The organism is Bradyrhizobium sp. IC3195, assembly GCF_020193585.1.
GTDB lineage: Bacteria > Pseudomonadota > Alphaproteobacteria > Rhizobiales > Xanthobacteraceae > Bradyrhizobium > Bradyrhizobium yuanmingense.
Genome location: NZ_JADYVG010000022.1, coordinates 1 through 56,035 on the forward strand (window position 1 = coordinate 1; position 56,035 = coordinate 56,035).

Genomic DNA, 56,035 nt, shown 5'->3' on the forward strand with positions numbered 1-56,035 from the left:
GGGTTGGGGAGGGGGTCTCTCCTCGATCGAGGACCCCAGAGAAGAGAGCCCCCACCCGCCGCGCTCTGGCGCGCAATTGCGCTGCCGAGCGCGTCGCCCTCCCCGCAAGTGGGAGAGGTGCAGCGAGTCCTGGGCGACACTCGATCCGATAAGACTAAACATTCGATCCGTGGATCGCATCGATCACGGCGTCCGTGACCTCCTTCGTGGTCGCCTTGCCTCCGACATCCGGCGTCAGCACGCCCGCGGCGCAGACACGCTCGACGGCGGCCATCAGCCGTAAGGCGGCATCCTTCTCGCCGAGATGCTCGAGCATCTGCGCGCCGGTCCAGAACGTCGCGACCGGGTTGGCGATGCCCTTGCCGGTGATGTCGAACGCCGAGCCGTGGATCGGCTCGAACATCGAGGGGAAGCGGCGCTGCGGATCGATGTTTCCGGTCGGGGCGACGCCGAGGCTTCCAGCCAGCGCGCCGGCGAGATCGGAGAGGATGTCGGCGTGGAGATTGGTTGCGACGATGGTGTCGAGGCTCTTCGGATGCAGCGTCATGCGCACCGTCATGGCGTCGACCAGCATCTTGTCCCAGGTCACGTCAGGGAATTCGCCGGCGACCTCGGCCGCGATCTCGTCCCACATCACCATGCCGTGGCGCTGCGCGTTCGACTTGGTCACGACGGTCAGCAGCTTGCGCGGGCGCGACCGCGCGAGCTGGAACGCATAGCGCATGATCCGCGTGACGCCGACGCGGGTGAAGACGGCGACTTCGGTGCCGACCTCTTCCGGCAGGCCCTTGTGGGCGCGGCCGCCCATGCCGGCATATTCGCCTTCCGAGTTCTCGCGCACGATCACCCAGTCGAGATCGCCGACGCCGACATTGCGCAGCGGCGAGGCGACGCCCGGCAGGATCTTGGTCGGCCGCACATTGGCGTATTGGTCAAAACCCTGGCAGATCGGCAGGCGCAGGCCCCACAGCGTGATGTGGTCGGGCACGTCTGGGGCGCCGACCGCGCCGAAATAGATCGCGTCGAACTTCTTCAGCTCGCTGAGGCCGTCCGCCGGCATCATCACGCCGTGCTTCTTGTAATAATCCGAGCCCCAGTCGAACGTCTTGACGTTGAAGGCGAGATCGCCGCTGCGTTTTGCGAGAGCCTCCAGCACGCGGACGCCGGCCGAGATCACCTCGGGGCCGATGCCGTCGGCGGGGATGGCTGCGATCGAATGGGTGCGCATGGGAAGGCTCCGTTTGAGAGACCGCGCCGGCATATCCGGCCGTCGGCGTCGCTGGCGAATCTAGACGGGAGTGCCGGGCAAACTCAATCGGCGCTGGTTTATACAAAAAAATGATATAATCATCGGGAGGTCGCCACGGCGTCATGGCCGGGCTTGACCCGGCCATCCACGCCTTTCCCCGCGGCCCAAGAACGTGGATGCCCAGGACAAGCCCGGGCATGACGACCTCGCGCAAGTCTCAAGCGCGGTCGGGCGAGGCGAGAGGACGGCAAATGGAATTGCATCAGCTCCGATGCTTCGTGGCGACGGCCGAGCAGCTGCATTTCGGCCGCGCGGCGCAGCAGCTTCAGATGCTGCCCTCCGCGCTCGGCCGGCAGATCCGGCTGCTGGAGGAAGACCTGGGCACTCGGCTGTTCGCGCGGACCACGCGCGCGGTGTCGCTCACCGAGGACGGCACGACGCTGCTGCGCGATGCCCGCACCATCCTCGCCAAGGTCGAGGCGGTCGAGAGCAACCTGCGCAATCGCTCGCGCGCGGGGACCGCGCGGCGGCTGCGGGTCGGTGCTATCGACAGCGCGGCGGCCGGACTGTTGCCGCCGCTCCTGCGCGATTTCCGCGTCAGGCATCCTGACATCGCGGTGCAGCTCCTCGAAGACAAGACTGTCCGGCTGCTGCCGAGGATTTTGACCGGCGCGCTCGATCTCGCCTTCGTCCGTCCGCCTGACCGGCCGGACAAGCGGCTCGAATTCCGCGACCTGCTCCAGGAGAGCGCGATCGTTGCGTTCCCGCGGCGGCACGCGCTGGCCGGGCGCAAAGCGATCACGCTGGCGGATATCGCCGACGAGGCGATGCTGGTGCCGGACCGGCGCTCGCGGCCGCACAGCCACGACCTCACCATAAAGCTGTTCGAACAGGCCGGCCTGACGCCGCGCATCGTTCAGGTCGCCGACGAGAAGCAGACCATCATCAACCTCGTGGCAACGAAGCTCGGGGTCGCGATCGTGCCGCGCTGGACCGCACGGATGGCGGTGACCGGTGTGCGCTTCGTGCCGCTTCGAATGAGGCAGAGCGGGCCGGTGGGCCGGTTGCCGCTTGCCGCCGCCTGGCTGCGCGGCTCGCGCGATCCGGCCCGCGATGCCATGCTGGCGGTTCTGGAAGCCGGCCTGCGCAGCTATGCGCGGGAGGCGTGAGCGGCTATGACATCGGCCAAGACAGAGGCCAGGACAGAGGGATGGTGATGACGGATCAGACCGCTTCAGGCGAATTGCGGGTGGCTATTGCAGGGCTGGGCTCGATCGGCACCAAGATCGCGACCGCACTCGTTCAGGGCATCGAGGGCCTGTCGCTCGCGGCCGTGGCCGTGCGGGATCCCGCCAAGCATCAAGCCTTCATCGACGGCTTGCGTCGCCCACCGACAATCCTGCCGCTCGACCAGCTCGGCGAGGCCGCCGACATCGTCGTCGAATGCGCGCCGAGCAGCCAGCTGCGTGCGATCGTCGAGCCTGCGGTGAAGCGCGGCAAGGCCGCGGTCGTGGTCAGCGTCGGCGGCTTGCTCGACAATTTCGATCTGGTCGATCTCGCCCGCGCCAATGGCGGCCGTATCCTGGTGCCGACCGGCGCGCTGATCGGCCTCGATGCCGTCAACGCCGCCGCAATCGGCACCATCCATTCCGTGAAGATGGTGACCCGCAAGCCGATCGACGGCTTGAAGGGCGCGCCGTTCATCGTTCAGAACAACATCGACATCGACAATCTGCGCGAACCGCTGAAGCTGTTCGAGGGCAGCGCGCGCGAAGCGGCAAAGGGCTTTCCGGCCAACGTCAATGTCGCCGTTGCGTTGTCGCTCGCGGGCATCGGGCCCGATCGCACCGAGATCCAGGTTTGGGCCGACCCGACCGTGACGCGCAACGTTCACCGCATCGAGGTCGAGGCGGACTCAGCGCGCTTCTCGATGGGCATCGAGAACATCCCGTCCGAGAATCCCAAGACCGGCCTGATCACCGCGTTGTCGGTGATCGCGCTGCTCCGCAAGCAGCGCGCCACGCTGTGCGTGGGGACGTGAGCTCCTACGCCCCCGTCACGCGCCAGATCACGTTGCCGACGTCGTCGGCCATCAGTAGCGATTTCCTGTCGGGACCGATCGCGACGCCGACCGGGCGGCCGTAGGATTCCTTCTCGTCCGGCGACAGGAAGCCCGACAGGATGTCGCGACCGGGGCCGGACGGCTTGCCGTTCGCGAACGGGATGAACACCAGCTTGTAGCCGGACAGCTTGCTGCGATTCCACGAGCCGTGCTGGCCGATCACCATGCCGTCGCCGAAGCCGGGCAGGGTGTCTGCGGGCATCCAGCACAGGCCGAGCGAAGCGGTGTGGCCACCGAGCGCATAGTCCGGTTGAATTGCCTTGGCAACCATCGCCGGATCCTGCGGCACGCGGTCGTCCACCGTCTTGCCCCAGTAGCAATAGGGCCAGCCGTAGAAGCCGCCGTCGCGCACGGAGGTGAGATAGTCGGGCGGCGTCTCGTCGCCGAGGCCGTCGCGCTCGTTGACGACGGTCCAAAGCACGCCGGTCGTCGGCTCCCAGGCAAGGCCCACGGGATTGCGCAGGCCGGCCGCAAAGATGCGATGCGTGCCGGCGACGAGATCGAGCTCGTAGACCGCGGCGCGACCTTGCTCGACCTCCATGCCCATCTCGGCGATGTTGCTGAGCGAGCCGACGCCGGCATAGAGCTTCTTGCCGTCGGGACTGGCGAGCAGGCTGCGCGTCCAGTGGCCGGCGGGCTTGAATGTCGTCAGCCGCTTGCCCGGTGCTGTGATGCGGTCGGCGTCGGCAACGTAAGGAAAAGCCATCACGCCGTCGGTGTTGCCGACGTAGAAAGTGTCGGCGACCAGTGCCATGCCGAACGGCTGGCTGAGGTCCTCCATGAACGCGCCGCGAATCTCCGCAACGCCGTCGCAGTCCTTGTCGCGCAACAGCGTGATGCGGTTGGCGGAGACGCCGAGCGCGGCGGCGCGCCGCATCGTCGCCTGCATCGCATAGTGGAACACGCTGCGCGGGGCGCCCGCGATCTGCGTTGCCTCCGCGATCAGCACGTCGCCATTGGGCAGCACCTCGATCCAGCGCGGATGGTCGAGACCGGTCGCGAACGCATCGACCTTGAGCCCGGGTGCAGCGATCGGCTTCTGTCCGTCGCGCCAGCCGCGTGCGGTCGGCATCTTCAAGGTGGGGATCGCGCCTTGCGGTTTCGCTTCGGGAATGGCGGGCTTCTCGCCCCAGGCCGGCGCGGGGTCGGTGCCCGTCATCTTGCGCCATTGCAGCGCGATGCCGCCGATGAAGGCGACGAACTGCGCGAAGATGCTGGAAAACGTCATGACAAGCCCCCGGTTGCGCGCGCATCCAACTGGCTGACGGGGCCGACGTCAACCTGTGCGGAGCTCAGCACGGGCCTATTCCCGTGGAATGGCAGCCGATCGAATTTGCATGGGACAGGTCGCGGCGTCGGCCCGGAGATCAACGGCCGATCTGCCGCTCCAGCCGTCGTGCCGCGCGAAAATCATCCAAGTGACGGATGTTCGGCGCCAGCGCCGCTTCCCTGGAGAGCAGATGATAGACCCGCGCCACCGTGCGCTGCTTCTGCTTCGTAAGCCCGGGGGGCAGCGCCCGCGCCTTGCGGACGGCGGCGATCGCGTGGGCGCGAAAATAATCGTAGGCGTCCGACATGGCTCGATGCTCTGCGGCCGTTGACAGATGTCGAGGGCTAACGGACCAGCAGAGGTGTGGTTCCTTGGCGAGTCGGATCGTGCACTCGTGCCCCGGACGCAGCGCAGCGCGTCCGGACAGGAGAGTGACGCCCTCACCGCGGCGACGTGAACGGAATGATCATCGGAACGCGACGGCAATAGGCTCCATAGGCGTCCTCGCCGAGCTCCTTCGAGAGGAACACCTCTTCCATCCGGCCCTTCTGCCACATACCGAGCGAGATCAGGATCGCGCCGAGGATCGTCGTCACCAAGCCGATCGCAACGCCGGTCACCAGCATGCCGAAGATTAGGCCGGTGTAGATCGGGTGGCGGACGATACCGTAAGGGCCGGTGTCAATGACGCGGTGGTCTTCCTTCTGGGTGATGGTGTTGGACCAGAATTTTCCGAGATGCAGCCGCCCCCACCATGCGAAAGCGATGCCGGCGACGGAGAGGACCGCAGCGATGATGATGCCGGTGTTGCCGAGCACCCAAAGCGGCTTCCAGCCCATGGCTTCCGCAATGAACGGCGTGTACAGGATGCCGCCGACCAGGATCGGCAGGCGATAGCGCTGCGACTCCAGCGTCATGACCTGCTTCTTGGTCTGCCCCTGCCAGAACGAGGCGCCGACCCAGCTGACCAGAAAAGCGAGCCAGATCAGGGCGAGCAGTTGCGTCGGCCAGGTCGTGGTCCAGCCACCCCAGGCGACAGAGAGAAGCTTGCTGAAATCGAAAGACATGAAGGTTCTTTGCGTTTGAAGCGGCGTCAGCTCGCGCGCGAGGACAGCGCGTGATGCTTGAGGGCGCCGGAGGGCTGCTGGCCGTTGCGGGCGAGCAGGTGGGTGATGGTTTCGCGCAAGACGGGCTCGATCGGACGCGGCGAATAGCCGAGTTCGGTACGGGCTTTGCCGATCGAAAGATCGCTCGCGGCGAGCGCGATCCGCACGCCCTCGGCGGTGCCGTTGGGCGGCCGGCGCGTGATGTGGTCGGCGATGTATTCGAGCATGATCGCGGAGAGCTCGGCGATCTTGCCGGGTACGACGACGGGAAATTGCCGGCGTCCGCTCATCGTCGACATCATGCGCAGGATGTCGCCGAGCGGGACGCAGTCGCCGCCGAGGATGTAGCGCTGCCCGAGGCGGCCGCGTTCCATGGTCAGGACCAGGCCCATGGCGACGTCGCGGACGTCGACCAGATTGACCAGGAAGTTGAGGTGCGGCTGCACCTTCTTCTGCAGGAAGTACCAGAGCATCGCGGTCGGCGGTGTCAGATGTTGGTCGGCGGCGCCGATCGGCATGGTCGGCGTGCCGATCACCAGCGGGAAGCCCGCTTCTGCCGCTTTGGCGGCATGATGCTCGGCGAGCGATTTCGACCGGGTGTAGGCGCCGGGCATCGCCTCGGCCGGCTGCAGCGCCTCTTCGGCGGGAACGCCCTTGAGGTCGGAATAGGGGAACAGGATCGATTCGGTCGAGCAATGCAGGAAGCGCGAGACGCCGCGCTTCACCGCCGCCGCCAGCACGATCTCGGTGCCGCGGCAATTGACCTCGTGAAAGTCCTGCTTGTTGGCGACCCACATGCCGGGCAGGCCGGCGAGGTGATAGACCTGATCGCAGCCGGCGATCGCCGCATCGACCGCGGCACAGTCCAGCACCGAGCCGTGGACGTGCTCGACATCCGCGTTCGCCGCGCTCGGCACACGGACATCGAGAACGCGGACCCGCTGCCCACGGGCGCGGAGCGCTTCTACGAGGTGATGTCCGATGAAGCCACTGCCACCGGTAACCAGGACGAGAGCCATGCAGTAGGTTGCTGTTTCGCTTCGAGCGTTATCGGGTTGAAAGGGAATTGGCCGGAAGAGGCGCCAGAATCGCGGCAAGGTCGCGACGGAAACCCAGTGCAATGAATAATTTTGCCATGACGAACATCGGTCCAAGCAAAAGATGCGAGGGGAACGTGAACAACGAGGCCTCGCGCCCCTCAAAAACCTTGTGGCCGATGGCCTGTGCGGCGAGGCCGAGCACCACCAGCGTGGCGAAAATCGCCCACATCGTCGCTGTGCCGACTTGCGCCGCGATGGTCGTCGCAACCGAAAACAGCACGACGGAGACGGCCAGAATGCCGAGCCCGAGCGCCGCGTCGAGCAGCAGCCAATAAATCAAGACCGGAACAGCCAGGACCACCGCCAGGCTGACGTTGAATCCGAACAGCGGAAGCTTGACCAGCGTCAGCGGCAGCACGGCGCCGGTGAACAGCAGCAGGATGCCGACCACATGCATCGCCGTGTTGCGGGGATCGCGATGGTACTCGACATAAACGGCAAGTTGGCGCTGGAAAAAGCCACCCATTTCGGTCTCATGCAGCACGGGGTCGGGAAGGGCGAACAGAGGCTATAGCACTGGACCGAGCGGTGCACAAACCGGCACTTTTGTCGCGTGAAACCGTCTGCGCGCGCCCGGGACAGGCTGCAAAATAGTCCGCACTTCAAGGGGTTCCGTCAGCTGCGGAGCCGCCTTCGCTCAGCGCTTCTTGGCGGGCTTTTTGGCCGCAGGCGCTGGCGTCGCAGCCGGACGCGGCTCCTCCGGCAGCTTGGCATAAGTCAGGATCTGCAACTGGCCGTTGACGGCGGAGGTCGGCTTGGTCCGGTCGAGAAACTGCTCCTCGCCGAGGCCGATCGGATGCAGTCGCTTGGTCGAGATCTTGAAGGTGTTCACCAGCACATCACGGATTGCATCGGCCCGGCGCTGGCTCAGGATCGCATTGGCCTCGCGCGTCTTCGAATTGGATTCGACGTGGCCGACGATCAGGAAAGTGTAGGGCAGCAGCGAGGAATGAACCAGCGCGTCCGCAATGCGGCCAACGGTCTGGTAGGACGCCGGCTGGATGATCGGCGTGTCGGCGTCGAACTGGATCTGCGCATTGAAGGCCGGCAGCTTGGCGAGCTCCGGCGCGATCAGCGGCCGGTTCACCGGCCCCGGATCGTTCTTGATCCTGGTCTTGGCGCGCTCCATCACCTGCTGCTTCAGCGCGGGCAGGTCAACCTCGGCGGCCTCTTCGAAATGGTTCAGCTTCGCGACAATGTCGTCGCGGGTCGGCGCCGCCGTCTGCGCGCCGGCGGGGCCCGCGAGCAAAGCGAGCCCCAGCGCCAAGCCCAGTCCTGCGGTAGCGAGCCCGGTCGCGCGCATCAGCGATACCCCGCGTCGTCAACGGCCTTCAGGCAGTTGTTGCTGATGCCCTTGGGCGTCGAGACCAGGCACGGGATCGACTTGCTGGTCTCCTTGGTCGAGCCGCCGCAGACCTTGACGATCTCGCGCTGGCAGGCGTTCGCTACCGTCACGCGCGCGGCGACGCGCTTCTGGATGGCGTCGAACACGCCGAGATAGTCGCTCGTGCATTGCGGCGAGAGCACGTCGCGATTGCGCGACAGGCATTCCTTCAGCCGGTTCGAATCCGGGTTGACGCCGCGGCAATTGGCGACGATTTCCGCCCCGCAGCTCGCCGCCAGCTTGCCGATCGAATCGCCAAAGCTCATGGTCTCCGCCGCCGCAAGCGACGGCATCCCCAATGCAAGCACGATCAATGTGACGGAGCCCCGGACCATGGGTTGCATCTGATACGGGGAAGTTCGCGACGGTCAAGGGGCGTTCGGGCGAGAACTGTCGAGAGTTGCGCAGTGCGGCGAACAGTCCTCACTCGGCCTCAGCGAGGGGCGGCCAGTCGACCAGGGCGACGGTATGGTTCCTGAGGTCCTCGGCAACCTCGGGATCGGCCTTGAGCTCGTCCAGCGTCCGCGGCGGGGGCAGCTGGCGCCCGTCCGCGGTCAGCTCCTGCGCATAGAATGCGAGCGCCTCGGGCGCATTCTCCAGGGCCTCCTCGACGTCGTCGCCGCCGGAGATGCAACCGGGCAGGTCCGGAAACCACAAGCTCACGGTTTCGTCCGGGTCGGCGTCCTCGATGATGGCAACGTACTGAGCCATATCGGGTCTCACGCCCGCTGCACGAAACTGTCCACGACCTTCTTCTCGCCGGCCTTGTCGAAGGCGATGGTGAGCTTGTTGCCGTCGATCTTGGTGACGCGGCCATAGCCGAATTTCTGGTGGAAGACGCGGTCTTCCAGCGAGAATTCGGACGTCGTGCCGGTCGATTTGGCGACCAGCTCGCCTTCGATCGTCAAGGGCCCGCGCCGGCGCGAGGCGAAGCTGCCGAAATCGGGACCGGATGACGAGGAGGTCGAGAACGTCGCGGCCTCTTCCTCGAAGCCGCCGCTTCGGCCGCGATTCCGGTTGGCCTGGGCGCGCTGCCAGCCTGGGGTCGAATAGCTGGAGCCGAACGCCTCCATGTCGTCGAAGCGCGAGGCGCCGTAGCCGCCGCTGCCGCCCCATCCGGAGCCGCCTTTGGATTCCGTGATCTCGACATTGGCCGCCGGCAATTCGTCGAGGAAGCGCGACGGGATCGTGGTCGACCAGGTGCCATGGATCCGGCGATTGGTCGCGAAATAGATCTTTGCGCGGCGGCGCGCGCGGGTCAGGCCGACATGGCCGAGCCGGCGCTCTTCTTCCAGGCCGGCGCGGCCCTGTTCGTCCAGCGTGCGCTGGCTCGGGAACAGGCCTTCCTCCCAGCCCGGCAGGAACACGTTGTCGAATTCGAGGCCCTTGGCCGAATGCAGCGTCATCAGCGACACCGCGTCGTCCTCGGCGCCGCCCTCGCGGTCCATCACCAGCGAGATGTGCTCCAAAAACCCTTGCAGGTTCTCGAACTCCTCCATCGAGCGCACCAGCTCTTTCAGGTTCTCCAGCCGGCCCGCGGCGTCCGCCGAGCGGTCCTTCTGCCACATTTCGGTATAGCCGCTCTCGTCGAGCACGATCTGGGCGAGATCGGTGTGCGCGGTGACCTCGCGCTGGGCGCGCCAGCGGTCGAACTGTGCGACGAGATCGCGCAGCGAGCCGCGCGCCTTCGGCTTCAGCTCGTCGGTCTCGACGACGGCGCGCGCCGCCTCGAACAGGGGAATGCGGCGCTTGCGGGCGTGGTCGTGCAGCATCTGCACGGTGGCGTCGCCAAGCCCGCGCTTCGGCGTATTGACGATACGCTCGAAGGCGAGATCGTCGGCCGGCGAATTGATGACGCGCAAATAGGCCAGCGCGTCGCGGATTTCGGCGCGCTCGTAGAAGCGCGGGCCGCCGATGACGCGATAGGGCAGGCCCAGCGTGACGAAACGGTCCTCGAATTCGCGCATCTGGTAGGAGGCGCGCACGAGAATGGCGATCTCGTTGAGCTTCTCGCCCTGGCGCTGCAGCTGCTCGATCTCCTCGCCGATGCCGCGGGCTTCCTCTTCCGAATCCCATGAGCCCGTGACGGTGACCTTCTCGCCGTCCTGGTCCTCGGTGCGCAGCGTCTTGCCGAGCCGGCCTTCATTGTGCGCGATCAGGTGCGAGGCGGCGGCGAGGATGTGACCCGTCGAGCGATAGTTGCGCTCCAGGCGAATGACCTTGGCGCCGGGGAAATCGTGCTCGAAACGCAGGATGTTGTCGACCTCGGCGCCGCGCCAGCCATAGATCGACTGGTCGTCGTCACCGACGCAGCAGATGTTTTTGGTCTTCTCCTTCTCCCCGCTTGCGGGGAGAAGGCCGGGATGAGGGGGAGTCTCCACGAGCTCGGTGCTTGGAGAGGCCCCCTCACCCGCATCGCTTCGCGATGCCACCTCTCCCCGCAAGCGGGGAGAGGTGGAAGAAGGCGCCTGCGACAAGAGCCGCAGCCACAGATATTGTGCGACGTTCGTATCCTGGTACTCGTCGACCAGGATGAACTTGAAGCGCTGCTGGTACTGCCTGAGGATATCCGGGTGCTCGCGGAAGATGCGGATGTTCTCCAGCAGGAGATCGCCGAAGTCGGCCGCATTCAAAATCTTCAGCCGCTCCTGGTAGCTCGCATAGAGCTTGCCGCCCTTGCCGTTGGCGAACATCGCGGCCTCGCCCGACGGTACCTGTGAAGGCATCAAGCCGCGGTTCTTCCAGCCGTCGATCAGGCCGGCCAGCATCCGCGCCGGCCAGCGCTTCTCGTCAATGTTCTCGGCCTGCAGCAGCTGCTTGAGCAGCCGTACCTGGTCGTCGACGTCGAGCACGGTGAAGTTCGACTTGAGCTGCGCCAGCTCGGCATGGATGCGCAGGATACGGCCGCCGATGGAGTGGAAGGTGCCGAGCCATGGCATGCCTTCGACGGCGTGGCCGAGCATTTGGCCGAGCCGGTGCTTCATCTCGCGCGCGGCCTTATTGGTGAAGGTCACCGACAGGATCTCGGCCGGGCGGGCGCGGCCCTGGCTCAAGATGTGCGCGATGCGCGTGGTCAGGACGCGGGTCTTGCCGGTGCCGGCGCCGGCCAGCACCAGGACCGGGCCATCCAGCGTCTCCACTGCCTCGCGCTGCTCCGGATTGAGCCCGGCGAGGTATTTCGGGCCCACCGAGGCGCGCGCACGCGCGGCGATGCCGCCGGCTGCGGGCTGGTGGTCGGGTACGGCTGTGATCTTGCTCGGCTCGGTCATGCGAATCATCGGCCCCACGATGGCACCGCGGGGTGGTGGAAGGGAGCCTTCTTAACAGGGATTGGTGCCTATATGGGGCGCCGGGCCGGGTTTTCCACGTGCGCGGCAGGCCGATTTGTTCCAGCTGAGCCAGCGAATTTCGCTCCCGCCGGGACCGGAACTATCGTTCCCGCGTCGAGATTGTCAGGACAGGTGGCGCGGCCAGCCGCGTCGATCGCAGACAACATCAAGACGAGGGTTTGACCATGCTAGGCTGGGTTGTGACGTTTCTGGTTATCGCACTGATCGCCGGCATCCTGGGCTTCGGCGGCGTCGCCGGCGCTTCGATCGAGATCGCCAAGATCATCTTCTTCATCGCAGTCGTTCTGTTCCTGGTCTCGGCCGTCGTCGGCCTCGCCCGCGGCCGCAACAGAATATAGCTGCGATGTCACCTCTCTCCGACGGGGAGAGGTGAACCACAGGCGGCAGACGGCGCCTGAGCCACTAACGCTTCGAGGGCATCGCCACGCTCCGGCCGATGCCCTCGGGTCGCGTCAAGGCGCTGTGGGACTTGGCAACTCCAGCAATGCGCTGCTGGATGTCGGTCGGAAAAGGCGCGACGCGCCGCGCATTCATGTCCATGTGCAGTGACATGTTCTCGGACGTCGCCGACAGCCAGCCCTCGGTGCCGTGCCGCATCTCCTCGAATGTGTGCAGCCGCTTGTCATCGGCGTCGAGCAGCCAGACTAAGATCTGCACGGGATCGCCGAGATGGATCTCCCGCAAATAGCGCACGTGGCATTCGGCGGTGAAGGTCGAGCCGTGGCGCTCTGTCTTGTAGACCGGGCCAATCCCGAGCTCGAGCCAGAACTCGTCGATCGCCCGATCGAACATCACGTTGTAATAGGCCATGTTGAGATGGCCGTTATAGTCGATCCATTGCGGCTCGACCTGCATGATCGAGGAGCGAAACGGCTCTGCATTCGGCGCTGTGGCGGCGGTCTCCGGCATGTGTCCTTCCCAAGCTATGCGTCCAGTCCCTTGACTTGACCGGTTATATGTCCTTTGCCACGGTCTCTTCTCGTCGGGAGGAATTCCGTGGGTACGACCATCACCAATAATCCGCCGCGGCCGGAGCCGAAAGCCCTCGCAAGCGCGCTGGAGCAGCTTGCCGCGCGCTTCGGCAACCGCCTCATCACCTCGCAGGCCGTGCGCGAGCAGCACGGCCATACCACCACCTGGATACCCAACCAGCCGCCCGACGGCGTGGTGATGGCGCAGGAGACCGCCGACATCCAGGACGTGGTGCGGATCTGCGCCAGACATCGCGTGCCCGTCATTCCCTTCGGCACCGGCACCTCGCTGGAGGGGCAGGTCAACGCGCCCGCGGGCGGCATCACGATCGACCTGCGCGACATGAACAAGGTGCTCGCGGTGCATGCCGAAGACCTCGACTGCGTGATCCAGCCCGGCGTCACCCGCAAGGCGCTCAACGAGCATCTGCGTGACCAGGGCCTGTTCTTCCCGATCGATCCCGGCGCGGATGCCTCGCTCGGCGGCATGGCCTCGACCCGCGCCTCCGGCACCAATGCGGTGCGCTACGGCACCATGCGCGACAGCGTGCTGGCGCTGAAAGTGGTGCGCGGCGACGGCGAGATCATCACCACGGGCACGCGCGCCAAGAAATCGGCCGCCGGCTATGACCTCACGCATCTGTTCGTCGGCGCCGAAGGCACGCTCGGCATCATCTCGGAATTGACCATCCGCCTGCGCGGCATCCCCGAGACGATCGCGGCTGGCGCGGTGTCGTTCGAGACCGTCCACGGCGCCTGTCAGGCCGTGATCCTGGCGATCCAGACCGGCATTCCCGTCGCGCGCATCGAGCTGCTCAATGCTGCGCAGGTGAAGGCCTGCAACGCCTATTCCAAGCTGACGCTGCCGGAGACGCCGCTGCTGCTGATGGAATTCCACGGCAGCGAGATCGAGGTCGCCGAGCAGTCCAAGGCGTTCGGCGAGATCGCCAAGGACTGCGGCGGCGGCGATTTCTCCTGGACCACCAAGCCGGAGGACCGCACCAAGCTGTGGCAGGCGCGGCACGATGCCTATTGGTCGGTGAAGGCGCTGCGGCCCGGCGACAGCATCGGCGTGGTCGCGACCGACGTCTGCGTGCCGATCTCGCGGCTCGCCGACTGCGTCAGCGAGACCGAGGAGGATCTCAAGCGGCTCAATTTGCTGTCGCCGATCGTCGGCCATGTCGGCGACGGCAATTTCCACTGCTCGCTGGTCTGCGACACCAACGATGCCGACGAGATGGCGCGCGGCGAGGAGTTCATGCATCGTCTGGTCGAGCGTGCGCAGGCGATGGACGGCACCTGCACCGGCGAGCACGGCATCGGCCAGGGCAAGCAGAAATATCTCGAGGCCGAGCTCGGCCCCGAGGCGCTCGATGCGATGCGGGCCCTGAAGAAGGCACTCGATCCGCTCAACATCTTCAACCCCGGCAAGATCGTGCCGGAGGCGTAAGGCCGCGCGCTCCCGGATCGGGAACTTTCGGCAATGTTGCCGGTTCCAATTCCCGCCAAGTTCCGATGCCTCAATGGCAGGGCTGTGCGCGGGGAGAGTGCGATGGTGCGACCGGTCGTTGGAATTGCCGCAATGGCCCTTGCCTGCATGCTCGCGGGTGCGGCGCTGGCGAAGGGCGGACATGGCGGTGGCCATGGAGGCGGGCATGGCCGTGGTCATCACGGCGGCGGCCATTTCCGCGGCCACGGCGGGCACGCGCATGTCGGCGGACATCATCGCGGAATGCGGTTCACAACCGGTGCCCGACGTGGCGGCCCGAACTTCGGTCAGATCCGCAATGCGGCGATCCGGCCGGCGAATTTCCGCAACGCCTGGAACGCCGGCGCAATCCGCAACGGCCGGCTGATCAGCAATCCGGCGGCCCGTGCGCAGATCGCCGCGGCGGCCGCACTCGCCGGCTGGAGCGGTGCAAGCAGCGGATGGTGGCAACATCCCGGTGGCGGCTATGGCTGGGTCGGGCCGCTGTTCTGGCCGTTCGCCTATAACGATCTCTACGATTACGCGATCTGGGGCGACGGGCTCGGCTTCTGGGGCTACGGCTATCCGGACATCTATGCCGGCATTTTCGGCCCCTATGGCTATGATCGCCTGTCGGCCTATCTGCCGCAGCAGCCGCAGGGACGGCGGCGGGCGCGCAGCGCGCCGCTCGATCAGCTCTGCGGCAGCGATCGCCGCGCCATCGTCGGCCTGCCGATCGATCAGATCGCAGCCGCGGTGCAGCCGACGGGTGCGCAAGGCGCCGCTCTCGATGCGCTCGGCAACGCCTCGATCGACGCGGCGGCGCTGATCCGCACCTCCTGTCCGACGCAGGCCGCAGCGACGGCGCCCGGCCGGCTCGCCGCCATGCAGCAGCGGGTCGAGGCGATGCAGAAAGCCATCGATCTGGTCCAGCCTGCGCTGGACCAGTTCTATGGTTCGCTCAACGACGAGCAGAAGGCGCGCTTCAACGCGCTTGCCGACGATCAGCGTCGTGCCGCGGCGTCGAACAATGCGGGCGGATCGTCGGTGCAGACTTGCAGCCCGTCCGCCGCGTTCGATTGGCCCGGCGCCACGATCGAAGAAAGGCTTCGTCCCAACGACACCCAGCGCGCGGCGCTCCAGGTGCTCCAGGACACCAGCGCCAAAGTCGGCACATCGCTCAAGGCGTCCTGCGAGCCCAATGAGGTGATGACACCGCCGGCCCGCATGGCCGCGATCCGCAAGCGCCTCGGTGTCATGCTGGACGGGATCAAGTCGGTCCGGGCGGCGCTCGATGATTTCTACGCCACGCTCAACGACGAGCAGAAGGCGCAGTTCGAGGCGATCGGCCCGCGCCGCATGTCCTGAACGCCGCGAGCAATTGAAGATCATTGGTGGGGCAATGAAGTGGTTCGCGAGGCGAGAGCCGGCAGACGTCTGGGACGAGCCAATCGGCACGCCGCTCGGCGACATCGAAGCAGCCGACCGGATTCGCAACATCTGCCAGGCTGCACGGGCGATCGCCGAAGCCGCCGGCGCTTCGGCGCCGACCAGCGCGCGTGAGCGCTATGAAAGCGCGGCCCGCACTGCGATGGAGATCGCGATGAAGATCTCCGACGATCTGATGCGCGACGACGCCGTGCGCCGCATCGTGGATCTCTGCATGAAGGCTGAGGACATCAAGACGGCGCAGATCTTGTCGCGTGCGATCCAGGCAGGCTGGATTCGAGAAGCCGTGCTCCGGGACCATCCGGCCCTGTCGCAATGAGTTCGGCTCGCGCGATGGGCGCGAGCCGAATGCTGCTGATGCCGGACCGGCTCAGTATCTGCGATAGCCACCGCTGTTATGGTCGCCGCCGCGGCCGCCCATTCCCATGCCGAGACCGATCCCTACGCCGATGCCGATGCCCTGCATGACGGCCTCCGGCGGCGGGCCGCGATCCGGCGGCGGTGCGCGCTCATAGACCACTTGCTCGGACGGCGGTCGCCGCTTGGGCGGCGTCTCGACCACCTTGCGCTTCGGCGGGGCCTCCTCGACGCGCTTCTTGATCACGGGCGGGACCGACGGATTGACCGGCGTTGCCGGGGTCGCGGGCGTCGAGCACGGGCAGGTCGGCGCCATCGCGACCGCGACGGGCGTCGCCACGGCGGCGACGGGCACGGCGTAGTTGCGGTTCTGCACGCGCAGCAGCAGCCGGCGCGCGGTTGCCGCGAGATCGCTGTTGTCCCAGTTCGCGAGGTATGCCTCGAACGAGGCGCGGGTGTTGATGGCGGTGGCACGCTCCCACGCCAGCATCTGGCGACGCCGCTCCAGCACGGTGCGAAGGCGCGGCGTGCGGGTGTCCTGCGCGTACAGCTCGATATAGGCCTGATACGCCTCCACGGTGTCCTCGGTGATCACGAGCTCATAGGCGACCATGGCCGGCTTGCCCTGCAATGTCTTGCGCCAGTCCGCGACGCTGCGCGTGCCGCCGGCGAGCGCCATGGCGGATGCGCCGGGAAGCGCGGGCGTGCTGCCGCCGCTCTCGCCGAAGAACCTGAAATCGGTGGTCAGCGAGGAGCTTTCCCAGGGGATCTGCCGGCCGTCGGTCGACTGCGCCACCGCGACGCGGATGCGCTTGAACATCTCCTCGATCGGCAGGTTCGGCTGCTTGGCGACCGTCAGCACGGCCGCCGTGTAGGGGCTGTCGAGGCCGTTGCCGTCCTCGGCTTCGGCGCCGGGCGAGGTCGAATAGGAGATGAACGAGCCCGGCGCGCCGGCCTTGGTATCGACGATCGCAAGGCCGTGGCCGGCGCCGCTGAGCGCAGGGAACGGGTTGTTGCGGCAGGCATCGAGCATGAAGATGCGCGCCCGCGTCGGCAGCGCGCCGAGCGTGTTGAGCATGTCGTTCAGCCGCACGCCCTGCAGCGGGATGTCGGCCTCGCGCTTGGGATCGAGATCGACAGGCACCAGATAGTTCTCGCCGTCGATCTGAAGGCCGTGGCCGGCATAGAACACCAGCGCGACGGTGTCGGGGCCGCTGGCACTGACCTTGCCGGCGAAGTCCGAGATCGCCGCGCGCATCTCGGTCTGCGCCAGATTGGCCGCCGTGGTGACGGTGAAGCCCGCGCTGCCGAGCAGCTCCGTCATGCCCTTGGCGTCGTTGGCGGCGTTCGGCAGCTCCGGCACGGTGCGATAGGCCGATTGGCCGATCACCAGCGCAAGGCGCGCTTCGGCGGCCGCGTCCGTGGGCGTCACCAACTGGGTGAGTGCGAGAAGACCGGACGCAAGAAGCAAATTCGAAAAGACTGGACGGCGCATGATGTCACCTCCAACGGCAATGCGCACGATGATGTCACTATTTCTAAGTCCGCGCCATGAGGGCGTCTGTGCGCTGGATCACTCAAGGGCCGCGGCAAAATGGGGCAGGGTATCTGCCGCAGCCGTCCCTGTGCTAGACCTTTCGACCGCGCTGCCGCGGGCATTCTGCCAGTGAGGGAGGCTTGTCGTGAAGGTTCTGCTCGCGCACACCCCGGAGATGCGGCGCAATTATTACGGCGATCGCAGCCTGAACGGCCTGCGGACGGCCGCCGAGGTGATCCTGCACGAGAAGGATGAGCCGCTGGACGCAGCCAGCCTGGTACGCGCTGCGAAGGATGCCGACATCATCGTCGCCGACCGCATGACTGAAGGGCGCGGCGAGATCTTTGCGCAATTGCCGCGTCTGCGGGCCTTCGTCCGCTGCGCCGTCGACATCCGCAACGTCGACGTGGATGCGGCCTCGCAAGCCGGCGTGCTCGTGACCCGCGCCGGGCCCGGTTTCGTGCAGGCCGTGGCCGAGCTCGCGCTCGGCTTCATGGTCGACCTCTCCCGCGGCGTGTCGCGGACCACCGCAGATTACCAGGCAGGCCGCAAGCCGGAAGCACGGATGGGCCGCCAGCTCGCCGGCAGCCGGATCGGCATCATCGGCTACGGCAGCATCGGGCGCTACCTCGCCGAGATCGCAAAAGTGCTGCGCATGGAGGTATTGATCTCCGATCCCTTCGTAACCGTCAGCGATGCCGAGATCCGGCAAGTCGGTCTCGACGAGCTCCTCGCCGCATCGGACTATGTCGTCTGCCTCGCCGTCGCCAATGCGCAGACCGAGACTCTGATCGGGGCCGCAGCCCTGGCGCGCATGCAGAAGCATGCCGTCTTCATCAATCTCTCGCGCGGCAATCTCGTCGACGAGTCGGCGCTGGCACGCGCGCTGCGTGAAGGCCGCATCGCCGGCGCCGCCATGGATGTCGGCCGCGCACCGGACCAGATGCCGACGCCCGATATTGCCAAGCTGCCGAATGTCATCGCGACGCCCCATGTCGGCGGGCTGACGCCGCAGGCCATCGAATACCAGTCGCTGGAGACCGTGCGACAGGTCGAGGCCATCGCGAGGGGAGAAATCCCGCAAGGCGCCGTTAACGCCGATCGCTGGACGCGGCGGCCGTGAAAGGTCTCAAAGCCGGTCCACCGCCTTGAACGTCCCGTCCTTCTGAATCACGGTCAGGAACACCTTCGGCGGCATGTCGAGCATGCGTGTGCCGACGGTGACGATGCTGCCGCTGATGTCGAAACGGCCGGTATCGTTGATGGCGCGCAGCAGGCTGGCGCGGGTCGGATTGGGGCCGGCCTTTTTCAGCGCCGCGGCCGCGAGGCGGCCGGACAGATAGCCTTCCAGCGACACGAAGTCCGGCGTCAGCGCCGGGTCGTACGCCTTTTGCGCCGCCTGATAGTCGGCGACGAGCTTGAGCGAGCGGTCCCAGGGAAACGGCACCACCTGCGAGACGATGACGCCTTCGCCCTCCGGGCCGAGCTCCGCGGCGAGCGCGACGGCGCCGACGAAGGAGATGTTGACGAAGGTTGGACGAGCGCCGCTGCGGCGGGCGAGCTTGATGAACTCCGCGCACGGACCATAGGTCCCGACCATGACGATGGCTTCTGGGTCGGCGCGCTTGATCATGCGCCAGGCCTGGCCGACCGCGCGGGTGTTGCGCTCGTAAGTGCCCTCGGCGGCGAGCTCGAGCCCGCGCTTGGCGAGCGCCCGCTTCACGCCGACAAGCCCGTCGCGGCCGAAGGAATCGTCCTGGTAGAAGATGCCGATGCGGGTGAACTTGCGATCTTCGGTGAGATGCTTGATCCAGGCTTCCGCCTCCGCGCCGTAGCTGGCGCGGATGTTGACGACGTTCGGAAGCTCGAGATCGCGCAGGAACTCGGCGCCGGTGAACGGGCCGATGAAGGGCACGTTCCTGGAGCTGGTGATCGGTATCGTCGCCATCGCGGTCGGCGTGCCGACCGCACCGATCAGCGCGAACACCTTGTCGTCGTTGATCAAATGCAGCGTCTGCGCCACCGAACGGTCGGGGTCGTAGCCGTCGTCGCGGCTGATGAGCTGGAGCTTGCGGCCGTGAATGCCGCCCTTGGCATTGACCTCGGTGAATGCGGCGACGATGCCTTGCCGCATGCGCTGTCCCAGCGCGGAGGACGGGCCTTCCAGCGCCGCGGCCTGGCCGAACAGGATTGCATCCTCGCTGATGCCGGCCTCGTTGCCCCTCGCAACCAGCGTGGTCGCGGCCAGAAGCGCGATGGTCAGAACGACGGATCTCGCTGATCGAATTCGATGCATCGGGAGGCTTGCCGGATCCTTGAAAGAAACCTTGCGCAACATAGCCTTGCGAGGCTGAATAGCTCGCTAAGCGCCACGGCGCAGAGAGGCCGTATTACACCGGGGAAAACCGGCAACTTATGTCGAGAAAGCCGGGATCGCTCGTGCACTTCGTTAACTAATTTCCGCATTGCGGTACGACTGGTTTCCGAAATTGTGCACTTCTTAACCGCCGTCTTGTTCCGATAGCGGCACCGGCACCTCAACCAGAGGTTCGGTTCGTCGCGGACAGGGGACGGCGGCTTCAAGATGGGCGGTCGCGATCAGAACGATCAGGATCGGAGACGTAGAGGCGGATGGTGGCGTGCCGCGCCGCTGCTCGGGCTCTATCGTCCTGCGCTCGTCGCGGTTGGCGTTGGCCTGCTGTTCTCGATCGTGGGCGCTGCCGCCGTCGCGCGGTGGGAAGATCGCGTCAACAGGATCGAGTTCGAGAACGCAGCCGAGACCCAGGCGATCGTCCTGCAGAACGGCATGAACGAGTACATATCGAGACTTCTCGCGCTGCGCACGTTGTTCGAATCGACCAACGAAGAAGTCACCCGCAGCGAATTCGAGACCTTCAGCGCCCGCCTGTTCGAGCGTCACCCCGGCATGCTGCGCATCTCCTGGTTGCCGCGGATCAACCGCAAGGAGCGCGCGGATTACGAGGCCGCGGCGATCCGGGACGGTGTGTCGAGCTATCACATCAAGGCGCTGCAGGGCGAGAGCTTCGTCATCGCGCCGCAGAGTGACGAATATTTTCCGGTGTTCTACTCGACGCAGCCGAAGACCTCGTCGGTTTACGGCATGGACTACACGACCGTTCCGGAGCGACGGGCGGTGCTGGAGCGCGCGCGCGACAACGATCGCGTCGCAGCCATGCGCACGCGCCTGTTCGGGCCGAAGGACAGCGACCGGCCGTCCTATGTCCTCGTCGTCGTTCCCGTCTACGCCAAGGGAACCTCGCGCGAGGAGATCGCGGACCGGCGCCGCAATAGCGCCGGCGTCGTGGTCGGCGTCTTCGACCTGCCGCTGCTGATCCAGTCTATCCGCGTGACCACCGGAGCCAGCCCCGCGGTCAGCATGACGGTCTTCCCGCCGTACACGGCGCAGATCGTCAGCCTCGAGCAGATGCTGCCGGATTATGCGTCGGCCGCCTCGGCGCTGCGGTCGATGCGGGACATCGCGCGGACCCTGCACTGGTCGGGCAGTCTCAAGATCGGCGACACCGATTGGCAGGTGCGGGCGGTTCCGACCGCCGGCGGTCCGCTGGCGACGACTTACGACCGCGCGGTTGCGGTCCTCGTCGTCGGCATGCTGCTGACGCTGTCGCTGTCGACCTATCTGATGCTCGCCAGCCGCAATTCGCGGCGGCTGTCGCTGGCGAACCGGCGCGTGCTCGAGCTTGCCCAGACCGACATCCTCACGGGATTGCCGAACCGCGCCTTTTTCCTCACCCGGCTCGACGAGATGAACGGCAAGTTGAGCGTGAGGGGCGAGCCCTTCGCGATCCTGATGCTCGACCTCGATCGCTTCAAGAACGTCAACGATTCCCTCGGCCACGCGGCCGGCGATGCGCTGCTGCGCCAGGTGGCGCAGCGGCTGAAATCCGCGCTGCGCGCCAACGACGTGCTGGCGCGGCTCGGCGGCGACGAATTTGCCATCATCCAGCAAGCCGGCGAGGACCAGCGCGCCTGCTCGACCGATCTGGCGGCGCGGATCGCCAAGCTCGTGAGCGAGCCGTTCCTGCTGCCCGGACACCGCGTCGAGATCGGCACCAGCATCGGCATCGCAATTGCGCCGGATCATGGCAGCGATCAGGAGCAGCTCCTGAAGAAAGCGGATCTCGCGCTCTATCGCTCGAAATCGGCCGGCCGCAACTGCTTCACCGTTTATGATGAGGCGATGTCGGCCGAGCTGGAGGCCCGCAATACGCTGGAAGGAGATCTGCGCGACGCCATCGCGCGCTGCCAGCTGGAGGTGCACTATCAGCCGTTCGTCGACGCGCTCAGCGGCGAACGACGCGGCTTCGAGGCGCTGGTGCGCTGGCGGCATCCGACGCGCGGCCTGATCCCTCCGGACCAGTTCATTGCGCTTGCGGAGGAGACCGGGCTGATCGTGCCGCTCGGCGAATTCGTGCTGCGGCGCGCCTGCGCGGACGCAGCCGGCTGGCCTGCCGATCTCATGATCGCCGTCAATCTTTCGCCGATCCAGTTCAAGGAAGCCGAGCTGTTCGACATGATCTGCGCGGCGCTCGCCGATTCCGGCCTGCCGCCGCAGCGGCTCGAGATCGAGATCACGGAATCCGTGCTGCTGGAGCGCGGCAGCGAGAATCATGCCTTCATGGAGCGGCTGAAGCAGCTCGGGGTCGAGCTCGCGCTCGATGATTTCGGCACCGGCTATTCCTCGCTCAGCTACCTGACCGCGTTCCCGTTCGACAAGATCAAGATCGACAAGTCGTTCATTCGCAATCTGACGCAGCAGCCGCGCTCTTCCGCCATCATCTCCTCGATCGTGACGCTGGCGCGCGGACTGGACATGTCGGTCACGGCCGAAGGCGTCGAGACGCGCGAGGAGTTCGACCGGCTGAAGGCGCTCGGCGTCAATTTTGCGCAAGGCTATCTGTTCGGCCGGCCGCATCCGATCGAGCGGATCCTGTTCGACGCGCCGGTCAAATCCTCACGGCTCGACGCCGCCTGAGCGGGCCGCTCAAGCAGTATTTAGGTCGTCATGCCCGGGCATAGCCGTCCGAAGGACGGCGTCGCTTCCGCTCGCCTATGTCCCGGGCATCCACGTTCTCCGTCCTGCGTCGCAAGACGTGGATGGCCGGGACAAGCCCGGCCATGACGTTGCGGGAGCGTCTGCGCCCCGCTCAAGAGGCATGCGCGAAAAGCGCTTGACCCGGACATCCCCGGATGGTCCGAAGAACCGTCTAGGGATGAAACAAGCACACAACATGCGGCTTCCGTTCTTCTACGGCTGGATCGTGGTCGCCGTGACCTTCGTCACCATGGCGATCGGCGTCAACGCGCGCACCGCCTTTTCGCTGTTCTTTCCACCCATCATCTCCGAGTTCGGCTGGGAGCGCGGCGTCACGGCGGGCGCCTTCTCCTTCGGCTTCGTTGTGTCGGGCGTGGTCAGCCCGCTGATCGGCCGCCTGATGGACCGCGCGGGTCCGCGGGCGGTGATGGAGCTCGGGGTCGTGCTGATGGGCGGCGGCCTTTTGCTGGCGCCGCTGACCAGCGCGCCGTGGCACCTCTATGTCACCATCGGTGTCATGGTCGGTGCCGGCAGCGTCTGTCTCGGCTATTCCGGCCAGTCGCTGTTCCTGCCGAACTGGTTCATCCGCAAGCGCGGCTTCGCCATCGGCATCGCTTTCGCCGGCGTCGGTATCGGCTCGGTGACGCTGCTGCCATGGGTGCAGCACATGATCGAGCAGACCGGCTGGCGCACCGCCTGCACCGCGATGGGCCTGCTCGTCCTGATCGCGCTGGCGCCGATCAACCTGCTGCTGCACAAGCGCCCGGAGGACATCGGGCTCCAGCCGGACGGCGATGCCGCCCCCGCCGCAGGCGCGGCAAGCCCGGTCTCCAACGTGGTCGATCACGTCTGGGTCAACACCGACTGGACGCTGCGGCGCGCCGTCGCGACCGCGCGGTTCTGGTGGATCGGGCTCGGCTATTTCTGCGGCCTGTACATCTGGTATGCGGTGCAGGTGCACCAGACCAAATTCCTGCTCGATGTCGGCTTCAGCCCCGGCGTTGCGGTGTGGGCGCTCGGCATGGTCAGCCTGCTCGGCATTCCCGGCCAGATCGTGCTGGGGCACGTCTCCGACCGCATCGGCCGGGAGTGGGTGTGGGCGATCAGTTGTGCGGGTTTCGTCGTCTGCTTCGCCGCGCTGATCGCGCTGAAATATCAAGCTTCGCTCTGGCTGGTTTATCTGATGGTGTTCACGCAAGGCGCGCTCGGCTACGGTCTCACCTCGATCATGGGCGCGGTGGTGTTCGAGATATTCCAGGGCAGGCACCAGGGCAGCATCTTCGGCACGATCATGCTCGCGGCGCTGGCGGGCGGTGCGGCCGGACCGTGGCTGACCGGTGTCCTCTATGATCGCGCCGGCGACTACACGCTCGCTTTCGCCCTCGCCATGGTCGTGAGCGGGGTGTCGGCGCTTGCGATCTGGCGGGCGGCGCCGGGCAAGGTGAGGGCCGTGGCCGGCCGGCTGCACAAGCTCAAAACGGCATCCGAATAGGTCCAGTACGCTTCAAAATACCTTCGGCGTTTTCGCGAAGCGTTAATCATGCCGCCTCTTGGCGCAGCGCGCCGGAATTGCAAAAACGTCTTGGACACCATCGGAGCGTTAACCTCTCGCCGATTGCCGCATTTCCCGATGCCGCTGGTCCAGACGATGCCCGCCTCCGATCACCTTGCGACTGAAATTCCTGACGTGCTGCGCGCCGCGCTCGAACGCGCCGACGATGGCATCGTCATCGTCGATGAGGCGCATCGCATCACCCACTTCAACCCCGCCGCGGAACGGATCTGGAAGCTCGCCGCCGCCGAGGTGCTCGGCCGCGATGCCGCCGTCCTCACCCTCAAATGCCTAAGCGCCGGTGCGACCGCGGATTTCCGCGAGGAGATCAGCCTCGTGCGGCACGACGGCAGCCGTATCAAGGCGCAGATCGCGATGTCGTCGGCGACGGTCGACGGCGCGACCCATCACATCGTGTTGGCGCGCGACGTCACCCTCGATGCCGAACGCCGCGCCAGGATCGCACTTCTCCACGCGGTCTCCGACCAGACCAACCGCGTGGTGATCATCACCGACGTCGAGCAGAACATCGTCTACGTCAATTCCGCGTTCACGGCGCTGTTCGGCTATACCAGCGAGGAGGCCGAAGGCCGCCGCGCCGGTGAGCTCATTGCCGGCCGCCACACCGATCGCAAGGCGATTGCGAAGCTCGTCAAGCGGCTGATGCATGGCGGTCAGCGCGACGAGGCCGAGGTGCTCGTCTACGACAAGGATGGTGAGGAGATCTGGGTCTCTGCCCGGATCGACGCCTTCCGCGACAAGAAAGGCCGGGTCAAGCACGTCTTCGCGCTACTCGAGGACATCACCGAATCCCGGCAGCTGCGCTCGCTGCAGCAACTGATCATGGCGGCGCTCGCCGACGAGGCGCCGATCACCGAGATTGCCGATCGGCTGTGCCGCCGCGTCGAGCAGATCGCGCCCGGCGTCGTCTGCTCGCTGCTGCACGTCGATGCCGCCGGCTTGCTCCATCCGCTGGGCGGCCCGAGCTTGCCCGAGGACTATTCCCGTTCGCTCGACGGCATCGCGATCGGTCCCGAGGTCGGCACGTGCGGAGCCGGAGCCTTCTACGGCATTCCGGTTCTGGTCGCCGACATCGATGCCGATCCGCGCTGGCAGCCCTACAAGGCGCGGCCGCTCGAAGTGGGCTTGCGCGCCTGCTGGTCGACGCCGATCAAGGCCAAGGACGGCCGGGTCATCGGCACCTTCGGTTTCTATTATCGCGAACCGCGGGCGCCGAGCCGATGGCACCGCCAGATCGTCGATGCCTGCGTCAACCTCGGCGCGTTCGCGATCGAGCGCAAGGAGGCGCGCGCCGAAATCGCGCGGCTCGCCTATCACGACATGCTCACCGGCCTGCCGAACCGCGCGCAGCTGCGCCACCTGATCACGACCGCGATCAATGCCTGCCCGACCGGAGGCCATGTCGCGCTCGCCTTCCTTGACGTCGATCATTTCAAGGACGTCAACGACACGCTCGGCCACGCCGCCGGCGACGAGCTCTTGATCCTGCTCGCGCAGCGCCTGCGCGAGCAGATCGGTCCCGACGACATGCTGGGACGGCTCGGCGGCGACGAGTTCGTCATCCTGCTGCCGCAACGCAATGCCGAGGCCGCTGAGCGCATCGCGGCCGGGATCACCGAGGCCCTGTCCGCACCGTTGCGGCTCGGATCGAAGCTGATGCCGATGTCCGCCAGCATCGGAATCAGCCTCTATCCCGATCACGCCACCGACATCGACACATTGATGCAGCAGGCGGACGCCGCCATGTACATGGCCAAGCAGGCCGGACGCTCGACGCATCGCCTCTTCAGTGCCGAGATGAACGTGCTCGCGGAGCAGCGGCTGGCGCTGATCGCGGCGTTGCGCCGCGCCGTCGCGGAAGGTGTGCTGAGCCTCAGCTATCAGCCGCAGATTCGCAGCTGCGACGGCGCGATCCACGGCGTCGAGGCGCTCGCGCGCTGGCGCGATGCCGTGCTCGGCGACGTCTCGCCGGCAAAGTTCATCCCGCTCGCCGAGGAATGCGGGCTGATCGAGCAGATCGGCATGTGGTCCGTGCGCGAGGCCTGCCGCCAGATGGCGAGCTGGCGCCGCGCCGGGCTCAACATCCCCTGCGTCTCGGTCAATCTGTCGCCGATCAATTTCCGCAACGTCACGCTGGCCGCGCGGCTCAAGGACATCCTGGCCGAGCACGATCTGCCGCCGGATGCGCTGATGCTGGAGATCACCGAAGGCGCGTTCATGCAGGACGGAGCCGCGGCGCTGGAGACGATGAACGCGATCCGCGAGCTCGGCGTCGGCCTTTCGGTGGACGATTTCGGCACCGGCTATTCCAGCCTCAGCCGGCTAGCACATCTGCCGATCCGCGAGCTCAAGATCGACCGCAGTTTCATGCGCGACATCGAGCAGGATGCGGGCGCGCTCGCGATCGCCACCGCCGTGGTCCGCGTCGGCCAGGGCCTCGGCATGAGCGTGGTCGCCGAGGGGGTCGAGACCGAGGGGCAGCGCAAGACGCTGGCTGAGCTCGGCTGCGACATCGTCCAGGGCTTCCTCTACGCGCCGCCCCTGCCGCCCGTCGCCTTCGAGCGCTGGCTGATCGAGCATTGCGCCGAGCAGGCGAGGGCGATGCTGGGGCGGCTTGACCTTGTGGCGGACGAGGTTGCCGTGAAGCAGTCGGCGTAGCCGCCTTTGAGCGGTAGGAACGCATCAGCGACCGGCGGCAGAACGGCCTTCGCTAGAGCATCGAAAGCACGACAATGCCTTCCTCGAGCTCTCCTGAAGCCAGGCGCGCCCGCGCCATGCGCTCGAACTCCGTGCGATGCTTCTGTAGATAGCTGAAGGCCTGCTTCTGCGTGTTGAATGTCGTTGCAAGCCGGCACATCTGCCGATTTGCGCCGGACGCGAGAAAGAATGTGATGGTTCCGTGATCTGGCTTTATGCGAGGCACGATCTGCACTCTCCGGCATGGGATCGGCACTTCAGATTTCGCAGGCGGCGTTGAAGACGGCTATCGCGCCAACTTCCTTGTCCGCTTCTTGAGCTTAGGCACCGGCAAAGTCGATCGAAGAGCTTCATCGGCCGCTTCCCTCGCCTGGCGCGCCTCTCGAAGCCGCGCCATGTTCTTGCGAACCTCGATGGCTTGCCTTTCCACGTCCGCCAATGCCCGCGCGCCCTCTTCGGCGGCCAGGCGCTTGCGATCGGAACGTGTAATGCTTTCGGGTGACGGCTCTGCCGGCTTCTTGCTGCTCATCGTTCACCCGGATCCGCAAAGACTAAACCCGCTCAATCCAGGGATTGAGCGGGCAAAGCGACCGTTTCAGTACATCCGTGAAACGGCGCAACGATCTCAAGCCAGCGAGAGGTTCTCGGCGCTGACTTTGCCTCGCATCTTGTCGGTCTTGATCTCGAAGTTGACCTGTTGGCCTTCGCCGAGACCGGCAAGCCCAGCCCTTTCAACGGCGCTGATGTGAACGAACACGTCGTTGCCACCGTCGTTTGGCTGGATGAAACCGAAGCCCTTTTGGCCGTTAAACCACTTGACCGTACCTGTCGTCATTTTCTTCTCCAAAGCGCGCGAGCGCATCCCGCGCGACGATCGCGCGGTTACCTTCAACTTCGTCGATGTCTTTGGAAAAGGAGCCCGCGGGCGCATTCAACAAGGCACAGCGGCTAATCGAACGACTTCAATATATACGAGTTTCATGCATTTGCAAGGAGCGAAGCCAGTTTGTTTGCTGCGAGGCCATTCTTCTGTTCCGATCGCGGCGCTTTGCGTGTGTCGGTCGATCTACGAGCAAGGCGTTATCGATTGACCGAACAGGTCTGCTGACGATCAGCCTATCGGCGCAGCTGCGCCGCCCGCGCCGCTAGGCCGACGCCAATCCAGTCCTCCGCCGCAAATCCGTGATCGCGCGCAAAAAACTGTCGGCCGGCGTCGTCTCGGGGTCGATCAGCCGGTGCAGGCGAAAGCCGTCTTCCAGCGCGAGCACGATCGAGGCGATCCAGGGCGGGTTCACCGAGCTGTTCCTGCCATTGCTCTTCGATGTCGCTTCGATGATGTCGGCGACCAGCCTGCGCCGCGCGCGCAGGCGTTTGGCAAGTTCCGGGCGGCGCTTTTCGGCCCGCGCCACGAACAGGATCATCTCCATGTGCAGCAGGGGCGAGCGGCCGAGCGGATCCTGGCGGCTGCGATCCATCGCCTTCAGCGCCGCGATGAAATCGTCGAGATTGTCGTGCTGCGCCAGGATGTCCATGTTGCGCCGTATCGACTGCGCGACATGGTCCTCGAGCATGGCGATGATCAATTCGTCCTTGCTCTTGAAGTTCGAATAGAACGCGCCGCGGGTGAAGCCCGCCGCCGCCGCGATCGCCTCGATGCTGGCGCCGCCGATGCCGTCCTCCTCGAACACGCGCGCCGCCGCCTCGAACAGCGCCTCGCGCGTGTCGTCCCTGGTCGGCCTGGTTCTCACCCTTGACATCGGCGCAGCTTAGGGCAGAATGCAACTCGATACAACAATGTATCGAGTTGATAATTTACAGGGATGGTTACGCCGGGCGATGGGGCAGCCTTGCGTATGCGTGTCGTGCGGCAACCGATCCGAGGTCACCATGAACGAGCAAGTGCAACCCGCTGGCGGACCGCTGTTCAACCCGCTCTCGCCGGATTTCATCCGCGATCCCTATCCGCATTATGAACGGCTGCGCACCGTCGATCCGATCCACGTGACGCCTTTCGGCCAGTACGTCGCCAGCCGGCACGCCGAGGTCAGTCTCGTGCTGCGTGACAAGCGCTTCGGCAAGGATTTCGTCGAGCGCACCACGCGCCGCTACGGCCCGGAGATCATGAAGGAGCCGGTGTTTCGCAGCATGAGCTACTGGATGCTGCAAGCCGATCCGCCGGACCACACCCGCCTGCGCGGCCTAGTCGTGAAGGCCTTCACCGCCCGCCGGGTCGAGGACATGCGGCCGCGGATCCAGGAGATCGTCGACCAGGCGATCGATGCCGTGATCGAGCGCGGCCACATGGACCTGATTGAGGATTTCGCCTTCCGCCTGCCCGTCACCATCATCTGCGACATGCTCGGCATCCCCGAGGAGCATCGCGAAGTGTTCTACAAGAGCTCGCGCGACGGCGGACGGCTGCTCGACCCCGTGCCGCTCTCGCCGGAGGAGATCCGCCAGGGCAACGCCGCCAACCTGATGGCGCAGATGTATTTCCAGCAGCTGTTCGAGCTGCGCCGCAAGAATCCCGGCGACGACCTCATCACCCAGCTGGTGCAGGCCGAGGAGGACGGCAACAAGCTCACCAACGAGGAGCTGACCGCCAACATCATCCTGCTGTTCGGCGCAGGCCACGAGACCACGGTCAACCTGATCGGCAACGGCCTGCTCGCGCTCCACCGCAACCCGGATCAGCTTGCGCTCCTGAAAGCGAAACCGGAGCTGATGACGAACGCGATCGAGGAGTTCCTGCGCTATGATTCCTCGGTGCAGATGACCGGGCGCGTCACGCTGGAGGAGATCGAGGACCTCGGCGGCGTGACGATCCCCAAGGGCGAGACCGTGCTGTGCCTGCTCGGCTCGGCCAACCGCGATGGCGCGGTCTACCCCGACAGGCCCGACCGGCTGGACGTCACCCGGGCGAACGTCAAGCCGCTGTCGTTCGGCGGCGGCATCCATTTCTGCCTGGGGGCCCAATTGGCGCGGATCGAGGCCGAGATCGCCATCGCCACGCTGCTGCGGCGGCTGCCGGATTTGCGCATCGACGACATCGAGACCCCGGAATGGCGGCCGACCTTCGTGCTGCGCGGGCTGAGGCGGCTGCCGGCGAGCTGGTGAGGGGGCTTGCGCGTTAACCTCCGCGCGCAACAGTCGCTGTGACTTCGCCATACTTCCCCCTATATAAGGGGCTGTTCCGGCGCGCCTGAGGCTCTCAGCTTCGGCCCAGGCCGGTTTGGCCGAGGGGAGACCCGTGCAGACGACGCTGCTCGGATTGGCGATTGCCTTCATCATTGCGCTGCTGGCCGCGCTGATCGGGCCTTACTACATCGACTGGAACCAGTTCAGGCCCCAGTTCGAGGCGGAGGCCGGCAAGATCATCGGCGTGCCGGTGCGGGTGGCGGGCGAGCTCGATGCGCGGCTGTTGCCGGCGCCGACGCTGCGGCTGCGCGGCGTCACCTTCGGCGGCAACAACGATCTCGGCCGCCTGCGCGCCGACAAGCTCGATGTCGAGTTCAGCCTCGGCTCCCTGATGCGCGGCGAATGGCGCGCCACCGAGCTTTCGGTCGGCGGCATGGCGGTCGATCTTGGTCTGGACGCGCGCGGACGGGTCGATTTGCCCTCCACCGCGAGCGGCACCTTCAACCTGGCCTCCCTCGCCATCGAGCGGCTGAACCTCACCGGCCGCATCGCCTTGCACGATGCCGCCAGCCGCTCGACGCTGGAATTGAACGACATCGCCTTCTCCGGCGATGTGCGCTCGCTCGCAGGCTCGGTGCGGGGCGACGGCAGCTTCACCGCGCGCGGCGTGCGCTACCCGTTCCGCGTCTCCTCCGGCCCCAGCGCCGACGGCAGCGCCACCCGTCTCCACCTCAACATCGATCCCGGCGAGCGCGCCATCCTCGCCGATCTCGAGGGCGTGCTCGCCTTCGACAATCGCCAGCCGAAATTCGAGGGCGCGCTGACCCTCGCCGTGCCCGCGGCCAGGAAGGCGGGCGAGGCGGGGCCGACGCCCTGGAAGCTGGCGACCAGGCTCAAGGCCGATCCGGCCGGCGCGAAATTCGAGCAGATCGACGCGAGCTTCGGCCCGGAGGACACCGCGCTGAAGCTCGGCGGCGTCGGCGATCTCAGGTTTGGCGCATCGCCCTTGCTGCGCGCGGTGCTGTCGGCGCGGCAGGTCGATGCCGACAGGCTGACCGCCAAGGACGATGCCGATCCGCAGCGCGTCCTGCCGGCGCTGCGCGCAGGGCTGGCGGCGATCCCGCAGGTGCCGATCCCTGCCCAGATCGAGTTCAATGCCGATCAGATCATGCTCGGCGGCCGTCCTCTTCAGAACATCGCGACCGAGCTTGCGACCGACGGCCGGTCCTGGACCTTCCGGCGGCTCGAGCTGCGCGCGCCCGGCATGACGCAGGTCTCGCTCAATGGCGCGGCTCCCGGCGCCGACAGTTTCAGCGGCCGGCTCAGCGTCGAATCCCCGGATCCCGACACGCTGGTGGCCTGGCTGCAGGGCCGCAGCGAGATCACCCGCCGCAGCACGCGGCCGCTGCGTCTCGCCGGCGACGTCACCATCGCAGCCAATCATCTCGCCATCGACAGGCTGAAGGCCGACATCGACGGCGGCGCCGTCGAAGGCCGCATCGTCTTCGTGCAGACAGGCGCAAGCAAGGGCTCGCGGATCGATGCGGACCTCAGGGCCGACCGGCTCGACCTCGATGCCGCCGCGAGCTTCGTGCGCGCGCTGGCGGGGCCGCAAGGCGAATGGCCGGAAGAGGCAAAGCTCTCGCTCGATATCGGCCGCGCAATCTCCGCCGGCCAGGAGCTGCGGCCGTTCGCAGCCAGGCTCGCCTACAGCCCGGCGTCGCTGTCGCTGGAGCAGCTGCGCTTCGGCCAGGGCGGCGGCGTGACCTCGGAGGCGAGCGGCAGCTTCGACCGCACCAACACGACCGGCAAGCTCGCGCTGAAATCCTCGGCCAATTCGCTGCGCGAGCTCACAGCGCTGGTCGAGCCGTTTGCGCCCGCGCTGCGCGCGCGCCTCGATGCGCTTCCGTCCTTGCCCGGCGCGACCCGTCTCAAGCTCGATCTCAGCCTCGACAAGAACGCCGAGCATGCCGATCGCAGCAATGCCCGCTTCGTGCTCGACCTCGACGCACCGCAGCTCAAGACCACGGCGACCCTGGCCGCGCAGACGCCGGCGGCCGCCATCGGCGGTATCGACCTCGAACGCCTGCGCAACAGCGACTTCACGCTGGACGCGAAGGTCGCGGCGCCGCAGGCCGGCGCCTTGTTGGCACTGCTGGGGCTCGACCGCATCGTGGCCGCGGGCGAGGGCGCCTCGCAATTCGAGGGACGGTTGAGCGGAGCCTGGCGCCGTCCCTCGCAATTGAACGCAAAGCTCAGCGGCGGCGGGCTCGATGCCGACGCGCAAGGCAGCGTCGAATGGTCGGAGCCCAAACCGTCCGAACCCAAATCGTTCGAGCCCAATTCGTTCGAACCGAAGGCGAGCGTGAACCTGCGCGTGCGCAACGCCAATCTGGCGCCGCTGCTCGGGACCAGCCCGGCCGGCAAGTCGGCGCAGAACGTCAGCCTGTCCTCCCGCCTCACGCTCTCCGGCAATCGCCTGACCTTCGGCGATCTCGACGGCAATGCCGCGGGCTCGCATCTGCGCGGCCATGTTTCGGTGACGCTCGATCAGGACAAGAGCATCGACGGCGAGGTCGGTCTCGACTCGCTCGATCTGGCGCCGGCGCTCGCAATCGCCGTCGGCGCAGCCGGTCGTGAGTCCGGCGAGCCGCTCAGCGCAGGATTGGTTAGCGGCTGGCGCGGCCGCATCGCCTTCCAGGCCTTACGCGGAATGTTGCCCGGCGGCATCGAGCTCCGCCCCTTCGGCGGCACGATCCGGAGCGACGGCCAGTCGCTCGCGTTCGATGCGCTCAAGGGCGGCGTCGGCGGCGGCGACATGTCCGCAAGCCTGGACGCGCGCAATGGCGCGGGTGGGCTTGCGCTGAACGCGCGCATCGAGCTCAGCAACGTCGATGCGGCGGCGCTGCGCTATCGCGACCTCGCCCTGCCCAAGGGGCGCGCCTCGGTGCAGGTGGCGCTGACCAGCCAGGGCCGCAGCGTCGCGGCCTTGACCGGTGCGCTCGCCGGCAACGGCACGGTGACGCTCGAATCCGCCGAGATCGCCGGCCTCAATCCGCGTGCGTTCGAGATCGCCATCCGCGCCAGCGACGGCGGCCAGGTCAATGACGACAACCGGCTGCGGCAGCTCGTCGAGCCCGCGCTGTCGGCGGGGCGCATCGCGGTGCCCTCGGCGCAGATTCCGTTCACGATCCGCGACGGCCGCCTGCGCATCGGCGCAACGCCGCTGGAAGCGAAGAACGCCCGCGCCATCGTCTCCGGCGGCTACGACATTCCGGCGGACCAGGCCGACATCCGCGCCAGCCTGACGCCGATCATGACCGGGCTTTCCGGCGCCCCGCCCGAGATCCAGCTGTTTGCGGCAGGCCCGCCCGACAGGCTGAGCCGTACCGTCGACCTCGCACCGCTGTCGTCATGGCTTGCGGTGCGCACGATTGATCGCGAGACGCGGCGGCTCGACGCCATCGAGCGCGGCGAGCCGCCGCCGGCCACCGCTGCGCTGCCGACGCTGGTGTCCCCGGAGATAGCGACCGAGCAGGCGCCACCCAACGTGCCGCTGCCGGGCCAGGACCCGCGCCGCGCGCCGGCAAAGCCCAGGGTGGCGCCGACCCCGAAAACTCCGCAGGCCGCGCCCGCCGCGCCAAGCCCCTCACTGACAAGCCCTTCACTGACGAGCCCGCCGCTCGCGAGCCAGCAGCTCGCGCCGCTCCCTCCGGCCATCGACGTGAAGCCCGCCCCGGGCCCGCCGCCCGCCAAGCCCAGGCCGAAGCCGCCGCTGGTGCTGACGCCGCAGAATCCGTAGACGGCGCTATCTAAAGCGCTCCGTTGCCGATGCTCGTCATGCCCGGGCTTGTCCCGGGCATCCACGTTCTTTGTGCCATGCGGCAAGGCGTGGATGGCCGGGACAAGCCCGGCCATGACGCGGAGAGGTTTCAGTGCCCAAAGCTTCTCGGCTCTTGCACAACAGTAAATCCATTCCCTCGCATTTGACGGAATTTTCGTCGGCAAAACTGATTTGCCGACTTTACTGAATTCTCGCGTTTCATCTCTAGCGTAGGTTCCCAGAGGAATTCGGCGTCGCGCCGCGAGCGGCGGGACGGCTCGCCAACGGGCTGCCAAGAACTGGGGTGATCGAGATGAACGGGGCGAAATCGCTTCTGCAGGATCTGGACGACGCGATCGCGCGCGGCACCGACGAAAGCCGGTCACGAGCATTATGGCATGCGACCGACATCCTGATCACCGGCCGCTACAGCGACGACGAGATCAGCATGTTCGGCGAGGTGATCGGCCGGCTCGCCGACGAGATCGAGGTGGCTGCGCGCGCGCAGCTCTCCGAAGTGATGTCGGCCTGCGATCACGCCCCGCTCAACGTCATCGAAAGGCTCGCCCTCGACGACGAGATCGCGGTTGCCGGTCCCGTGCTGCGCGATTCCAACCGCATCGACGAGAAGATGCTGGTCCAGAGCGCCATGACCAAGGGCCAGGCGCATCTGCTGGCGATCTCGCAGCGCCAGTCGATCGGCGAAGCCGTGACCGACGTGCTGGTCAAGCGCGGCAACCAGGAGGTCGTGACTTCGGTCGCCAGGAACGAGGGCGCGCGCTTCTCCGGCTCGGGTCTCTTGCACATGGTCCGCCGCGCCGAGGGCGATTCGATCCTTGCCGAGCAGCTCGGCCTGCGCAAGGACGTGCCGCGTCACATCTTCCAGCAGCTGATCGCGAAAGCCTCCGAAGACGTCCGCCGCCGGCTCGAGACCGAGCGGCCCGAGATGATGTCGCAGATCCAGAGCTCGGTCACCGAGGTCACGGGCGATCTCCAGTCCAAGTTCGGCCCGTCCTCGCGCAGCTATTTCGTCGCCAAGCGCGTGGTCACGACGCAGTATCGCCAGGGCAATCTCAACCAGGACTCGATCTCGAATTATGCCCGCCAGCACCGCTTCGACGAGGTCCAGATCGGCCTGTCGCTGCTGTCGGCGCTGCCGGTCGACGTGATCGAGCGCGCGTTGATGGACCGTAACCGCGAGATGATCCTGGTGCTGTGCAAGGCGCTCGACTTCTCCTGGGACACCACGATGTCGCTGTTGTTCCTCGGCGCCAAGGATCATCTGATCACGGCGCGCGAGCTCCAGGACAACGAGCGCGAGTACGGCCGGCTCAAGATCGAGACGTCGCGCAGCATTCTGAAGTTCTACCAGTCGCGCAAGACCGGCGCGGGTGCCGATGCGGGCCGTCAGCCCGAACTTCAAGTCCACTGACAGGTCCACTGAGGAGAGGGGAGTACCTGCAATGTTACCTCAATTCGGCACCGCCGTTCGCAAGAAGAATCTCGCCAATGCCGGCGCCACCGATCTCGGCGGCGCAGCTTCGGACAAGGCCTCGGTGGACGCCGCCTGGCTCGTGCTGGAAGCCGCCAACGACCTCGGCGACCACGCCGCGGTGGACGCCTGCCGCCGCGTTATCGACGCCGAGCTGAACGGCACGGCGGCCCGCAGCGCCGACGTCGATCTCGTGCTGGGATATTTCCGGTAAGGCTCCGGAGATCGCGCTCGGAGTTGAGCGCAGCGAAGTCCGGAGGGACTCTCAGCACGAGTTGGAGCGTTTGGCGCCTGCATCGCGCCGAAGACTTGACTTCGCCGCGGCCAAGGCTGCAGCCAGCTCATCGATGTGATAGGGCTTGGGCAGGATCTCGATACCAGCGCTTTCCGCTTCATGGACCGAGGCTTCGGCGTAACCGCTGGTCAGCAATATCGGTATGTCGCTTCGTCTTGTCCTGATCTCGCGCGCAAGCTCGACCCCGTTCATGCCGCCCGGCATCATGATGTCGGAGAAGATCAGATCGATGGGACGGCCATCCGCCAGGGCACCAAGCGCTGCCGCGGCGCTGGAGGCGCGCGTGACGTCGTAGCCGAGCTGGCCCAGCATCTCGCTGACCAGCGCGGCAACCTCGTCATCGTCTTCCACCAGCAGGATCCGGCCCTGATTGCTCTTCTTGGGCCTCGCCCTGGTGAGATCGACGAGATGTCGCGGGCTCGACGGAGCATCGAACGATCGCGGCAGGTACAGCTCGATGCTCGTGCCGCGGCCGACCTCCGATTGAATGCGCACCGTGCCTTGCGACTGCGTCGCAAATCCATGGACCTGCGCGAGCCCAAGCCCGGACCCTTTGCCGACGTCCTTGGTCGTGAAGAACGGCTCGAAGACGCGCGAGAGAATCTCCGGAGGCATACCGATGCCGGTATCGATCACGGATAGCCGGACGTAGTCGCCGGAGATCTGATCGTCCTTGAGATCGGGCAGGTTTTCTCCGCGCACGATGATCGTGCCGCCGTGGGGCATGGCATCGCGGGCGTTGACGGCCAGGTTGAGAATGACCAGCTCGAGCTCGCCGGGGTCGACCTCGACCGGCCAAAGCTGCTCCGGAAAGTCGAACTCGACGTGGACGTCGCCTCTCAGGCTGCGATCGAGCAGTTCGCGCATTCCGCCGATCTGCGCGGCGACGTCGACGGGCTGCGGCCGCAGCTTCTGCCGCCGAGAAAATGCCAGAAGCTGCTTGGTCAAGCTGGCACCGCGCTGCGCGGCCTGGATCATCCCATCCACCAGGCGGCGACGGCGGTTCGGATCCGTCTGGCGGTCGAGCATGTCGAGCCCGCCGGAAATCACCATCAGCAGATTGTTGAAGTCGTGGGCGACACCACCGGTGAGCTGGCCGATGGCCTCGATCTTCTGGGCCTGCCGAAGCGTTTCCTCGACCCGGGCGCGCTCCTTCATCTCGAGCCGAAGCTGCTCGTTGGCTTCTTCCAGCGCCCGGGTCCGCTCGATCACGAGCTTCTCGAGCTCCTGCGCCGTCTGTTCGCGCGCTTCCAGCAAGGCCCGGATTTCATATTGGCGCCGGCGTGCCCGCATCGCCGATTGGATGGCGCTGGTCAGCGTGATCGGCTGAACCGGCCGCTCGAGCAGCGACACGTTGCGGAGAAGCTCGACGATACTGCGTCGCCACGCGACGACCGCGGGCCGCTCCCGGTGACTGGTGAGAACGACGAAGGGCAGATCGGACCACGGCGGCTGGCCGGCGATCCACTGCGCCAGCGCCGCGGTGTCCTTGCCGAACAATCCTTCCTCGGCAAGAAACACCGTGCCGACGCCTGCCGTCATTTCGGTGACGAGTTCGGCCAAGTCCCGGCAATTGACCGCCTCGAGGTTCGCGTTGCGCAAAAGTTCGGCCGATGCCGGCCCGTCGCGGCCCACCGGGGCGAAGACGAGAACGCGGTGATCGCGCTGCGCGCTCATTCGAGCGGCCCTTCCGGGAGGGCCGTGCCGGTATAGCGCGGATTGCCGGAAAAGATGCCGCTGAACTCATGAAGCGGCGGGCCCAGCTTGATCCCGCTGCTGCCGAGCCGGAATTCGCGGATGCCGTGCTCGTGGCCGCCGCTGCGCTTCTTGACGACCGACAAGGCGCGCCGAACCGTTCCGGCGAACTCGAAATAGCGCAGCATCACGACTGCATCGCTCAAATAGCTGAGGTCGAGCGGCGTATCCATGGGACCGACAAGCCCATGCTGGGCGAGGATGAGGATGGTGAGCACGCCCTGCTGGGCCAGGTAGCTGAGCAGTTCGTGCATCTGCAGGACGAGGAAACGTTCATCCGGCATCGCGTTCAGATAACCGTTCAAGCTGTCGATGACGATGATGCGGGCATTGTCGACCTCGACGCTCCGGCGGAGCGTTGCCGCGAACTCACCCGGCGACAATTCGGCCGGATCGATCTGCTGAAACCGGATCTTTCCGGAGGCGAGATGTTTGTCCAGCGGCAGCCCGAGCGCTCTGGCGCGGGCCTCCACCGTTCCGCGCCCTTCATCGAAGGCGAAGAATACGGCGTGCTCGCCGCGTTCCGCCGCCGCGATGGCGTAGGTTAGCGCAACTGACGACTTGCCGACGCCGGCCGCGCCGAGGAGAAGAGCGTTGGTGCCGCGCTCGAGCCCCCCTCCCAGGAGCTGGTCGAGCTCGGGGTTGCCGCTGGTCACCATCTCACCATCGAATAATCTGTGATGTTCGGCTGCGACGAGCCGGGGAAAGATCCGCAGGCCCCCTTGCGTGATCGTAAAATCGTGAAAGCCGCCGCGGAAACGGATGCCGCGCATCTTGATCACGCGAAGCCGCCGCCGCTCGGCGCCGTAGTCGATGGCGAGTTGCTCCAGCATCACCACGCCGTGCGCGATCGAATGCAGTTGCAGATCATCCTGGGAGGATGACAGATCGTCGAGCAGAACCACGGTGCAGTTGCGATTGGTGAAGAAGTGCTTCAGGGCCAGAACCTGGCGCCTGTAGCGAAGCGGGTTCTGCGCCAGCAGGCGCAATTCGGAGAGGCTGTCGAGCACCACGCGGGTGGGATTGATCCGTTCGACCTCCTTGAAGATCAGACCTGTGGTCTCGCTCAGCTCCATCTCGGCGGGATGAAAAACCGTCAGCTCCCGCTCGGGATCAAGCGTCGTTTCCGGCGGAACGAGCTCGAAGATATCGACGCCGTCCAGCGACCAGCCATGCCGCTGTGCCACCACTGTGAGTTCGCTCTTGGTCTCGGAGAGCGAAACGTAGAGAACGCGTTCGCCGTCGCGCACGCCCCGAAGAAGGAATTGGAGCGCAATCGTGGTCTTGCCTGTGCCGGGGCGTCCCTCGTAGAGATACATTCGGTTGGGGTCCAAGCCACCGCCGAGGATGTCGTCCAGACCGTCGCTGCCGGTCGAAATTCTCGGCAAATCCTTGAGGTCGCTGCCTGGAGCAGGCGCGGATTGACCGGTCATGACCCCCCCTTACGCGTATCTTCCCGAAGCTCTCCATGCGCTCCGAGCGCATGCCGGGAGCCGGATTTGACTGAAAAGGTCCGTCTAAGGAACTCCTAGGCCGGGCATGAGTTCCCGCCCGACTGGCGGTCCGGCGACCGGTTCGTTGCCGCTCAGACTGTGCCGACCCGTGGATGGTGTCGGTTCAAAAATGAACACAAACGGTCTGCTCGCGGTCCATCCCGTTGCTGCCCTCACTGCCGGATGCGGTAGATCACGACGTCCTCGCCGTGACGGTTCGTGCTTCGCTCGAGCTGGTAGTTCGACTTCTCCAGCACGCGCCGCGATGCACCGTTCCCGACATACACAATGCCGATGAGAGACGGCAGTGCGAGCTGTGACAGCCCGATGTCCGTCAGCGCGGTCGCGATCTCGCTGGCAAATCCTTGGCCCCAGAATTCGCGCTTGAACGCGTAGGCGATTTCGACCTCGTCGACATCGTCCACGAGAATGTGCCGAATGCCCGCCCGTCCGGCGAAGGCCCCGTCCCTCGTTCGCAGCCGTCCAGAGTCCGAAGCCGTGCTGGTCCCAATGGGCCATGTTGGTTGCGAGATAAGCCCTCGTGACCTCGGGCGTCCGCACCCCGCCGAGATAGCGGGAGACCTCGGCGTCGCGATGCAGCGCGACGAGGTCGGCGAGGTGATCCTCGCGCAACCGTTCGGCGGTCAGGCGGTCGGTGGTGAAATGGTCCACGGCGACAGATCGCCGCTTCCGAGGCGTGTCGTCGTTCATGCTGCTATCGCTGCGGGCTGATCGTGACATCATGCCCCTGTTTTGCCCGACGGGTCAACGGGCGACGGCCGGATCGTTGCCTTGCGCGTAACTCATTGATTTCACGACCCCCGGTCTACTGTGCATGGGGTTGTTTTCGCAGTTTCGTTTTGGAAGGGCTACCCCGCCCCCAGCGCGACGGCGACGTTGTACGTCACGAGGCTCGCCGCATAGGCCAGCACCAGCATGTAGGCGAAGGTGATCCCCATCCAGGCCCAGCTGCCGGTCTCGCGCCGGATCACGGCGAGCGTGGAGGCGCATTGCGGGGCGAAGATGTACCAGGCCAGCATCGACAGCGCGGTGGCGAGCGACCATTTTGTCGCCAGCACCTGGCCGATCTGCTCGACCGCTTCGTTGCCGCCCTCGATCGCATAGACGGTGCCGAGCGCCGCGACCGCGACCTCGCGCGCCGCCATGCCCGGGATCAACGCCACCGCGATCTGCCAGTTGAAGCCGACGGGGGCGAGCAGGGGCTCGAGCGCCTTGCCGATCATCGCCGCCAGGCTGAACTCGATGGCCGGCCCGGTCGCGCCCGCGGGCGGCTGCGGGAAGGAGGCCAGGAACCAGATCAGCACCATCATCGAGAAGATCGTGGTGCCGGCGCGCTGCAAGAACATCTTGGCGCGGGTGTAGATGCCGATCACGATGGATTTCAGCCGCGGCATCTTGTAGTCCGGCAGCTCCAACATGAACGGCGCCGGCACAAAGTCGCGCAGCATGAAGAACTTGATCACGAACGAGACCAACAGCGCGCTGATGATGCCGGCGGCATAGAGGCCGAACATCACGAGGCCCTGCAGGTTGATGAAGCCCCAGACGTCTCTGGCCGGGATGAAGGCGGAGATGATCAGCGTATAGACCGGAATGCGCGCCGAGCAGGTCATCAGCGGCGCGATCAGGATCGTGGTCAGCCGGTCGCGCTTGTTGTCGATGACCCGCGTCGCCATGATGCCGGGAATGGCGCAGGCAAAGCTCGACAGCAGCGGAATGAAGGCGCGGCCGTGCAGGCCGGCGCCGCCCATGATGCGGTCCATCAGGAACGCCGCGCGCGCCATGTAGCCGAAATCTTCCAGGAGCAGGATGAACAGGAAGATGAGGATGATCTGCGGCAGGAACACGATGACGCTGCCGACGCCGGAGATCACGCCGTTCTGCAGGAAGCTTTGCAGCAAGCCGTCGGGCAGTGTGGCCTGCACCAGCTCGCCAAGCGAGTCGAAGCCGGACTTTAGCAGCTCCATCGCCGGCTGCGCCCAGGCGAACACCGCCTGGAACATCACGAACAGGATCAGCGCCAGCACGATCAGCCCGCCGACCGGATGCAGCACGATCGCGTCGATCCGTGCGGTCCAGGTGTCGGGACGAGCAGGCAGGCTGACGCAGTCGGCGATGATGCGGTCGGCCTCGCGTTGGGTGGCGCGCAGCTCGGAGACGCCGAGCGCGCGCCAGCTGTTCTCAACCGGTTCGGCGGCGAGCGCTGCGGAAATCTCGTCGGTCAGCTTGAGCAGGTCGGCCGTGCCGCCCTTGCGCACCGCGATCGAGGTGACCACGGGCACGCCGAGCTCCTTGGCGAGCCGCGCGACGTCGACAGTGATGCCGCGGCGGCTTGCAATGTCGAACATGTTGAGCACGAGGATCATCGGCCGCCCGGTGCGCTTCAGCTCCAGCAGCAGGCGGATGGTCAGGCGCAGATTGGTGGAATCGGCGACGCACAGCACGAGATCGGGCAGGGTCTCGCCGGAGGCCTTGCCGAGCACGAAGTCGCGGGTGATCTCTTCGTCCGGGCTGCGGCCGCGCAGCGAATAGGTGCCGGGCAGGTCGACCACGGAGACCTGGCGGCCGAGCGGGGTGACGAAGAAGCCTTCCTTGCGCTCGACCGTGACGCCGGGATAGTTCGCGACCTTCTGCCGGCTGCCGGTCAGCGCGTTGAACAGCGAGGTCTTGCCGCTGTTGGGCGTGCCGACCAGGGCGAGATGCAGCAGCGGTGCTTCCATGGGATCAAGGGCCTGCGGGGCAGATTGCGGTCGCGCGTCAGGCGACGATGATGGCCATGGCTTCGCGACGGCGGACCGCGATCGTGGTGCTATCGACCCGCACCGCGATCGGATCGCGCCCGACCAACCCCTCATGCAGGATCTCGACCCGGGCGCCCTCGACGAAGCCGAGTTCGATCAGGCGGCTCTCGAGCTCGACGTCCGAAAGCGCCGAGCCAGCCTCTTTGGCGGCAAGGTGTTGGATGACGCCGGTATAGCCGCGCTGGGCCAGACCCAGCGGCATGTGCGAACGCGTATCAGTGGTGTCGGTCATGCCCTGTATTTTCAACGCCGGGCATTGAGGTCAAGCGTGCCCGCGCGCCGAAGCTGCACCTTAGAGCGATTTTAAAGTGCAGAGGCCGGGGCGCCGTCGCGGGCGCCCCCGACGGCTACTGGGCCGGGACCTTGTCCGGCTGGGCGGCCATGGCGCGGCTCTTGAAGTAGTCCAGGACGAACAGACGGATCGCCGACGACAGATTGCCCTGCTGGCGGTTGTTGTCGATCTCGCCGACCAGCTCGGACAACGTCATGTTGCGCAGGCCCGAGATCTCTTTCATGCCGTTCCAGAACGCCTCTTCCAGGCTGACGCTGGTCTTGTGGCCGGCGACGACGATCGATCGTTTCACGACCGGCGACTTCATGGCTGCTCCTCGCGATCGATCCGGTGCTGGTCCAGATTCTCCTTGGCCTGGTCCGCCCGCTTCGCCTCGGACGACCGTTCCGCCTTCGTGCGCCCGAACTTCGCCCGGTTGGCGTCCGCCTGCTTCGCCGAGGCTTCCCGCTCGACGCGCTTCCTGAAACGATTCAGGTTGATGACGTTCCCCATGCCGCGTCTCCATCATCCGCTCCTCTTCAGGCAGGATGAAACATTCAGAAACAGGGCGCCACATTGCGCCGCAGAAGACTTGATCGCCATTCGCTCGTCCTCGTCAATCGGCCCTTGGGCCATCAAACGATGAATTTCGCCCCGTCGAGGGCAGTGGAGCTGCGTAACACGCCGCCCCGCCGCAACATTGACGGTAATCAAATCCCGCCCCCAAAACCGCATATTTTTGGGCGCCGAGCGTCCGTATCATTACGGATGGCTATCGGAATTCGGAATCATCCCGGGCTGATCATCTTCTCGGCGCGCACCAGGCGGTCGAACTCGTCGGCCGATACGAAGCCGAGCCGCAGCGCCTCCTCCTTCAGCGTGGTGCCGTTGGCGTGCGCCGTCTTGGCCACCTTGGCGGCGTTGTCGTAGCCGATCTTCGGAGCCAGCGCCGTCACCAGCATCAGCGAGCGCTGCATCAGCTCCTTGATGCGCTTCTCGTCGGCGCGGATGCCGCTGACGCAATGTTCGGTGAAGGAGCGCGCGGCATCCGCCATCAGGCGGATCGAATGCAGCATGTTGTAGGCCAGCACCGGCTTGTAGACGTTGAGCTCGAAATGACCCTGGCTGCCGGCGACCGTGATCGCGGTGTGATTGCCGAACACCTGGCAGCACACCATGGTCATCGCCTCGCACTGGGTCGGGTTGACCTTGCCCGGCATGATCGAGGAGCCGGGCTCGTTCTCCGGCAGGATCAATTCGCCGAGGCCCGAGCGCGGGCCGGAGCCGAGCAGGCGGATGTCATTGGCGATCTTGAACAGGCCGGTCGCGACCGAATTGATGGCGCCGTGCGCCAGCACATAGGCATCGTTCGAGGCCAGCGCCTCGAATTTGTTGGCGGCGCTGGTGAAGGGGAGCTTCGTAATCCCGGCAACGTGCTTTGCGAACAGCTTGGCAAAGCGCGGCTTCGAGTTGAGGCCGGTGCCGACGGCTGTGCCGCCCTGCGCCAGCGGATAGAGGTCCTTCACCGCGATCTTGAGCCGGGCGATGCCGCTTTCGACCTGCGCGGCATAGCCGGAGAATTCCTGACCGAGCGTCAGCGGCGTCGCATCCTGGGTATGGGTGCGGCCGATCTTCACGATCTTCGAAAACTCCCTCTCCTTCTTGCGCAGAGCGCGCAGCAACTCGCCGAGGGCAGGGACGAGATCGGCATTGATGCGGCTTGCCGCCGCGATGTGCATTGCGGTCGGGAAGGAGTCGTTCGACGACTGGCTCATGTTGACGTGATCGTTGGGATGCACCGGCTTCTTGGCGCCGAGCTCGCCGCCGAGCAGCTCGTTGGCGCGGTTGGCAATCACCTCGTTGAGGTTCATGTTGCTCTGGGTGCCCGAGCCGGTCTGCCACACGACAAGCGGAAAATGGTCGTCAAGTCTGCCTTCGATCACCTCGCGCGCAGCGCGGATGATGGCGTTGGCACGGCGCCGATCGAGCAGGCCGAGCTCGAGATTGGACTGCGCGGCGGCGAGCTTGACCATGCCGAGTGCATGCACGAGTGAGATCGGCATGCGGTCGGTGCCGATGCGGAAATTCTGGCGCGAGCGCTCGGTCTGCGCCCCCCAATAGCGGTCGGCGGCGACCTCGATGGGACCGAAGCTGTCGGTCTCGGTGCGGGTTGCGGGGCGGGCAGTCTTCGAGCGGGACGCTTTGGCCATGAGCACATCCATTCTGCCGCGCGAAACGCCGCACGGCCTCTTCATGTGCTCTTCTATATAGACAGTTGGCCGGGCGCGATGGCTCTGCGCCCAACCTAGATCATTTCTTGCGGAAACGATCGAGCCGCACGACCTCGGCGCCGCCGTGGCTCGGCGGCGGCGACTCGTCGGCAGCTTCCGGCTTCTCCGCGGCAGGTGCCGGGACCGATACGGCCGATGGCGCGGGTGCTGCCGGCAGATTGTCCGGCGCGACCTCGGCGACGTCGGAGGTGTCGAACTGGAGGCCGAACTTCACGGACGGATCGAGGAAGCTCTTGATGGCACTGAACGGCACCACCAGCCGCTCCGGAATGCCGCCAAAGGACAGGCCGACCTCGAAACGATCCTCGAGCACGGTCAGGTCCCAGAACTGGTGCTGGAGGATGATCGTCATCTCCTCCGGATATTGTGCGAGCAGCCGCGGCGACAGCTTCACGCCTTCGGCCTTGGACACGAAGGTGATGAAGAAATGATGCTCGCCCGGCAGGCCATGCGCCGCGGCATCGGTCAGCACCTTCCGCAGCACGCCGCGCAGCGCATCGCGGGCCAGCACATCGTATCGGATATGATCGGTCGCCATGGTGGTCCTGTTGCATCCAAGCAGCCGGACCCTGCCGATCCGACTCGCCAAGCCGCAATAGTACCGCGCCTGACGGGCGAGCAGGAGTCCCCGCCGGGGAAGAATCAAAGAGTAAAGTGGAGGCTTCTGTTGCCAGGTGCCTCCGAACCCCGCCTAGCGGAGCTTAACCCGCTAGGACTTTAGAGTGGTCTTTCAAACTGCGTTACGCAGCCTGAGCAACCGGAGCAAAGTTGTCGTTGGCAACTATTGCAGTAGCCCGATAACGGCGGAACAATACCGGGAAAAAGTACGCCCTTTACGCCCTCGTCGATCCTATTTCGCCCCCGCCAAAGCCCAGCTTCGGGCACGCCCGATGGTGGGCTTTGGTGGAGGCGCCGGGTACCGCCCCCGGGTCCGAATGGTTTATTGCGACGACCGTTTATTTCCATAGCCGGCGAACCGGCACCCCCAATATAGGGGGCAAAGCTTTCGAAAAACAGAGGGTTGGAGGCGCGATCCCGCGGTTCCCTTTGGATAGGCTTCGGAGTGCCGGGCCTATCGCGGCTCTGGCCTTTGCCAGAGGTCGCCAGCCCGATGTGCCGAATCCTTGCGCATCTCCTGCCCGGCAGTCCCGATCGTTGCGGCCATGCGCATGATGACGCTGCTGCTCCAGCGAACGGACAATGCCAGTCTCAGCGACGTTCAATTTCCTGCGGCGGAAAGTAGCAGCGTGACGAGCCGCAAGCCGACTAGGCGCTGATCTCCACTTCGGCCCGATCTCGCTCTTCGCCGTCGCCGCTGCGCCGGCAGTGCGCGAGACCCACTGCACCGCGGTTGAGGCGAAGCACCAGAGGCCGACCAGGACACCGGTCCGACCTCGCAGGACTTGCCAGGTCCGAACGCTTATCGTGACGTTAATCGGGCCGATCCAGCAATTGCTGCACTGCGTCTGACCGCGATGGTTGCAGTGGTCGCGTCCATCTCGCGCATCAATCCCCTCTGGCTTTTGCTTGCCGCGGCGTGTTGGGTTTTGCTGGCATTGTCTGATGAAAATCGCTAGGCAGTGATCCGGGCGGGTATCCAGTTCCAGCCGATTTAGAACAACAGTGCTCGTGACTTACAGGTCGCGGAGGAGACAGGCATGGCCGACACGATGGGCCACTCAGCGACGGCCACCCGAAACACCCGGGTGGCGCTCGGCTTTTGTCTGCTGGCGATTGCGCCGCAGATTTTCGAATTGATCTGGTCGATCGGGACGATTTTCGGCTGGGGGACCGGCCGCGGTCCGGCGGCGGTCGTCACCGGTCATGCGACGGCGCTGCTGGCCGGCGCGCCGAGCGCCCTCTTCGGATCATTCGGCGGCGGCGCCAAGAAGATGTCGTCCGAGGTGCTGCTGGCGCTGATCTATTCCTATCCGCTGTTTGCGGTGGCGATCCTCACGCTGTTTATGACCATCCGCTCGGCGCAAGATTATGTCGGCGGCGTCGTGCTGATGGCCGTTGCCCTGTTTGCGCTGTGGGCATCGAGCGATTTGCAGGGCATGCGTGGCTTCTCCTTCGGTGCGGGCACTGCGCCACGTATGTTCGGCGGGCTGCTGGTTGCCCTGTCTGCCGGCATCGCCTTGACCGGCCTGATCACGGCGGGACCGGCGCTTGCGCATTATTCCTGGCGCGGGCCGCTGTTCGTGGTGGCGGCGATCCTGTTCTTCGCCCTGTCGATCCGGTCCCTCGGTCTCGTTGTCACGGCCTTCTCGAGCTTCATGATCGCGGCGACGGGCTCGCACGAGACGCGCTGGCTGGAAGCGGTGATCGTCGGCGCCTGCCTGACGGTCGGCTGCGCAATCCTGTTTCCCTATGTGCTCGGGCTGCCGATGCCGATGTATCCGCGTTTCCTGATCCAGTGAGGGCGTGATGGATATCTTTGCCAATCTTGCTCACGGCTTCGCCGTCGCGTTCACCCCGATCAACCTGTTGATGTGCCTGATCGGCGCCCTGGTCGGAACGCTGGTCGGCGTTCTCCCTGGCATCGGCACCATCGCCACCGTCGCGATGCTGCTGCCGATCACTTTCGGGCTGCCGCCGGTCGGCGCGCTGATCATGCTCGCCGGCATCTATTACGGCGCGCAATATGGCGGCTCGACCACGTCGATCCTGGTCAACATACCCGGTGAGGCGACATCGGTCGTGACCGCCATCGACGGTCACCAGATGGCCAAGCAGGGCCGCGCCGGTCCGGCGCTCGCGATCGCCGCGATCGGCTCGTTCTTCGCCGGCTGCGTTGCGACCATCCTGATCGCACTGCTCGGCGCGCCGCTGACGAAACTCGCGCTGGCGTTTGGCCCGGCCGAATATTTCTCGCTGATGGTGCTCGGCCTGATCTTCGCGGTGGTGCTGGCCAAGGGCTCGGTGCTGAAGGCGATTGCGATGATCGTGTTTGGACTGCTGCTCTCAATGGTCGGTTCAGACATCGAGACCGGCGCCTCGCGCATGGCCTTCAACATTCCCGAGCTCGCCGACGGTCTCGGCTTTGCGACCGTGGCGATGGGCGTGTTCGGCTTTGCCGAGATCATCCGCAACCTCGACCACGGCGCCGAGATGAACCGCGATCTGGTCCAGCAGAAGATCACCGGACTGATGCCCACTAGGAAGGACCTCGGCGATGCGACGCCGCCGATCCTGCGCGGCACCGTGCTCGGCTCGATCCTCGGCATCCTGCCCGGCGGCGGCGCGGTGATCGCGTCCTTCGCGGCCTACACGCTCGAGAAGAAGCTCTCAAAGACCCCGTCCCGGTTCGGCCGCGGCGCGATCGAGGGCGTGGCGGGGCCGGAGAGTGCCAACAATGCCGCGGCACAGACCTCGTTCATTCCGCTGCTCACCCTCGGCATCCCGCCGAACGCTGTGATGGCGCTGATGGTGGGCGCGATGACCATCCACGGCATCGTGCCCGGTCCGCAGGTGATGCAGAAGCAGCCGGATCTGGTCTGGGGCATGATCGCTTCGATGTGGATCGGCAATCTGATGCTGATCATCATCAACCTGCCGCTGGTCGGAATCTGGGTGCGGCTGTTGCGCGTGCCCTATCGGCTGATGTTCCCCTCGATCGTGATCTTCTGCGCGATCGGCATCTATTCGGTGAACAACGCGCCGGTCGACGTCATCCTCGCGGGCGTCTTCGGTCTCGTCGGCTATTGGCTGATCAAGCACGATTTCGAGCCGGCGCCGTTGCTGCTCGGCATGGTGCTAGGACCGCTGATGGAGGAGAACCTGCGCCGGGCGCTGCTGATCTCGCGTGGCGACTGGAGCGTGTTCCTGACGCGCCCGTTGTCGGCGGTGCTGCTTGCGGTCGCGGCAAGCCTGCTCGTCCTTACGGTGCTACCTGTATTGCGCGCCAAGCGCGACGAGGTGTTCACTGAGTCCGAGAACTGAGGTCGTGCGCGCCGAGTCGGCTCGGTCCTGCGTCGGCGCGCCGCATTCGGAAGTCGAATCGACTTGTGTTACGGCTTTGTGAAATGGAAATGCCGGCCTTTGGGCCGGCATTTTATTGTGTCCAAAGGGAGGATCGCCATGACGTTCATTCGCGCGCTTACAGGCGCATGTGCAGCAGCGATAGCATCGCTGGGCGCCTTCATCGCAACGGCTGAGGCGCAGACCTATCCGACGCGCAACATTACCGTGATCGTCCCGTTCGCAGCCGGCGGGCCGACTGACGTGATCTCACGCATCGTCACCGGGCACATGGCGCAAACGCTGGGGCAGAGCATCATCATCGAGAACGTGGTCGGTGCCGGCGGCACCACCGCCACGACGCGTGCCGCGCGTGCGGCCAACGATGGCTATACGCTAATCACCGGGCATATGGGCACGCATGCCGCCTCCGTGCCGCTCTATCCGAAGCTGGCCTATCACCCCGAGAAGGACTTCGAGCCGATCGCATTGCTGGCCGGCACGCCGATCCTGATCCTGGCGCGCAAGGACTTTCCGCCGAAGGATCTCAAGGAGTTCGTCACCTATGTGAAGGCGAATGCCGAGAAGGTGAATGCCGCGCATGCAGGCGTCGGTTCGGTTTCGCACGTCTCGTGCGAACTCCTCCACTCCATCCTCGACATCAAGCCCGTCGGCGTGCCGTTCAACGGCACGGGACCTGCGATGAACGCGCTGGTGGCGGGTCAGGTCGACTACATGTGCGACCAGATCGTCAACGCCGTCCCGCAGATCAATGCCGGCACCATCAAGGCCTATGCGATCGCCACGGCCGAACGAAACCCGTCGCTGCCGAACGTGCCGACCACGGCGGAAGCCGGCCTGCCGGCATTCCAGGCTCAGGCCTGGAACGCGATGTTCGCGCCCAAGGGAACCTCGCCCGCGATCGTGGCAAGCGTGAACGCCGCCGCCGTCAAGGCGCTCGACGACGAGACGGTGAAGAAGCGCCTGCTCGAGCTCGGCAGCGTCATCCCCGCGCCGAAGGACCGAACCCCAGAGGCGCTGGCGACCCTCGTCAAGAGCGAGATCGCGAAGTGGAGCCCGGTGCTCAAGCCGGCGAATTAAGCGAAGGCGATCAAGGCGCTAGGCGAGGGGCGGAACGCTGAGTTCCGCCCCTTGCTGTTTGTGCCGGGAACACTCACTTTTCCGGGTATAATCGACGGCGACAGCGAATCGCCGCTGTCGTAGCGCGGGGGGTGTCGTTAAGTTCGCCGCCTCCCCAAAGGCTCAGTCGCAACATGCACCAGTATCAGGACCTGCTCGAGCGGATTCTTTCCGACGGCGCCGAGAAGACCGACCGGACCGGCACCGGCACGCTCTCGGTGTTCGGCCACCAGATGCGCTTCAATTTGTCGGCCGGCTTCCCGATGCTGACGACCAAGCGGCTGCCGCTGAAGGCGATCGTGCATGAACTGCTCTGGTTCCTGAAGGGCGACACCAACATCAAATATCTGCGCGACAACGGCGTCACCATTTGGGACGAGTGGGCGGACGCCAATGGCGATCTCGGCCCGGTCTACGGCCATCAATGGCGCTCCTGGCCCACGGCCGACGGGCGCAGCATCGACCAGATCGCCAATGTCATCGACATGATCAAGCGCACGCCTGATTCCCGCCGCCTGATCGTCACCGCCTGGAATCCGGCCGACGTCGAGAAGATGGCGCTGCCGCCCTGCCACCTGCTGTTCCAGTTCTATGTCGCGAACGGCAAGCTGTCCTGCCAGCTCTATCAGCGGTCGGCCGACGTGTTTCTCGGCGTGCCCTTCAACATCGCCTCTTACGCGCTGCTCACCATGATGGTCGCGCAGGTCACAGGCCTGAAGCCCGGCGACTTCGTGCACTCGCTCGGCGACACTCATCTCTATTCCAACCATCTGGTGCAGGCGAGGCTGCAGCTCAGCCGCGCGCCGCGCGCGCTGCCGGTGATGCGGATCAATCCTGAGGTAAAGGACATCTTCTCTTTCCGCTACGAAGACTTCGAGCTCGTCGGCTACGATCCGCATCCGCACATCAAGGCGGAAGTGGCGGTCTAGCGCCCTATGTCGCTCACCATCCGCCGTGCACGGCCCGAGGAAGCCGGGCTCGTTCTCTCCTTCATCCGCGAGCTCGCCGAGTACGAAAAGCTGTCGCACGAGGTCGAAGCGACCGAGGCTGACATCGCCGACGCGCTGTTCGGCGAGAGGCCGCAGCTCTATTGCGCGATCGCGGAGTGGAACCGTGAGCCGGTCGGCTTCGCGGTGTGGTTTCTCAATTTCTCCACCTTCAGCGGCCGTCACGGCATCTATCTCGAAGATCTCTATGTGCGGCCGTCGCATCGGGGCAAGGGCCTCGGCAAGGCGCTGCTGGCCTATCTCGCCAGGGAATGCGTCGACAGCGGCTGGTCGCGCCTGCAATGGGCGGTCCTCGACTGGAACGCACCCTCGATCGCGTTCTACAAGTCGATCGGCGCGGTCATGATGGACGACTGGACGCTGTGCCGGGTCACCGGGCCTGCGCTGACCCAGCTTGCCGGGAGCTCTGCCTGATGGAGATCGTCTTCGTCGTCGCCATCGCGGAGAATGGCGTCATCGGCGCGGGCAATGCGATGCCGTGGCGATTGAAGTCCGATATGGCGCGCTTCAAAGCGCTGACGATCGGCAAGCCGGTGATCATGGGCCGCAAGACCTTCGAGACCCTGCGCCGGCCGCTGCCGGGCCGCACCAACATCGTGGTCACGCGCGATCCGGCCTATCGCGCCAATGGGGCCATCGTCACGACATCGCCAGCGGATGCGGAGGCAGTCGCGCGCGGCGACGCTCTGCGGCGTTCGGTCACTGAGATCGCGGTGATCGGCGGCGCCGAGATCTACCGGCAATGGCTCGGTCGTGCCGATCGTCTCGAGATCACCGAAGTGCACGCGCGCCCAGAAGGGGACACGCATTTTGAAATCGACAAGGCGGAATGGGACGAGGTCGAACGCATCCGCCATCCGGCCGGCCCCGACGACAGCGCCGACCTGTCCTATGTGACATATCGTCGGCGGCGCGGCCATTAACCGCTTTTGCCAATGTTTACATTGACTTTTTCGTGCCCGAGCATAGCTCGGAAGACGGTCAGGGCTGCGTTGTAAGGGACTTGCCTGTCCCCTATAAAGCCGGACCGGACAAAGCGGGCGGTGGCAATTCCACCCTGCCGAGGAGAACGTCGAATGCCGTGGAAGAATCAGGGCGGTGGCCCGTGGGGCTCGGGTCCAAAGGGACCGTGGGGCTCAGGCCCGCAACCGGTCGGGCCGAGGCCGCCGGATCTGGAAGACCTTCTGCGGCGCGGCCAGGACCGCCTCCAGCAGATCATGCCGGGCGGTTATTTCTCCGGCATCGGCATCACGCTGATCATCCTGCTGATCGTCGCATTCTGGCTGCTGTCGGGCTTCTTCCGCGTGCAGTCCGAAGAGCTCGGCGTGGTGATGCGTTTCGGCAAGCACGTCCGCACCGTGCAGCCGGGTCTGAACTATCATCTGCCTTATCCGATCGAGACCGTGCTGCTGCCGAAGGCGCTGCGCGTCAACACCACCTCGATCGGCATGACGGTGATCGAGGATCCGGCGCGGCGCGGCCGCTCCATTCGGGACGTGCCGGAAGAGAGCCTGATGCTGACCGGCGACGAGAACATCGTCGACGTTGATTTCACCGTGCTCTGGCGCATCAAGCCGGACGGTGTCGGTGATTTCCTCTTCAACATCCAGAACCCCGAGGGTACCGTGAAGGCGGTCGCCGAGAGTGCGATGCGCGAGGTGATCGGCCGGTCTCAGATCCAGCCGATCCTGACCGGAGCGCGCAACGTCACAGAGCAGAACGTGCACGAGCTGATCCAGAGGACTTTGGACAGCTATGGTGCCGGCATTCAGATCACCCAGGTGCAGATGCAGAAGGTCGATCCGCCCGCGCAGGTGATCGACGCCTTCCGCGACGTCCAGGCGGCCCGCGCCAATCAGGAGCAGCTGCAGAACGAAGCGCAGACCTATGCCAACCAGGTTGTCCCCCAGGCGCGTGGACGCGCGGCCAAGATCCAGCAGGATGCCGAAGGTTACAGGGAACAGGCTGTCGCCGAGGCCAAGGGCCAGAGTGCACGCTTCCTGAAAGTTTACGAGGAATACAAGAAGGCGCCCGACGTGACGCGTGAACGGATCTACCTGGAGACGATGGAGCGCGTGCTCGGCGGGGCCGACAAGCTCGTCTATGACGGTGGCCCCTCGGGCCAGGGCGTCGTGCCCTATCTGCCGCTTCCCGAACTGGCGCCAAAGCGGCCACCTACGACCGGTCCGCAGTCCAGCGGAGGCACCCGATGAAGTCTCCGGTCACAGGTTTTGTCACGCTGCTCTCCCTCCTGTTCGTCGTGATCGTCGGCTATATGTCGTTGTTTACCGTGCAGCAGACCGAGCAGACGATCGTGCTCCAGTTCGGCAGGCCGGTCGACGTCGTCACCGCGCCCGGCCTGCACTTCAAGGCGCCCTGGAACTCGGTGATCAACATCGACAAGCGGATTCTCGATTTGGAGAACCCGTCGCAGGAGGCGATCGCCTCCGACCAGAAGCGGCTCGTGGTCGACGCCTTCGCGCGCTACCGCATCAAGGACGCACTGCGCTTCTATCAGAGCGTCGGCTCGATCCAGGCCGCCAACATCCAGCTCACCACGCTCCTAAACGCGGCGCTGCGCCGCGTGCTCGGCGAGGTGACCTTCATCAACGTGGTGCGCGACGACCGCGAGAAGCTGATGCTGCGCATTCGCGACCAGCTCGACCGCGAGGCCGATGGCTACGGCATTCAGGTCGTCGACGTCCGGATCCGCCGCGCCGACCTGCCGGAGCAGAACAGCCAGGCGGTCTACCTGCGCATGAAGACCGAGCGTGAGCGCGAGGCCGCCGAGTTCCGGGCACAGGGTGGGCAGAAGGCCCAGGAGATCAGGTCCAGGGCCGACCGCGAGGCGACCGTCATCATCGCTGAGGCCAATTCGCAGGCTGAGCAGACCCGTGGTGCGGGCGATGCCGAACGCAACCGCCTGTTTGCAGAAGCCTACGGCAAGGACGCCGACTTCTTCGCGTTCTACCGGTCGATGACGGCCTATGAGAACGGGCTGCGTTCGAACGATACCCGCTTCCTGCTCCGGCCGGAGTCGGATTTCTTCCGGTACTTCGGTAGCCCGTCCGGCAGGACGCCAACCGAGACGCAGGCGAAGCCGTAAGCCAGACAAAGGGCGGCGGATTTCGCCGCCCTTCGTCCAGACAAGAACAGCATAGCGGGAGGTTCCAATCCGATGAGGTCCATTGCGTTCGCCGACTTCCTCATCGGCCTAGGCATCCTGTTCGTCCTCGAAGGCTTGATGTTCGCGGCCAGTCCAAACTGGATGCGCAAAGCCATGAAAAGCGCCATCGCCACGCCGGACAACATCCTGCGGGCGGTCGGGATCGGCTCGGCTGTGGCCGGCCTGGTCCTGATCTGGGTTATGCGGCGCCCGATTTAGGCCTTCGGCCCAACGCCAAAGTGAAGGCGCCAGACTGGTTTTCGCCGTATTATCGGGCTCTTGAGGCCCGTTAAGCTCCGCGCTTGCGCCGCGCCCCCGTTCGAGCGCAGTCTGGCGCCGAATCCCTTTCGCCTGGAGATCACAATGACCGCTGCCACCAATGCCCCGTCCTGCTCGCGCCGCCGCGCGCGATTTGGTGTTCGACTTGGGCTGGTTGCGCTCGCCATCGGTGCTTGCAGCGCGTTCGGCGCGCCGGCCCATGCGCGTGGACCGGATGGCATCGCCGACGTCGCCGAGAAGGTGATCGACGCGGTCGTCAACATCTCGACCTCGCAGAACGTCGAAGCCAAGGGCGGGGGCAGCAACTCGATGCCGCAGCTGCCGCCCGGTTCACCCTTCGAAGAGTTCTTCGACGATTTCTTCAAGAACCGCCGAGGGCCCGGCGGCGGCAGCAAGGGCGGCGAGAACAGCGCGCCGCGCAAGACCAATTCGCTCGGAAGCGGTTTCATCATCGACACCGCGGGCGTCGTCGTCACCAACAACCACGTCATTGCGGACGCCGACGAGATCCACGTCATCCTCAACGACGGCACCAAGATCAAGGCCGAGCTGGTCGGCGTCGACAAGAAGACCGATCTCGCTGTGCTCAGGATCAAGCCGACGAAGCCGCTGGTCGCGGTCAAGTTCGGCGACAGCGACAAGCTGCGCCTCGGCGACTGGGTGGTCGCAATCGGCAATCCCTTCAGCCTGGGAGGCACGGTGACTGCCGGCATCGTCTCGGCCAAGAACCGTGACATCTCCTCCGGGCCGTACGACAGCTACATCCAGACCGACGCATCCATCAACCGCGGCAATTCCGGCGGCCCGCTGTTCAATCTCGACGGCGACGTCATCGGCGTCAACACGCTGATCATCTCGCCGTCCGGCGGCTCCATTGGCATCGGCTTTGCCGTGCCGTCGAAGACGGTGGTGGGCGTCGTCGACCAGCTCCGCCAGTTCGGCGAGCTGCGCCGCGGCTGGCTCGGCGTGCGCATCCAGAGCGTCACCGACGAGATCGCCGAAAGCCTCAACATCAAGCCCGCGCGGGGCGCGCTGGTCGCCGGTGTCGACGACAAGGGCCCGGCCAAGCCCGCCGGCATCGAGCCCGGCGACGTCGTCGTCAAGTTCGACGGCAAGGACGTCAAGGACCCGAAGGACCTGTCCCGCGTCGTCGCCGACACCGCGGTCGGCAAGGAGGTCGACGTCGTCATCATCCGCAAGGGCAAGGAAGAGATCAAGAAGGTCACGCTCGGCCGCCTGCAGGATCCCGACAAGGTGCAGGCCGCCGTGAAGACCGACGAGCCGGCGCCGGAGAAGCCGGTGACGCAGAAAGCGCTGGGCCTCGATCTTGCTACGCTGAGCAAGGATCTGCGCACGCGCTACAAGATCAAGGACAGCGTCAAGGGCGTGGTCGTCACCAATGTCGACACCAATTCGGACGCCGCCGAGAAGCGCCTGTCCGCCGGCGACGTCATCGTCGAGGTGGCGCAGGAGGCGGTGTCGAGCGGCGCCGACATCCAGAAGCGGGTCGATCAGCTCAAGAAGGACGGCAAGAAATCAGTGCTGCTGCTGGTCTCGAACGGCGAGGGCGAGCTGCGGTTCGTCGCGCTGAGCGTGCAGTAGTGGGCGCTGTTCGCGCCACATTCAACTGTCATGCCCCGCGAAGGCGGGGCATCCAGTACGCCGCGGCTTCTCGGTTCTAGCTTCGCTGTCTCTGGAATACTGGATCGCCCGCCTTCGAAGGCGATGACAGAGAGAGGGGAGGCTTTACCCCTCCACGAACTCGTCCCGCCGATACCCCTGCGCATACAGCAGCGCAGTGAGATCGCCGTGATCGATCCGCGCGGCCGCGGCGGCAGCCACCGCCGGCTTGGCGTGATAGGCCACGCCCAGACCCGCGGCCTGGATCATCGCGAGATCGTTGGCGCCGTCGCCGACCACGACCGAGTCGATGTCGTCGAGATCGAACGATTCCATCAGGTCCACCAAGGTCGCGAGCTTCGCCGCGCGGCCCAGGATCGGCTCCTTCACTTCCCCGGTGAACTTGCCGTCGCGCACGACGAGCTCGTTGGCGCGGTTCTCCTGGAAACCTATCTTGGCGGCGACCGCGCTCGTGAATAGCGTAAAGCCGCCAGAGACGAGGCAGGTATAGGCGCCGTTCGCGCGCATGGTGGCGACCAGCTCGCGGCCGCCCGGCGTCAGCGTGATGCGCTTGGCCAGGACTTCGTCGACTGCGCTGGCGGGCAGGTCCTTGAGCAGCGCGACGCGCTCGCGCAGCGCCGGCTCGAACTCGATCTCGCCGCGCATCGCACGCTCGGTGATGGCAGCGACATGCGCCTTGACCCCGACGAAATCGGCGAGCTCGTCGATGCATTCCTGGCCGATCATGGTGGAATCCATGTCGGCGAGAAAAAGCT

The 56,035-nt window shown here is 65.7% G+C and carries 51 protein-coding genes, 1 other RNA gene and 1 pseudogene (1 of these 53 cut by a window edge); 25 read left to right on the forward strand and 28 right to left on the reverse strand.

Features of this window, described 5'->3' with window-relative positions:
• Positions 1-154: 154 nt before the first annotated feature.
• Positions 155-1,228 (reverse strand): tartrate dehydrogenase, encoded by a 1,074-nt coding sequence (locus tag I6F09_RS30000; protein WP_036006429.1) that lies wholly within the window; start codon positions 1,226-1,228, stop codon positions 155-157.
• Between the two features lie 272 nt (positions 1,229-1,500).
• Between I6F09_RS30000 and I6F09_RS30005 the strand changes: the two genes are divergently transcribed.
• Both I6F09_RS30005 and I6F09_RS30010 read left to right on the forward strand, forming a co-directional pair.
• Positions 1,501-2,418 carry a LysR family transcriptional regulator gene (locus tag I6F09_RS30005; RefSeq protein ID WP_225189695.1) on the forward strand — a complete coding sequence of 306 codons (918 nt, stop codon included), beginning with the start codon at positions 1,501-1,503 and terminating at the stop codon, positions 2,416-2,418.
• Between the two features lie 47 nt (positions 2,419-2,465).
• Entirely contained in the window at positions 2,466-3,290 is an 825-nt protein-coding gene (locus I6F09_RS30010) for an aspartate dehydrogenase (RefSeq protein WP_225189696.1), read from the forward strand.
• Positions 3,291-3,294: 4 nt separating this feature from the next.
• On the opposite strand, the gene I6F09_RS30015 is transcribed toward I6F09_RS30010, so the two are convergent.
• From I6F09_RS30015 to I6F09_RS30055, 9 genes are all read right to left on the reverse strand, one after another.
• Entirely contained in the window at positions 3,295-4,599 is a 1,305-nt protein-coding gene (locus I6F09_RS30015; protein WP_225189697.1) for a sorbosone dehydrogenase family protein, read from the reverse strand.
• Between the two features lie 139 nt (positions 4,600-4,738).
• Positions 4,739-4,948 carry a hypothetical protein gene (locus I6F09_RS30020; protein WP_225189698.1) on the reverse strand — a complete coding sequence of 70 codons (210 nt, stop codon included), beginning with the start codon at positions 4,946-4,948 and terminating at the stop codon, positions 4,739-4,741.
• Positions 4,949-5,081: 133 nt separating this feature from the next.
• Positions 5,082-5,708, reverse strand: a complete 627-nt coding sequence (locus I6F09_RS30025) for an isoprenylcysteine carboxylmethyltransferase family protein (RefSeq protein ID WP_036006440.1) — start codon at positions 5,706-5,708, stop codon at positions 5,082-5,084.
• Between the two features lie 26 nt (positions 5,709-5,734).
• A complete protein-coding gene (locus tag I6F09_RS30030) occupies positions 5,735-6,766 on the reverse strand; it encodes an NAD-dependent epimerase/dehydratase family protein (protein ID WP_225189699.1) in 1,032 nt (343 codons plus the stop codon).
• A 28-nt stretch (positions 6,767-6,794) separates the two neighbouring features.
• Entirely contained in the window at positions 6,795-7,313 is a 519-nt protein-coding gene (locus I6F09_RS30035) for an Mpo1-like protein (protein ID WP_036006444.1), read from the reverse strand.
• Positions 7,314-7,484: 171 nt separating this feature from the next.
• Positions 7,485-8,150: an OmpA family protein gene (locus I6F09_RS30040; protein WP_225189700.1), complete on the reverse strand. Its 666-nt coding sequence runs from the start codon at positions 8,148-8,150 to the stop codon at positions 7,485-7,487.
• Complete coding sequence (locus tag I6F09_RS30045; RefSeq protein ID WP_036006450.1) at positions 8,150-8,566, reverse strand: hypothetical protein; 417 nt, start codon at positions 8,564-8,566, stop codon at positions 8,150-8,152. The genes I6F09_RS30040 and I6F09_RS30045 overlap by 1 nt, the downstream gene beginning before the upstream one ends.
• 88 nt (positions 8,567-8,654) lie before the next feature.
• Complete coding sequence (locus I6F09_RS30050) at positions 8,655-8,942, reverse strand: type II toxin-antitoxin system HicB family antitoxin (protein WP_036024931.1); 288 nt, start codon at positions 8,940-8,942, stop codon at positions 8,655-8,657.
• A gap of 8 nt (positions 8,943-8,950) precedes the next feature.
• Entirely contained in the window at positions 8,951-11,509 is a 2,559-nt protein-coding gene (locus I6F09_RS30055) for a UvrD-helicase domain-containing protein (protein WP_225189701.1), read from the reverse strand.
• A gap of 236 nt (positions 11,510-11,745) precedes the next feature.
• On the opposite strand from I6F09_RS30055, the gene I6F09_RS30060 reads away from it, so the two are divergent.
• Complete coding sequence (locus I6F09_RS30060; protein WP_036006471.1) at positions 11,746-11,919, forward strand: DUF1328 domain-containing protein; 174 nt, start codon at positions 11,746-11,748, stop codon at positions 11,917-11,919.
• Between the two features lie 64 nt (positions 11,920-11,983).
• Here the strand turns inward: I6F09_RS30060 and I6F09_RS30065 are convergent, their stop codons facing one another.
• Entirely contained in the window at positions 11,984-12,490 is a 507-nt protein-coding gene (locus tag I6F09_RS30065) for a thioesterase family protein (protein WP_109144952.1), read from the reverse strand.
• A gap of 87 nt (positions 12,491-12,577) precedes the next feature.
• Between I6F09_RS30065 and I6F09_RS30070 the strand changes: the two genes are divergently transcribed.
• From I6F09_RS30070 to I6F09_RS30080, 3 genes are all read left to right on the forward strand, one after another.
• Positions 12,578-14,002 carry an FAD-linked oxidase C-terminal domain-containing protein gene (locus I6F09_RS30070; protein ID WP_225189702.1) on the forward strand — a complete coding sequence of 475 codons (1,425 nt, stop codon included), beginning with the start codon at positions 12,578-12,580 and terminating at the stop codon, positions 14,000-14,002.
• A gap of 102 nt (positions 14,003-14,104) precedes the next feature.
• The gene (locus I6F09_RS30075; protein ID WP_225189703.1) at positions 14,105-15,388 is read left to right on the forward strand and encodes a Spy/CpxP family protein refolding chaperone; all 1,284 of its coding nucleotides are present in this window, start codon (positions 14,105-14,107) and stop codon (positions 15,386-15,388) included.
• A gap of 34 nt (positions 15,389-15,422) precedes the next feature.
• Entirely contained in the window at positions 15,423-15,788 is a 366-nt protein-coding gene (locus I6F09_RS30080) for a hypothetical protein (protein WP_225189704.1), read from the forward strand.
• 51 nt (positions 15,789-15,839) lie between these two features.
• On the opposite strand, the gene I6F09_RS30085 is transcribed toward I6F09_RS30080, so the two are convergent.
• Complete coding sequence (locus I6F09_RS30085; protein ID WP_225189705.1) at positions 15,840-17,321, reverse strand: caspase family protein; 1,482 nt, start codon at positions 17,319-17,321, stop codon at positions 15,840-15,842.
• A 187-nt stretch (positions 17,322-17,508) separates the two neighbouring features.
• On the opposite strand from I6F09_RS30085, the gene I6F09_RS30090 reads away from it, so the two are divergent.
• A complete protein-coding gene (locus I6F09_RS30090; protein WP_225189706.1) occupies positions 17,509-18,486 on the forward strand; it encodes a hydroxyacid dehydrogenase in 978 nt (325 codons plus the stop codon).
• Between the two features lie 6 nt (positions 18,487-18,492).
• On the opposite strand, the gene I6F09_RS30095 is transcribed toward I6F09_RS30090, so the two are convergent.
• Entirely contained in the window at positions 18,493-19,659 is a 1,167-nt protein-coding gene (locus I6F09_RS30095) for an ABC transporter substrate-binding protein (RefSeq protein WP_225189707.1), read from the reverse strand.
• A 288-nt stretch (positions 19,660-19,947) separates the two neighbouring features.
• On the opposite strand from I6F09_RS30095, the gene I6F09_RS30100 reads away from it, so the two are divergent.
• The 3 genes from I6F09_RS30100 to I6F09_RS30110 all read left to right on the forward strand — a co-directional run bounded on the left by I6F09_RS30100 (position 19,948) and on the right by I6F09_RS30110 (position 26,668).
• Positions 19,948-22,377, forward strand: a complete 2,430-nt coding sequence (locus tag I6F09_RS30100) for an EAL domain-containing protein (protein WP_225189708.1) — start codon at positions 19,948-19,950, stop codon at positions 22,375-22,377.
• Between the two features lie 256 nt (positions 22,378-22,633).
• The gene (locus I6F09_RS30105; protein ID WP_225189741.1) at positions 22,634-23,929 is read left to right on the forward strand and encodes an MFS transporter; all 1,296 of its coding nucleotides are present in this window, start codon (positions 22,634-22,636) and stop codon (positions 23,927-23,929) included.
• A gap of 138 nt (positions 23,930-24,067) precedes the next feature.
• A complete protein-coding gene (locus I6F09_RS30110) occupies positions 24,068-26,668 on the forward strand; it encodes an EAL domain-containing protein (protein ID WP_225189709.1) in 2,601 nt (866 codons plus the stop codon).
• 52 nt (positions 26,669-26,720) lie between these two features.
• Here I6F09_RS30110 and I6F09_RS30115 read toward each other — a convergent pair whose 3' ends face one another.
• From I6F09_RS30115 to I6F09_RS30130, 4 genes are all read right to left on the reverse strand, one after another.
• Entirely contained in the window at positions 26,721-26,942 is a 222-nt protein-coding gene (locus I6F09_RS30115) for a hypothetical protein (RefSeq protein WP_036006506.1), read from the reverse strand.
• 51 nt (positions 26,943-26,993) lie between these two features.
• Entirely contained in the window at positions 26,994-27,236 is a 243-nt protein-coding gene (locus tag I6F09_RS30120) for a transcriptional regulator (RefSeq protein ID WP_225114925.1), read from the reverse strand.
• Between the two features lie 96 nt (positions 27,237-27,332).
• Positions 27,333-27,542 carry a cold-shock protein gene (locus I6F09_RS30125; RefSeq protein ID WP_109145937.1) on the reverse strand — a complete coding sequence of 70 codons (210 nt, stop codon included), beginning with the start codon at positions 27,540-27,542 and terminating at the stop codon, positions 27,333-27,335.
• Between the two features lie 310 nt (positions 27,543-27,852).
• The gene (locus I6F09_RS30130; RefSeq protein ID WP_225189710.1) at positions 27,853-28,464 is read right to left on the reverse strand and encodes a TetR/AcrR family transcriptional regulator; all 612 of its coding nucleotides are present in this window, start codon (positions 28,462-28,464) and stop codon (positions 27,853-27,855) included.
• 130 nt (positions 28,465-28,594) lie between these two features.
• Between I6F09_RS30130 and I6F09_RS30135 the strand changes: the two genes are divergently transcribed.
• The 4 genes from I6F09_RS30135 to I6F09_RS30150 all read left to right on the forward strand — a co-directional run bounded on the left by I6F09_RS30135 (position 28,595) and on the right by I6F09_RS30150 (position 35,374).
• Entirely contained in the window at positions 28,595-29,824 is a 1,230-nt protein-coding gene (locus tag I6F09_RS30135; protein ID WP_036037420.1) for a cytochrome P450, read from the forward strand.
• 133 nt (positions 29,825-29,957) lie between these two features.
• Entirely contained in the window at positions 29,958-33,647 is a 3,690-nt protein-coding gene (locus I6F09_RS30140) for an AsmA-like C-terminal region-containing protein (protein WP_225189711.1), read from the forward strand.
• Between the two features lie 334 nt (positions 33,648-33,981).
• Positions 33,982-35,100: a DUF2336 domain-containing protein gene (locus tag I6F09_RS30145; protein WP_036006551.1), complete on the forward strand. Its 1,119-nt coding sequence runs from the start codon at positions 33,982-33,984 to the stop codon at positions 35,098-35,100.
• Between the two features lie 31 nt (positions 35,101-35,131).
• Complete coding sequence (locus I6F09_RS30150; RefSeq protein ID WP_225143065.1) at positions 35,132-35,374, forward strand: hypothetical protein; 243 nt, start codon at positions 35,132-35,134, stop codon at positions 35,372-35,374.
• A 51-nt stretch (positions 35,375-35,425) separates the two neighbouring features.
• Here the strand turns inward: I6F09_RS30150 and I6F09_RS30155 are convergent, their stop codons facing one another.
• The 3 genes and pseudogenes from I6F09_RS30155 to I6F09_RS30165 form a co-directional block, all read right to left on the reverse strand.
• Positions 35,426-37,132, reverse strand: a complete 1,707-nt coding sequence (locus I6F09_RS30155) for an ATP-binding protein (RefSeq protein WP_225189712.1) — start codon at positions 37,130-37,132, stop codon at positions 35,426-35,428.
• On the reverse strand, positions 37,129-38,643 hold the full coding sequence (locus tag I6F09_RS30160) for an ATPase domain-containing protein (protein ID WP_036006558.1): 1,515 nt from the start codon (positions 38,641-38,643) through the stop codon (positions 37,129-37,131). The genes I6F09_RS30155 and I6F09_RS30160 overlap by 4 nt, the downstream gene beginning before the upstream one ends.
• 233 nt (positions 38,644-38,876) lie before the next feature.
• Positions 38,877-39,264 (reverse strand): annotated as a pseudogene (locus tag I6F09_RS30165) (GNAT family N-acetyltransferase).
• A gap of 33 nt (positions 39,265-39,297) precedes the next feature.
• Between I6F09_RS30165 and I6F09_RS30170 the strand changes: the two are divergent.
• A complete protein-coding gene (locus I6F09_RS30170) occupies positions 39,298-39,435 on the forward strand; it encodes a hypothetical protein (protein WP_225114706.1) in 138 nt (45 codons plus the stop codon).
• Positions 39,436-39,572: 137 nt separating this feature from the next.
• Here I6F09_RS30170 and I6F09_RS30175 read toward each other — a convergent pair whose 3' ends face one another.
• From I6F09_RS30175 to ssrA, 7 genes are all read right to left on the reverse strand, one after another.
• Positions 39,573-41,444: a ferrous iron transporter B gene (locus I6F09_RS30175; RefSeq protein WP_225189713.1), complete on the reverse strand. Its 1,872-nt coding sequence runs from the start codon at positions 41,442-41,444 to the stop codon at positions 39,573-39,575.
• Between the two features lie 37 nt (positions 41,445-41,481).
• A complete protein-coding gene (locus I6F09_RS30180; protein WP_036006563.1) occupies positions 41,482-41,757 on the reverse strand; it encodes a FeoA family protein in 276 nt (91 codons plus the stop codon).
• A gap of 115 nt (positions 41,758-41,872) precedes the next feature.
• Positions 41,873-42,124, reverse strand: coding sequence for a ribbon-helix-helix domain-containing protein (locus tag I6F09_RS30185; protein ID WP_025038043.1), 252 nt, complete (start codon positions 42,122-42,124; stop codon positions 41,873-41,875).
• Positions 42,121-42,309 carry a DUF4169 family protein gene (locus I6F09_RS30190; protein WP_036006566.1) on the reverse strand — a complete coding sequence of 63 codons (189 nt, stop codon included), beginning with the start codon at positions 42,307-42,309 and terminating at the stop codon, positions 42,121-42,123. Before I6F09_RS30190 ends, I6F09_RS30185 begins: the two co-directional genes overlap by 4 nt.
• 275 nt (positions 42,310-42,584) lie before the next feature.
• Positions 42,585-44,018, reverse strand: a complete 1,434-nt coding sequence (fumC, locus tag I6F09_RS30195; RefSeq protein WP_057026499.1) for a class II fumarate hydratase — start codon at positions 44,016-44,018, stop codon at positions 42,585-42,587.
• Positions 44,019-44,106: 88 nt separating this feature from the next.
• Entirely contained in the window at positions 44,107-44,625 is a 519-nt protein-coding gene (locus tag I6F09_RS30200; protein ID WP_036024975.1) for a ClpXP protease specificity-enhancing factor SspB, read from the reverse strand.
• Positions 44,626-44,740: 115 nt separating this feature from the next.
• Positions 44,741-45,107: a transfer-messenger RNA gene (gene ssrA, locus I6F09_RS30205) on the reverse strand.
• A gap of 638 nt (positions 45,108-45,745) precedes the next feature.
• On the opposite strand from ssrA, the gene I6F09_RS30210 reads away from it, so the two are divergent.
• The 10 genes from I6F09_RS30210 (at position 45,746) to I6F09_RS30255 (ending at position 55,241) form a co-directional block, all read left to right on the forward strand.
• A complete protein-coding gene (locus I6F09_RS30210) occupies positions 45,746-46,507 on the forward strand; it encodes a tripartite tricarboxylate transporter TctB family protein (RefSeq protein ID WP_036024976.1) in 762 nt (253 codons plus the stop codon).
• A gap of 7 nt (positions 46,508-46,514) precedes the next feature.
• Positions 46,515-48,029, forward strand: a complete 1,515-nt coding sequence (locus tag I6F09_RS30215) for a tripartite tricarboxylate transporter permease (RefSeq protein WP_036006571.1) — start codon at positions 46,515-46,517, stop codon at positions 48,027-48,029.
• Positions 48,030-48,167: 138 nt separating this feature from the next.
• Positions 48,168-49,148, forward strand: coding sequence for a tripartite tricarboxylate transporter substrate binding protein BugD (locus tag I6F09_RS30220; RefSeq protein ID WP_025038037.1), 981 nt, complete (start codon positions 48,168-48,170; stop codon positions 49,146-49,148).
• Positions 49,149-49,321: 173 nt separating this feature from the next.
• Positions 49,322-50,116: a thymidylate synthase gene (locus I6F09_RS30225; protein WP_225150306.1), complete on the forward strand. Its 795-nt coding sequence runs from the start codon at positions 49,322-49,324 to the stop codon at positions 50,114-50,116.
• 6 nt (positions 50,117-50,122) lie between these two features.
• Positions 50,123-50,608, forward strand: coding sequence for a GNAT family N-acetyltransferase (locus I6F09_RS30230; RefSeq protein WP_036006580.1), 486 nt, complete (start codon positions 50,123-50,125; stop codon positions 50,606-50,608).
• Positions 50,608-51,117 (forward strand): dihydrofolate reductase, encoded by a 510-nt coding sequence (locus tag I6F09_RS30235; RefSeq protein ID WP_109144932.1) that lies wholly within the window; start codon positions 50,608-50,610, stop codon positions 51,115-51,117. Before I6F09_RS30230 ends, I6F09_RS30235 begins: the two co-directional genes overlap by 1 nt.
• Before the next feature lie 153 nt (positions 51,118-51,270).
• Positions 51,271-52,407, forward strand: a complete 1,137-nt coding sequence (gene hflK / locus I6F09_RS30240) for an FtsH protease activity modulator HflK (protein WP_036006585.1) — start codon at positions 51,271-51,273, stop codon at positions 52,405-52,407.
• Positions 52,404-53,300: a protease modulator HflC gene (locus tag I6F09_RS30245; protein WP_109144931.1), complete on the forward strand. Its 897-nt coding sequence runs from the start codon at positions 52,404-52,406 to the stop codon at positions 53,298-53,300. Before hflK ends, I6F09_RS30245 begins: the two co-directional genes overlap by 4 nt.
• Positions 53,301-53,372: 72 nt before the next feature.
• Positions 53,373-53,579: a DUF2065 domain-containing protein gene (locus I6F09_RS30250; protein ID WP_025038031.1), complete on the forward strand. Its 207-nt coding sequence runs from the start codon at positions 53,373-53,375 to the stop codon at positions 53,577-53,579.
• Positions 53,580-53,723: 144 nt separating this feature from the next.
• Positions 53,724-55,241 (forward strand): Do family serine endopeptidase, encoded by a 1,518-nt coding sequence (locus I6F09_RS30255; RefSeq protein ID WP_036006591.1) that lies wholly within the window; start codon positions 53,724-53,726, stop codon positions 55,239-55,241.
• A gap of 144 nt (positions 55,242-55,385) precedes the next feature.
• On the opposite strand, the gene serB is transcribed toward I6F09_RS30255, so the two are convergent.
• Positions 55,386-56,035, reverse strand: the 3' portion of a protein-coding gene (gene serB / locus I6F09_RS30260) for a phosphoserine phosphatase SerB (protein ID WP_074448134.1). 256 nt of this gene lie beyond the right edge of the window; only the last 650 of its 906 coding nucleotides appear in the window; its start codon lies off the right edge, out of view; the stop codon is at positions 55,386-55,388.

What these genes read in the sequence shown, in the direction of transcription:
- I6F09_RS30000 (WP_036006429.1), bottom strand. Translation starts at nt 1,228, where the DNA reads ATGCGCACCCATTCGATCGCAGCCATCCCCGCCGACGGCATCGGCCCC.
- I6F09_RS30005 (WP_225189695.1), top strand. Translation starts at nt 1,501, where the DNA reads ATGGAATTGCATCAGCTCCGATGCTTCGTGGCGACGGCCGAGCAGCTG.
- I6F09_RS30010 (WP_225189696.1), top strand. Translation starts at nt 2,466, where the DNA reads ATGACGGATCAGACCGCTTCAGGCGAATTGCGGGTGGCTATTGCAGGG.
- I6F09_RS30015 (WP_225189697.1), bottom strand. Translation starts at nt 4,599, where the DNA reads ATGACGTTTTCCAGCATCTTCGCGCAGTTCGTCGCCTTCATCGGCGGC.
- I6F09_RS30020 (WP_225189698.1), bottom strand. Translation starts at nt 4,948, where the DNA reads ATGTCGGACGCCTACGATTATTTTCGCGCCCACGCGATCGCCGCCGTC.
- I6F09_RS30025 (WP_036006440.1), bottom strand. Translation starts at nt 5,708, where the DNA reads ATGTCTTTCGATTTCAGCAAGCTTCTCTCTGTCGCCTGGGGTGGCTGG.
- I6F09_RS30030 (WP_225189699.1), bottom strand. Translation starts at nt 6,766, where the DNA reads ATGGCTCTCGTCCTGGTTACCGGTGGCAGTGGCTTCATCGGACATCAC.
- I6F09_RS30035 (WP_036006444.1), bottom strand. Translation starts at nt 7,313, where the DNA reads ATGGGTGGCTTTTTCCAGCGCCAACTTGCCGTTTATGTCGAGTACCAT.
- I6F09_RS30040 (WP_225189700.1), bottom strand. Translation starts at nt 8,150, where the DNA reads ATGCGCGCGACCGGGCTCGCTACCGCAGGACTGGGCTTGGCGCTGGGG.
- I6F09_RS30045 (WP_036006450.1), bottom strand. Translation starts at nt 8,566, where the DNA reads ATGGTCCGGGGCTCCGTCACATTGATCGTGCTTGCATTGGGGATGCCG.
- I6F09_RS30050 (WP_036024931.1), bottom strand. Translation starts at nt 8,942, where the DNA reads ATGGCTCAGTACGTTGCCATCATCGAGGACGCCGACCCGGACGAAACC.
- I6F09_RS30055 (WP_225189701.1), bottom strand. Translation starts at nt 11,509, where the DNA reads ATGATTCGCATGACCGAGCCGAGCAAGATCACAGCCGTACCCGACCAC.
- I6F09_RS30060 (WP_036006471.1), top strand. Translation starts at nt 11,746, where the DNA reads ATGCTAGGCTGGGTTGTGACGTTTCTGGTTATCGCACTGATCGCCGGC.
- I6F09_RS30065 (WP_109144952.1), bottom strand. Translation starts at nt 12,490, where the DNA reads ATGCCGGAGACCGCCGCCACAGCGCCGAATGCAGAGCCGTTTCGCTCC.
- I6F09_RS30075 (WP_225189703.1), top strand. Translation starts at nt 14,105, where the DNA reads ATGGTGCGACCGGTCGTTGGAATTGCCGCAATGGCCCTTGCCTGCATG.
- I6F09_RS30080 (WP_225189704.1), top strand. Translation starts at nt 15,423, where the DNA reads ATGAAGTGGTTCGCGAGGCGAGAGCCGGCAGACGTCTGGGACGAGCCA.
- I6F09_RS30085 (WP_225189705.1), bottom strand. Translation starts at nt 17,321, where the DNA reads ATGCGCCGTCCAGTCTTTTCGAATTTGCTTCTTGCGTCCGGTCTTCTC.
- I6F09_RS30095 (WP_225189707.1), bottom strand. Translation starts at nt 19,659, where the DNA reads ATGCATCGAATTCGATCAGCGAGATCCGTCGTTCTGACCATCGCGCTT.
- I6F09_RS30100 (WP_225189708.1), top strand. Translation starts at nt 19,948, where the DNA reads ATGGGCGGTCGCGATCAGAACGATCAGGATCGGAGACGTAGAGGCGGA.
- I6F09_RS30105 (WP_225189741.1), top strand. Translation starts at nt 22,634, where the DNA reads ATGCGGCTTCCGTTCTTCTACGGCTGGATCGTGGTCGCCGTGACCTTC.
- I6F09_RS30110 (WP_225189709.1), top strand. Translation starts at nt 24,068, where the DNA reads ATGCCGCTGGTCCAGACGATGCCCGCCTCCGATCACCTTGCGACTGAA.
- I6F09_RS30120 (WP_225114925.1), bottom strand. Translation starts at nt 27,236, where the DNA reads ATGAGCAGCAAGAAGCCGGCAGAGCCGTCACCCGAAAGCATTACACGT.
- I6F09_RS30125 (WP_109145937.1), bottom strand. Translation starts at nt 27,542, where the DNA reads ATGACGACAGGTACGGTCAAGTGGTTTAACGGCCAAAAGGGCTTCGGT.
- I6F09_RS30130 (WP_225189710.1), bottom strand. Translation starts at nt 28,464, where the DNA reads ATGTCAAGGGTGAGAACCAGGCCGACCAGGGACGACACGCGCGAGGCG.
- I6F09_RS30135 (WP_036037420.1), top strand. Translation starts at nt 28,595, where the DNA reads ATGAACGAGCAAGTGCAACCCGCTGGCGGACCGCTGTTCAACCCGCTC.
- I6F09_RS30145 (WP_036006551.1), top strand. Translation starts at nt 33,982, where the DNA reads ATGAACGGGGCGAAATCGCTTCTGCAGGATCTGGACGACGCGATCGCG.
- I6F09_RS30150 (WP_225143065.1), top strand. Translation starts at nt 35,132, where the DNA reads ATGTTACCTCAATTCGGCACCGCCGTTCGCAAGAAGAATCTCGCCAAT.
- I6F09_RS30155 (WP_225189712.1), bottom strand. Translation starts at nt 37,132, where the DNA reads ATGAGCGCGCAGCGCGATCACCGCGTTCTCGTCTTCGCCCCGGTGGGC.
- I6F09_RS30160 (WP_036006558.1), bottom strand. Translation starts at nt 38,643, where the DNA reads ATGACCGGTCAATCCGCGCCTGCTCCAGGCAGCGACCTCAAGGATTTG.
- I6F09_RS30170 (WP_225114706.1), top strand. Translation starts at nt 39,298, where the DNA reads ATGCAGCGCGACGAGGTCGGCGAGGTGATCCTCGCGCAACCGTTCGGC.
- I6F09_RS30175 (WP_225189713.1), bottom strand. Translation starts at nt 41,444, where the DNA reads ATGGAAGCACCGCTGCTGCATCTCGCCCTGGTCGGCACGCCCAACAGC.
- I6F09_RS30180 (WP_036006563.1), bottom strand. Translation starts at nt 41,757, where the DNA reads ATGACCGACACCACTGATACGCGTTCGCACATGCCGCTGGGTCTGGCC.
- I6F09_RS30185 (WP_025038043.1), bottom strand. Translation starts at nt 42,124, where the DNA reads ATGAAGTCGCCGGTCGTGAAACGATCGATCGTCGTCGCCGGCCACAAG.
- I6F09_RS30190 (WP_036006566.1), bottom strand. Translation starts at nt 42,309, where the DNA reads ATGGGGAACGTCATCAACCTGAATCGTTTCAGGAAGCGCGTCGAGCGG.
- fumC (WP_057026499.1), bottom strand. Translation starts at nt 44,018, where the DNA reads ATGGATGTGCTCATGGCCAAAGCGTCCCGCTCGAAGACTGCCCGCCCC.
- I6F09_RS30200 (WP_036024975.1), bottom strand. Translation starts at nt 44,625, where the DNA reads ATGGCGACCGATCATATCCGATACGATGTGCTGGCCCGCGATGCGCTG.
- I6F09_RS30210 (WP_036024976.1), top strand. Translation starts at nt 45,746, where the DNA reads ATGGCCGACACGATGGGCCACTCAGCGACGGCCACCCGAAACACCCGG.
- I6F09_RS30215 (WP_036006571.1), top strand. Translation starts at nt 46,515, where the DNA reads ATGGATATCTTTGCCAATCTTGCTCACGGCTTCGCCGTCGCGTTCACC.
- I6F09_RS30220 (WP_025038037.1), top strand. Translation starts at nt 48,168, where the DNA reads ATGACGTTCATTCGCGCGCTTACAGGCGCATGTGCAGCAGCGATAGCA.
- I6F09_RS30225 (WP_225150306.1), top strand. Translation starts at nt 49,322, where the DNA reads ATGCACCAGTATCAGGACCTGCTCGAGCGGATTCTTTCCGACGGCGCC.
- I6F09_RS30230 (WP_036006580.1), top strand. Translation starts at nt 50,123, where the DNA reads ATGTCGCTCACCATCCGCCGTGCACGGCCCGAGGAAGCCGGGCTCGTT.
- I6F09_RS30235 (WP_109144932.1), top strand. Translation starts at nt 50,608, where the DNA reads ATGGAGATCGTCTTCGTCGTCGCCATCGCGGAGAATGGCGTCATCGGC.
- hflK (WP_036006585.1), top strand. Translation starts at nt 51,271, where the DNA reads ATGCCGTGGAAGAATCAGGGCGGTGGCCCGTGGGGCTCGGGTCCAAAG.
- I6F09_RS30245 (WP_109144931.1), top strand. Translation starts at nt 52,404, where the DNA reads ATGAAGTCTCCGGTCACAGGTTTTGTCACGCTGCTCTCCCTCCTGTTC.
- I6F09_RS30250 (WP_025038031.1), top strand. Translation starts at nt 53,373, where the DNA reads ATGAGGTCCATTGCGTTCGCCGACTTCCTCATCGGCCTAGGCATCCTG.
- I6F09_RS30255 (WP_036006591.1), top strand. Translation starts at nt 53,724, where the DNA reads ATGACCGCTGCCACCAATGCCCCGTCCTGCTCGCGCCGCCGCGCGCGA.